This is a genomic window from Chishuiella changwenlii (assembly GCF_900142565.1).
Lineage (GTDB): Bacteria > Bacteroidota > Bacteroidia > Flavobacteriales > Weeksellaceae > Empedobacter > Empedobacter changwenlii.
This window is the reverse complement of sequence record NZ_FRBH01000003.1, coordinates 57,672-115,342: the sequence shown is the minus strand read 5'-3', so window position 1 is coordinate 115,342 and position 57,671 is coordinate 57,672. Positions and strand designations below refer to the sequence as shown.

Annotated in this window: 47 protein-coding genes and 2 tRNA genes (1 of these 49 only partly in view); 14 read left to right on the top strand and 35 right to left on the bottom strand. The window is 28.0% G+C overall.

Features of this window, described 5'->3' with window-relative positions; all coding sequences use genetic code 11:
• The 4 genes from BUA86_RS15935 to BUA86_RS03795 form a co-directional block, all read right to left on the bottom strand.
• A protein-coding gene (locus BUA86_RS15935) for a nuclear transport factor 2 family protein (RefSeq protein ID WP_083580294.1) crosses the window boundary here: on the bottom strand, positions 1 to 817 show its 5' portion. The gene continues 308 nt to the left of window position 1, outside the view; 817 of the gene's 1,125 nt are visible here — the first part of the coding sequence; the start codon lies at positions 815 to 817; the stop codon falls past the left edge of the window.
• Between the two features lie 8 nt (positions 818 to 825).
• Positions 826 to 1,284, bottom strand: a complete 459-nt coding sequence (locus tag BUA86_RS03805; protein ID WP_072930028.1) for a nuclear transport factor 2 family protein — start codon at positions 1,282 to 1,284, stop codon at positions 826 to 828.
• A gap of 99 nt (positions 1,285 to 1,383) precedes the next feature.
• Positions 1,384 to 2,415, bottom strand: a complete 1,032-nt coding sequence (locus BUA86_RS03800) for a helix-turn-helix domain-containing protein (protein ID WP_072930026.1) — start codon at positions 2,413 to 2,415, stop codon at positions 1,384 to 1,386.
• 215 nt (positions 2,416 to 2,630) lie between these two features.
• Positions 2,631 to 3,611, bottom strand: a complete 981-nt coding sequence (locus tag BUA86_RS03795) for an aldo/keto reductase (RefSeq protein WP_072930024.1) — start codon at positions 3,609 to 3,611, stop codon at positions 2,631 to 2,633.
• Positions 3,612 to 3,903: 292 nt separating this feature from the next.
• Between BUA86_RS03795 and BUA86_RS03790 the strand changes: the two genes are divergently transcribed.
• Positions 3,904 to 4,815: a helix-turn-helix domain-containing protein gene (locus BUA86_RS03790; protein WP_072930022.1), complete on the top strand. Its 912-nt coding sequence runs from the start codon at positions 3,904 to 3,906 to the stop codon at positions 4,813 to 4,815.
• Positions 4,816 to 4,911: 96 nt separating this feature from the next.
• Complete coding sequence (locus tag BUA86_RS03785) at positions 4,912 to 5,943, top strand: LacI family DNA-binding transcriptional regulator (RefSeq protein ID WP_072930020.1); 1,032 nt, start codon at positions 4,912 to 4,914, stop codon at positions 5,941 to 5,943.
• On the opposite strand, the gene BUA86_RS03780 is transcribed toward BUA86_RS03785, so the two are convergent.
• The 4 genes from BUA86_RS03780 to BUA86_RS03765 are packed head-to-tail and all read right to left on the bottom strand — an operon-like array spanning position 5,933 to position 10,730.
• Positions 5,933 to 7,309, bottom strand: a complete 1,377-nt coding sequence (locus BUA86_RS03780; protein ID WP_072930018.1) for an MFS transporter — start codon at positions 7,307 to 7,309, stop codon at positions 5,933 to 5,935. The genes BUA86_RS03785 and BUA86_RS03780 overlap by 11 nt on opposite strands.
• A gap of 3 nt (positions 7,310 to 7,312) precedes the next feature.
• Positions 7,313 to 8,722, bottom strand: a complete 1,410-nt coding sequence (gene uxaC, locus BUA86_RS03775; protein WP_072930016.1) for a glucuronate isomerase — start codon at positions 8,720 to 8,722, stop codon at positions 7,313 to 7,315.
• 9 nt (positions 8,723 to 8,731) lie between these two features.
• Positions 8,732 to 9,892, bottom strand: a complete 1,161-nt coding sequence (gene uxuA, locus BUA86_RS03770) for a mannonate dehydratase (RefSeq protein WP_072930346.1) — start codon at positions 9,890 to 9,892, stop codon at positions 8,732 to 8,734.
• A gap of 13 nt (positions 9,893 to 9,905) precedes the next feature.
• On the bottom strand, positions 9,906 to 10,730 hold the full coding sequence (locus BUA86_RS03765) for an SDR family oxidoreductase (protein ID WP_072930014.1): 825 nt from the start codon (positions 10,728 to 10,730) through the stop codon (positions 9,906 to 9,908).
• Between the two features lie 166 nt (positions 10,731 to 10,896).
• Between BUA86_RS03765 and BUA86_RS03760 the strand changes: the two genes are divergently transcribed.
• From BUA86_RS03760 to uidA, 4 genes are all read left to right on the top strand, one after another.
• Positions 10,897 to 11,895, top strand: coding sequence for a sugar kinase (locus tag BUA86_RS03760; RefSeq protein ID WP_072930344.1), 999 nt, complete (start codon positions 10,897 to 10,899; stop codon positions 11,893 to 11,895).
• A gap of 4 nt (positions 11,896 to 11,899) precedes the next feature.
• On the top strand, positions 11,900 to 12,532 hold the full coding sequence (locus BUA86_RS03755) for a bifunctional 4-hydroxy-2-oxoglutarate aldolase/2-dehydro-3-deoxy-phosphogluconate aldolase (RefSeq protein WP_072930012.1): 633 nt from the start codon (positions 11,900 to 11,902) through the stop codon (positions 12,530 to 12,532).
• A gap of 330 nt (positions 12,533 to 12,862) precedes the next feature.
• On the top strand, positions 12,863 to 15,121 hold the full coding sequence (locus BUA86_RS03750; RefSeq protein ID WP_072930010.1) for a TonB-dependent receptor: 2,259 nt from the start codon (positions 12,863 to 12,865) through the stop codon (positions 15,119 to 15,121).
• A gap of 44 nt (positions 15,122 to 15,165) precedes the next feature.
• Positions 15,166 to 17,040: a beta-glucuronidase gene (gene uidA / locus BUA86_RS03745; protein WP_083580292.1), complete on the top strand. Its 1,875-nt coding sequence runs from the start codon at positions 15,166 to 15,168 to the stop codon at positions 17,038 to 17,040.
• A gap of 321 nt (positions 17,041 to 17,361) precedes the next feature.
• Here the strand turns inward: uidA and BUA86_RS03740 are convergent, their stop codons facing one another.
• Together BUA86_RS03740 and BUA86_RS03735 are read right to left on the bottom strand one after the other, a co-directional pair.
• A complete protein-coding gene (locus tag BUA86_RS03740) occupies positions 17,362 to 18,903 on the bottom strand; it encodes an LA2681 family HEPN domain-containing protein (RefSeq protein ID WP_072930008.1) in 1,542 nt (513 codons plus the stop codon).
• 50 nt (positions 18,904 to 18,953) lie between these two features.
• Positions 18,954 to 21,068: a hypothetical protein gene (locus BUA86_RS03735; RefSeq protein WP_072930006.1), complete on the bottom strand. Its 2,115-nt coding sequence runs from the start codon at positions 21,066 to 21,068 to the stop codon at positions 18,954 to 18,956.
• A gap of 726 nt (positions 21,069 to 21,794) precedes the next feature.
• On the opposite strand from BUA86_RS03735, the gene BUA86_RS03730 reads away from it, so the two are divergent.
• Positions 21,795 to 23,021 carry a site-specific integrase gene (locus BUA86_RS03730; RefSeq protein WP_072930341.1) on the top strand — a complete coding sequence of 409 codons (1,227 nt, stop codon included), beginning with the start codon at positions 21,795 to 21,797 and terminating at the stop codon, positions 23,019 to 23,021.
• Positions 23,022 to 23,367: 346 nt separating this feature from the next.
• Here the strand turns inward: BUA86_RS03730 and BUA86_RS03725 are convergent, their stop codons facing one another.
• From BUA86_RS03725 to BUA86_RS03700, 6 genes are all read right to left on the bottom strand, one after another.
• Positions 23,368 to 27,039, bottom strand: coding sequence for a YobI family P-loop NTPase (locus BUA86_RS03725; protein ID WP_072930004.1), 3,672 nt, complete (start codon positions 27,037 to 27,039; stop codon positions 23,368 to 23,370).
• A gap of 99 nt (positions 27,040 to 27,138) precedes the next feature.
• Positions 27,139 to 30,240: a type I restriction endonuclease subunit R gene (locus BUA86_RS03720; protein WP_072930002.1), complete on the bottom strand. Its 3,102-nt coding sequence runs from the start codon at positions 30,238 to 30,240 to the stop codon at positions 27,139 to 27,141.
• Between the two features lie 38 nt (positions 30,241 to 30,278).
• The gene (locus BUA86_RS03715) at positions 30,279 to 31,466 is read right to left on the bottom strand and encodes a restriction endonuclease subunit S (RefSeq protein WP_072930001.1); all 1,188 of its coding nucleotides are present in this window, start codon (positions 31,464 to 31,466) and stop codon (positions 30,279 to 30,281) included.
• Complete coding sequence (locus BUA86_RS03710) at positions 31,463 to 33,010, bottom strand: type I restriction-modification system subunit M (protein WP_072929999.1); 1,548 nt, start codon at positions 33,008 to 33,010, stop codon at positions 31,463 to 31,465. Before BUA86_RS03710 ends, BUA86_RS03715 begins: the two co-directional genes overlap by 4 nt.
• A gap of 123 nt (positions 33,011 to 33,133) precedes the next feature.
• Positions 33,134 to 34,237, bottom strand: a complete 1,104-nt coding sequence (locus BUA86_RS03705; RefSeq protein ID WP_072929997.1) for a Fic family protein — start codon at positions 34,235 to 34,237, stop codon at positions 33,134 to 33,136.
• A 92-nt stretch (positions 34,238 to 34,329) separates the two neighbouring features.
• On the bottom strand, positions 34,330 to 34,563 hold the full coding sequence (locus BUA86_RS03700) for a hypothetical protein (RefSeq protein WP_072929995.1): 234 nt from the start codon (positions 34,561 to 34,563) through the stop codon (positions 34,330 to 34,332).
• A gap of 16 nt (positions 34,564 to 34,579) precedes the next feature.
• Here BUA86_RS03700 and BUA86_RS03695 point away from each other — a divergent pair, with 16 nt between their 5' ends.
• On the top strand, positions 34,580 to 34,828 hold the full coding sequence (locus BUA86_RS03695) for a tyrosine-type recombinase/integrase (RefSeq protein ID WP_072929993.1): 249 nt from the start codon (positions 34,580 to 34,582) through the stop codon (positions 34,826 to 34,828).
• Between the two features lie 54 nt (positions 34,829 to 34,882).
• Here BUA86_RS03695 and BUA86_RS03690 read toward each other — a convergent pair whose 3' ends face one another.
• The 17 genes from BUA86_RS03690 to mce all read right to left on the bottom strand — a co-directional run bounded on the left by BUA86_RS03690 (position 34,883) and on the right by mce (position 49,641).
• Positions 34,883 to 37,573, bottom strand: a complete 2,691-nt coding sequence (locus BUA86_RS03690; protein ID WP_072929991.1) for a P-loop NTPase fold protein — start codon at positions 37,571 to 37,573, stop codon at positions 34,883 to 34,885.
• Positions 37,574 to 37,684: 111 nt separating this feature from the next.
• Positions 37,685 to 38,218 carry a hypothetical protein gene (locus BUA86_RS03685; RefSeq protein WP_072929989.1) on the bottom strand — a complete coding sequence of 178 codons (534 nt, stop codon included), beginning with the start codon at positions 38,216 to 38,218 and terminating at the stop codon, positions 37,685 to 37,687.
• 78 nt (positions 38,219 to 38,296) lie between these two features.
• Positions 38,297 to 39,130 (bottom strand): DUF6602 domain-containing protein, encoded by an 834-nt coding sequence (locus tag BUA86_RS16205; RefSeq protein WP_221405187.1) that lies wholly within the window; start codon positions 39,128 to 39,130, stop codon positions 38,297 to 38,299.
• Positions 39,123 to 39,587, bottom strand: a complete 465-nt coding sequence (locus BUA86_RS16200; protein ID WP_221405186.1) for a M67 family metallopeptidase — start codon at positions 39,585 to 39,587, stop codon at positions 39,123 to 39,125. Before BUA86_RS16200 ends, BUA86_RS16205 begins: the two co-directional genes overlap by 8 nt.
• Positions 39,584 to 41,239 carry a ThiF family adenylyltransferase gene (locus BUA86_RS03675; RefSeq protein WP_072929988.1) on the bottom strand — a complete coding sequence of 552 codons (1,656 nt, stop codon included), beginning with the start codon at positions 41,237 to 41,239 and terminating at the stop codon, positions 39,584 to 39,586. Before BUA86_RS03675 ends, BUA86_RS16200 begins: the two co-directional genes overlap by 4 nt.
• Positions 41,239 to 42,207, bottom strand: a complete 969-nt coding sequence (locus BUA86_RS03670) for an SMODS domain-containing nucleotidyltransferase (RefSeq protein ID WP_072929986.1) — start codon at positions 42,205 to 42,207, stop codon at positions 41,239 to 41,241. Before BUA86_RS03670 ends, BUA86_RS03675 begins: the two co-directional genes overlap by 1 nt.
• Before the next feature lie 301 nt (positions 42,208 to 42,508).
• Positions 42,509 to 42,727: a hypothetical protein gene (locus tag BUA86_RS03665; RefSeq protein ID WP_072929984.1), complete on the bottom strand. Its 219-nt coding sequence runs from the start codon at positions 42,725 to 42,727 to the stop codon at positions 42,509 to 42,511.
• 118 nt (positions 42,728 to 42,845) lie between these two features.
• Positions 42,846 to 43,400 (bottom strand): hypothetical protein, encoded by a 555-nt coding sequence (locus tag BUA86_RS03660; RefSeq protein ID WP_143147233.1) that lies wholly within the window; start codon positions 43,398 to 43,400, stop codon positions 42,846 to 42,848.
• A 12-nt stretch (positions 43,401 to 43,412) separates the two neighbouring features.
• Complete coding sequence (locus tag BUA86_RS03655) at positions 43,413 to 43,922, bottom strand: hypothetical protein (protein ID WP_072929980.1); 510 nt, start codon at positions 43,920 to 43,922, stop codon at positions 43,413 to 43,415.
• A gap of 251 nt (positions 43,923 to 44,173) precedes the next feature.
• A complete protein-coding gene (locus BUA86_RS03650; RefSeq protein WP_072929978.1) occupies positions 44,174 to 45,325 on the bottom strand; it encodes a hypothetical protein in 1,152 nt (383 codons plus the stop codon).
• A 182-nt stretch (positions 45,326 to 45,507) separates the two neighbouring features.
• The gene (locus tag BUA86_RS03645; RefSeq protein WP_072929976.1) at positions 45,508 to 46,425 is read right to left on the bottom strand and encodes a DUF6371 domain-containing protein; all 918 of its coding nucleotides are present in this window, start codon (positions 46,423 to 46,425) and stop codon (positions 45,508 to 45,510) included.
• Between the two features lie 211 nt (positions 46,426 to 46,636).
• The gene (locus BUA86_RS03640) at positions 46,637 to 47,665 is read right to left on the bottom strand and encodes an AAA family ATPase (RefSeq protein ID WP_072929974.1); all 1,029 of its coding nucleotides are present in this window, start codon (positions 47,663 to 47,665) and stop codon (positions 46,637 to 46,639) included.
• A gap of 94 nt (positions 47,666 to 47,759) precedes the next feature.
• Complete coding sequence (locus BUA86_RS03635; protein WP_072929972.1) at positions 47,760 to 48,059, bottom strand: helix-turn-helix transcriptional regulator; 300 nt, start codon at positions 48,057 to 48,059, stop codon at positions 47,760 to 47,762.
• Between the two features lie 74 nt (positions 48,060 to 48,133).
• The gene (locus BUA86_RS03630) at positions 48,134 to 48,823 is read right to left on the bottom strand and encodes a hypothetical protein (RefSeq protein ID WP_072929970.1); all 690 of its coding nucleotides are present in this window, start codon (positions 48,821 to 48,823) and stop codon (positions 48,134 to 48,136) included.
• A gap of 164 nt (positions 48,824 to 48,987) precedes the next feature.
• Positions 48,988 to 49,061: transfer RNA gene (locus BUA86_RS03625), tRNA-Ile, on the bottom strand.
• A 30-nt stretch (positions 49,062 to 49,091) separates the two neighbouring features.
• Positions 49,092 to 49,165, bottom strand: a tRNA-Ile gene (locus BUA86_RS03620).
• A 77-nt stretch (positions 49,166 to 49,242) separates the two neighbouring features.
• Positions 49,243 to 49,641: a methylmalonyl-CoA epimerase gene (gene mce / locus BUA86_RS03615; protein ID WP_072929968.1), complete on the bottom strand. Its 399-nt coding sequence runs from the start codon at positions 49,639 to 49,641 to the stop codon at positions 49,243 to 49,245.
• Positions 49,642 to 49,719: 78 nt separating this feature from the next.
• Between mce and BUA86_RS03610 the strand changes: the two genes are divergently transcribed.
• On the top strand, positions 49,720 to 50,466 hold the full coding sequence (locus BUA86_RS03610) for a tetratricopeptide repeat protein (protein WP_072929966.1): 747 nt from the start codon (positions 49,720 to 49,722) through the stop codon (positions 50,464 to 50,466).
• Positions 50,467 to 51,017: 551 nt separating this feature from the next.
• Here BUA86_RS03610 and aroC read toward each other — a convergent pair.
• Positions 51,018 to 52,076: a chorismate synthase gene (gene aroC, locus BUA86_RS03605; protein ID WP_072929964.1), complete on the bottom strand. Its 1,059-nt coding sequence runs from the start codon at positions 52,074 to 52,076 to the stop codon at positions 51,018 to 51,020.
• A 6-nt stretch (positions 52,077 to 52,082) separates the two neighbouring features.
• A complete protein-coding gene (locus BUA86_RS03600; RefSeq protein WP_072929962.1) occupies positions 52,083 to 53,159 on the bottom strand; it encodes a 3-oxoacyl-ACP synthase III family protein in 1,077 nt (358 codons plus the stop codon).
• A 122-nt stretch (positions 53,160 to 53,281) separates the two neighbouring features.
• Between BUA86_RS03600 and BUA86_RS03595 the strand changes: the two genes are divergently transcribed.
• The 5 genes from BUA86_RS03595 to BUA86_RS03575 all read left to right on the top strand — a co-directional run bounded on the left by BUA86_RS03595 (position 53,282) and on the right by BUA86_RS03575 (position 57,596).
• Positions 53,282 to 53,845 (top strand): hypothetical protein, encoded by a 564-nt coding sequence (locus BUA86_RS03595; protein ID WP_072929960.1) that lies wholly within the window; start codon positions 53,282 to 53,284, stop codon positions 53,843 to 53,845.
• Positions 53,846 to 53,870: 25 nt separating this feature from the next.
• Complete coding sequence (gene ubiE / locus BUA86_RS03590) at positions 53,871 to 54,611, top strand: bifunctional demethylmenaquinone methyltransferase/2-methoxy-6-polyprenyl-1,4-benzoquinol methylase UbiE (protein ID WP_072929959.1); 741 nt, start codon at positions 53,871 to 53,873, stop codon at positions 54,609 to 54,611.
• Between the two features lie 26 nt (positions 54,612 to 54,637).
• Complete coding sequence (porT, locus tag BUA86_RS03585) at positions 54,638 to 55,441, top strand: type IX secretion/gliding motility protein PorT/SprT (protein WP_072929957.1); 804 nt, start codon at positions 54,638 to 54,640, stop codon at positions 55,439 to 55,441.
• A gap of 41 nt (positions 55,442 to 55,482) precedes the next feature.
• Positions 55,483 to 56,622, top strand: coding sequence for an acyl-CoA dehydrogenase family protein (locus tag BUA86_RS03580; RefSeq protein WP_072929955.1), 1,140 nt, complete (start codon positions 55,483 to 55,485; stop codon positions 56,620 to 56,622).
• Positions 56,623 to 56,735: 113 nt separating this feature from the next.
• Complete coding sequence (locus BUA86_RS03575) at positions 56,736 to 57,596, top strand: fumarylacetoacetate hydrolase family protein (RefSeq protein ID WP_072929953.1); 861 nt, start codon at positions 56,736 to 56,738, stop codon at positions 57,594 to 57,596.
• Positions 57,597 to 57,671: the final 75 nt, after the last annotated feature.

Below are 57,671 nucleotides of genomic sequence, written 5' to 3'. Positions count from 1 at the left end.
CATTTGCTGTACCTTCTATATAATGAAGCAATGTTTCTGTAATTTGATCCGCTTCTGATACTCTAATAACATTTTTAAAATTATTTTTTAATAGTTTTAGAACTCCATAGGCAACATTAGTAGCAGAACTTGGGTCTTGTCCTGTTACAAATCTTCCATCTACAACATAAAAACTATTACCTGCTTCTTCAGAATAAACAAAATCGCCTTTATTCTTTTGGATAATGTTATTTATAGAGTATGGAAATGTTTTGTAATATTCCGCATCTGTATTCTCAAATTTATCGGGATAACCCGTAATTTTTTTCCCAGCATACAGAGATTCTCCTTTACTATCTTTTAAATATGCAATTCCAGCGGTTCCGTGACAAATAGCAGAAACGACTCCATTTCTATTGTAAATTTTTAAAGCAATTTTTTGAATCGTCGCATCTTCTGCTACACCAAACATTGCGGCTCCACCTCCACTATAAAAAATGACGGAATAATCTTCTGGATTAATTTCTGTTGGTTTCGAAGTATTTTTCAATTTGTCCATAAACCAAGGATCGTATAAATATTTTTTCTGCAAACTATCAGATGTATTTATATATCCAATTGGTATTGCACCTCCTTTTGGACTAATAAAATCGACCTGATAACCTGCTTTTACAAATACATCATACGGAACAATAATTTCTTCGAAATGATTGGCTGCGCTAATTTTAGTATTTCCATAAAAATCTTGATTAGAAGTCACAAATAAGATTTTATTTTGAGCCAAAAGACTTGTTTTAAAACCTATAAAAACAAGTAATAATATGAATATTTTTTTCATTTAAAATATTACTTACTTGTAGTTACTTCAACTGTTCTATGAGGAGCTCTACTAGAAATTTTATCTACAATAAACCAACCTTCATTCGTTTTCATTAAATTAAAATAATCTGTAAACAATAATTTAGTTGTACTAATTTCTACTTTTCCTACCGCGGCTGTTCCCGTAATATCAATAAAAACAATACGACCAGACCATTTATCTGATTTTGCATGTGGAGGAATATCAAAACGCTCCATGTATTTTGCTTTTTTCATCGTATTGAGCTTATTATCCTCAAAAAATTTCATTTGCCATGAATGATGAAAGGCTTTTGAAACTTTTACAGAATCTGTTGTACCTACTCCATCTATGTAAAGATTAAGCGTTTTCTGAACCAAATTCCAATCGTTTGTAGCGTCACTTGTTTGCGCATTAACATTCAGAAATAAAAAGTTAAACCCGATAATAAGAAGTACTTTTTTCATTTTTAAATTATTTAAAATTAATTAGTACAAATATTCGGTAAGCGTCCTATTAAAAGGCTTTGATTTATAATTTTGGAGTTTTATTTTATAAAATAGAACTTATTTAGAATGTAATTTTTGATACTCAGCTGGCGTAAAACCAGTGATATTTTTAAAAGCAGTAAAGAAAGTAGATTTTGAACTAAAACCACTATCATATCCTAAACCTTCTATCGTATAATTACTTTCTGTTTGTAGTAATTGTTTTGCTTTCTCTATTCTATATTCTTTGATTAAGCTAGAAAAAGATTTTCCTAAGTTGTCATTGATATATTGTGATAAAAGATGCTTGGTTACTTTAAGTTCTTTTGCAGCGACTTCTAATGTAAAATTATGATCTAGAAATAATTCTTTTTCAACAATTATGGCAAGTTTTTGATGCATTAAAGCAAGCATCTCTTTATCAATTTCTTTGTTCTTGTATTTTTCTTTTTCCTGAAAAAAAGTTGTTTCTCGGTTATTTCTAAAAATAACAAGTAATAGTATTAAATAGAAAACAAAAGAAAATGATAATGCTCCAACAATGTAAGAACCATAAGAACCTATTTTGTAAGCTATCCAAATAACAAATACACCAAGATAAATGCTAAGCAACCAAACTTCTAAATTTTTCAGTTTTTCCTTTTGCTTTATTTTTTTGAAAATAGGTTTAAGGTATTTAATTGCTACAAGACTATATACTAACCATTGAAAGTAAATTCCTGTTACAATCCAATTACTCCAAACTTTACGATGTTCCATGTAAGGATAAAAAATTCCAATAATTGTAATTCCAACAATAAATGGAATTGTATGTATTACCCAATTTGATTTTTCTTCTTTGGAAAAAGATTTAAGGTATAAAAACAAAAATGGTCCAATTAAAATACAAGCTGAGAGCCCTATTTGAATAAAAATATTGGATAATTGAGGATTAAAATAAAAGAAAACAGACTTTATAATTCTGATACTTATAACTAATAATAGTAAGGCTAAAAAATAATTGGCAAATTCTTTCTTCTTCGTATTAATAGCAAAATAAATAGAAAGTAGAAAACCATTAAACGCACCTAATGCACTAAAAAAGAAAAGTAACTGATTTGGCTCGTTCATTAGATTAATTAATAGCTGTTATACATTTGCTAAAATAATAAAAATAAACAGTAAACGTAAATTTTATAGTAAATTGATTGATGTTGTGAACTATTAAAAATAATAATGTGTTTCTGAAACAAATCCAGAAACACATTATTATTTAAATCAATCCATCATGTTTTGCACTTTTCTATCTATAAAATGAAAAAGTTTAAGGTATAATCTTAAGTAAATTATTTTCCTACTCTTGCTTGAAAATTTGCTGGATACCTATCACCAACAAGTTTTATTTCTTCTAATGCTGTATTTATTTTGTTTAGTTCTTCTGTTGAAAGAGAAACATTAACAGCACCAACATTTTCTTCTAATCGGTGAATTTTTGTTGTTCCTGGAATTGGAGATAAATATGGCTTTTGAGCCAATAACCAACTTAAAGCAATTTGTGCTGGTGATACATTATTTTCCGATGCAATTGTTTGTACTAATTCTACTAATTGTTGATTAGCTCTTCTATTTTCTTCAGAAAAACGAGGTACTATATTTCTAAAGTCATTTTCGGCAAATTTTGTTTCTGCATTAATAGCTCCAGTTAAAAAACCTTTTCCTAATGGACTAAATGGAACAAAACCAATTTCTAATTCTTCTAATAATGGTAATATTTCATTTTCTGGTTCTCTCCAAAACATAGAATACTCACTTTGTAAAGCTGTTACTGGTAAAACTGCATGTGCTTTTCTAATACTTTCTACTCCTGCCTCACTCATTCCGAAATGTTTCACTTTACCTTCTGCAATTAGATCTTTAACTGTTCCAGCTACATCTTCCATTGGTACATTAGGATCTACACGATGTTGGTACAATAAATCGATAACATCTGTTTGTAAATATCGAAGAGAATTCTCCACTACTGTTCTTATTCTTTCTGGTCTACTATCTACTCCTTTTGATGCATCTCCATCTAAAAAACCAAATTTTGTTGCAATAACAACATCGTTTCTAAAAGACTTTACAGCTTTCCCTAAAAATTCTTCATTTAAACCTTGACTATATGCTTCTGCTGTATCAAAAAAAGTAATTCCTAAATCGTATGCTCTGTGAATTAATGCAATTGCATCTTGCTCACTTACAGCTGGTCCATAACCAAAAGTTAATCCCATACAACCTAATCCTAATTCGGATACTTTTAAATCTTTTCCTAAAACTCTTGTTTTCATATTTTTTGTTTTTATAAAGTTTGTAAGCGCTTTACTTACAATGATTGTTTAATTTCTATGACAAATATCTGATGAATTTACACCTTTATATTATATGAATTACTGATTTACTTACCATAATTACAGATTAGGTTAAGTTTTTAATTTACAGTAAATAAGATTACTTAATTTTGTAATGTATTCGTACTATAATTGCAGCCAGACTTGAACGGAGCTCTTTTTGTGAAGAGGCACGATAAACAAAAAAGCGGGAGTGGAAGGCTGAATAGCTGCCCAACTAAAATTTAAAGATATGAGTGAGGTTATTTATTTTAATACTGTTAGTGATTACAATACTTCTTGTGGACAAGAAACATTACATCCTTTGGTAAGTGTTTTAGATTTATCTAAATGTTCTCCAAGAAAATGGGAAGCTGGCACAAAAGTGAAAATGAATTTTGGTGTTTATGGTATTTTCTTAAAAGATGTTGTTTGTGGTGATATTCGATATGGTAAAAATTATTACGATTACCAAGAAGGGACTTTAGTTTTTATTGGTCCGGGACAAGCTTGGGATGTGGAATATGAAACTTCATATTATCAACCACAGGGTCATGTTATTATTTTTCATCCAGATTTAATACACGGTACTTCTTTGGGAAAATTTATACAAGATTATAAGTTTTTCTCTTATCAAATGAATGAAGCGCTACACTTATCGGAAAGAGAGAGACAAATTGCATTAGACTGTTTTAAGAATATTTTGTTTGAATTACAGCAAACAATAGACATACATAGTAAAAAATTAATCGCTTCTAACATTGAATTGTTTTTGAATTATTGCAATAGATTTTATGATAGACAATTTATTACGCGTGATAATGCAAACAAAGGTGTTTTAGAGAATTTCGAAAATTTATTAAATGATTATTTTAATTCTGATAAACCGCTAAATATAGGCTTTCCTTCGGTTGCTTATTGTGCCGAAGAATTGAATCTTTCTTCTAATTATTTTGGTGATCTTATAAAGAAAGAAACAGGAAAATCTGCCCAAGAATATATACAGAATAAAATAATTGATATTGCGAAAGAAAAGGTATTTGATGCTGATAAATCTATTGCTGAGATTTCTTATGAATTAGGCTTTAAATATCCGCAACATTTTTCTAGATTATTTAAGAAAAAAACGGGGACTTCTCCATTTGCTTATAGAAATTTAAATTAACAGTTTTAAGCTAATTTAATAACGAAAGAAGTGCATTTTTACTGTACTGATTCGTGTATTTTTTCTATATTTATGCTTTTCAATATCACAATATTAATGTCTAATATTACAATTAAAGAAATTGCAAAAGCTTTAGGTCTTTCCGTTTCATCTATTTCAAAAGCCTTAAATGATAGCTACGAGATTAGCGACGAAACAAAAAAGAGAGTTGTTGAATACGCCAAGTTAAATAATTACAGACCAAATAGATTAGCTAAAAGTTTAAAAGGTGGGCAATCCAATACAATAGGTATTGTTGTTTGCTCTATTAATAATATTTTTGTTTCTCAGATTTTAGACGGTATACAGAAAGCTTCTTATGAAACTGATTATGACATTGTTATTATGCAAAGTAATGAAGATGTTAACCGTGAAAAAGAATCTATTGAGGCTTTATTGAAAAAAGGTGTTGATGGTATATTACTCGCGCCTGTTAGTGAAAATTCTAACACAGAATATTTAGCTGATGTAAATGAAAATATATGCCCTATTGTATTGTTTGATCGATTTAATCTTTCTTTGAAAACGACAAAAATTGGTGTAAACGAATCCAAAGGGATTATGCAAGCGTTGCAACATTTAATAAGAATTGATAGAAAAAAAATCCTTTTTATTACGGGAGATCAATTTGGAGAAGAAAATTCTAGAATAAATAGTTATAAAAAAGCTTTAAAAACATTAGATATTCCTTTTAATCCTAAATTTATGCTAAGCTGTAATTTAGGAAATAATGATTTAATTGATCAACAAATTTCAGAATCAATTAAAAATTTAATGAAGTCTAGCATTAAACCAAATGCAATTTTTGGTGCTACTGATGTAATTACAATACGTACATTGGGAATTTTAGCGCAGATGAAAATAAAAGTTCCAGATGAAATTGCTGTGATTGGTTTTTCTAATTTTGATATGCCCAATTCTTTAAATCCTTCCTTGTCTACCATTCGACAACCTACACAAGAAATTGGTTTTTTAGCATTAAAAAAATTAATTAATTTATTGGCTACACAACAACACAAAAGACGTGCCTTACATGAGACTATATTACTAGACACGTCCATTGAGTTGAGAAAATCTACTAATCTCTAATTTCTTCTATTTTTATAATTTTTATTTTAGGCACCAATAGTTTCATAATTGCCCATGCTATTAAATAAGCAACGGCACAAACTGAAAATACAAGCGTATATCCAAAATTTAGATTATCTGTTGCCATGTAATAATCGAATGTTTTACCGACAATAAATGAGAATAAAGCACCACCGATTCCTCCTGCCATACCTCCTATTCCAGTAACACTTGCGGTTGCTGCCTTAGGAAACATATCAGATACTGTTGTGTATACATTTGCAGACCAAGCCTGATGCGCTGAAGCTGCTAAACCTATTAATAGTACTGGAATCCAATAAGAAATATCTGAAAGTGGTTGTACTAAAAATACTGAAAGTGGTATAAATGCAATGATTAACATGGCACGCATTCGTCCATCGTAAGGAGATGTGTTTTTATTCATGAAATACATTGGCAACCAACCTCCACCAATACTACCAACCATTGTCATGGTATACAAAACACTTAATGGAAGTGTTATTTCTGAACCAGAAAGGTTGAATTGATTTTTTAAATAAGATGGTAACCAGAATAAGAAAAACCACCATACACCGTCCGTTAAAAATTTAGCAATCGTATACGACCATGTTTGTTTAAACTTAAGTAATTTTAACCAAGATATTTTTTCTTTTTTCTCGTCTACAGGATGTATATCGTAAACCGTATCACTTTGTATATAAGTGTATTCTTCTTTAGATAATCTTTTTTGTTCTTCTGGTTTATCATAAAAAATTAACCAAATAACTAACCATAAAAATCCTAAAGAACCTATAATTACAAATGTACTTTGCCAACCATAATAATGCGCCAACCAAGGAACAGTAAGCGGAGCTAATATTGCACCAACATTAGAACCTGAATTAAAAATTCCTGTTGCAAGTGCTCTTTCTTTTTTCGGAAAATATTCTGCTGTTGCTTTTATTGCTGCGGGGAAATTTGCAGACTCACCCATTCCTAAAACTAAACGCGCTACAATAAATCCTGTTACAGAAATAGATAATCCTCCAAAACCAAGAATTCCTAAGAATTGAACTGATGCCTCACCAATTGGAATTGCATAAGCGTGTATAATTGCACCTAATGACCAAACAACCAATGCAATTGCATATCCTTTTTTTGTTCCCAGTTTATCTACAAATCTTCCTGCTAATAGCATAAAAAATGCATACGAAAGTTGAAAAATAGATGTAATCATTCCATAATCTGAATTCGTCCAACCAAATTCTTCTTCTAATATGGGATGAAGTAAACTTAAAACTTGACGATCAAGGTAATTAATGGTTGTTCCAAAAAAAAGTAATCCACAAATTACCCATCTATAATTTCCTATTTTATTATTTTCCATTCTTTATAAATTAAAGTAATTATGAGCATTTTTATACGCAATTCCTTCTATTAACGACCCTATAAATTCTACATCATTTGGGATGTAACCTTTGTTCATATCTTCCGCAAATAGATTACAAATTAATCTTCTGAAATATTCGTGTCGCGAATAAGAAACAAACGACCTAGAATCTGTTAGCATTCCGATAAATGTGCTGATTAAGCCTAAATTAGACAGTTCATTTATTTGTTTTGTCATTCCATCTAATTGATCTAAAAACCACCATGCAGAACCAAATTGTATTTTTCCTTTTATTCCTGCAGCATTAAAGTTACCAACCATTGCAGCAAATACAGTATTATAAGCAGGATTCAAATTATAAATAACAGTCTTTGCAAGTTGATCTTTACTTTCTAAATGATTTAAGAAAGTAGATAATTGTTTGGCTTGATTTTCATCTCCAATAGAATCAAAACCAGTGTCTGCTCCTAATTTTTGTACGCTATGATTATTCGCATTTCGCAAAGCACCAAGATGGAATTGTTGTACCCAATCTTTTTCATTGTAAAAACAACATAGTTCTGTTAATAAATAAAATGCAAAACTATTCGAAATCGCTTCTGCTCGTTCATCATTTCCATTTAAAACCTCAACAAGAATATTTTCTACTTGTTGCTTAGAATATTGCTCTGGTATTGGCATTGATGAAAAACTGTGATCTGAAGAAACACAACCTAAAGAATGAAAAAAATCTATTCTATTTTTTAGAGCTGCGACTAAAGACTCAAAAGAATTAATCGTTACATCACTAACCAAAGCCAAGCGATTAATATAATTTCTAAATTGCTCTCCTGTATGAATCGCAAAAACTTTATCTGGACGAAAAGATGGTAAAACCTTTACTTTAAAATTTTGTTTTCTTAATGCTTGATGGTATTCTAAACTATCTGTCGGATCGTCTGTTGTTCCTTGCATTTCTACATTAAAATGTTGCAAAAGTGCTTGTGGCTTAAACGATTCTAATGCTAATAATTCCGATGATTGTTCGTAAATCTTATCCGCAGTTTTAGGCGATAACAATTCTGTAATTCCAAAAGGATTTTGCAATTCCATGTGTGTCCAATGAAATAGCGGATTTCTTACCGTATACGGAACAACCTCTGCCCATTTTCGGAATTTTTCTTTATCATCTGCGCTTCCTGTTATATATTCTTCTTCAATACCAAAAGCTCGCATTGCACGCCATTTGTAATGATCTCCTTGTAACCAAAGAGCCGTTATGTTTTCAAAATTTTCATTTTCTGCTAAAACTTTTGGAGACAAATGAGAATGATAATCTATAATAGGCTGTTTGGCTGCGTAATCAAAATATAGTTTTTCGGCAATAGGCGATTCAAGAATAAAATTTTCTTTTAAAAAAGTTGAATTCATATCTGCTGATTATTGTCCTAAAATTCCTAATTCAAGTCCTCTTAATTCAGCAAGTCCTCTAAGTCTTCCTATCGCCGAATAACCTGGGTTTGTTACTTTATTTAAATCATCTAACATTTGATGTCCATGATCTGGTCTGAATGGAATAGAAATTCTTCGTGTTTGATTTTCTTCTACCACTTTTTTCATCACTTGATACATATTTACATCTCCGTTAAGATGATCTGCTTCGTAAAAACTTCCTATTTCGTCGCGTTTTACATTACGTAAATGAATAAAATGCACACGATTCTTAACATATTCAAAAATTTCTGGAAGATTATTTTCTGCATTTGCACCTAAAGATCCACTACAAAAACAAACACCATTATAATCCTTATCTACAGCAGAAAGTAACCATTCATAATCTTCTAGATTACTAATAATTCGAGGTAAACCTAATATTGGAAAAGGTGGATCATCGGGATGAATTGTCATTTTTATTTCATTCTCTACACACGTTTTTTCTATTGATTGTAAGAAATAACTTAGGTTGTTTCTCAATCCATCTTTGCCAATAGCTTTATATGTATTGATACTCTCTTTTAAACTTTCTAATGTGATATTATTTTCTCCAGGAATTCCCATTAAAATGTTTTCTGCCAACGTATCTATTTCTTGTGTTAAAATCGTTTTTTTCTTTTCTTCTACTGCTTTCTTTATTTCGGTAGAATAATCATTTTCAGCATTTTCTCTTTGAAGAACATATATATCAAAATAAGCAAGATCTATCCAATCAAAATACAATGCTTTAGAACCATCTTCCATTTCTAAATCCAATTGTGTTCGTGTCCAATCTAATACAGGCATAAAATTGTAACAGATTGTTTTTATACCACATTCGCTAAGATTAGCCAATGTAGTATTATAATTTTCTATGTACTTATCTGCATCAGAAGATTTTGTTTTTATCGCTTCATGTACTGGAACACTTTCTACAACAGACCAACGTAAGCCAGCAGCTTCTATAATTTCTTTTCTTTTAAGAATTTCTTCTTTTGACCATACTTCTCCATGAGCAATATGATGTAATGCTGTCACAATTCCTGTTGCACCAGCTTGTTTTATATCTTGTAATGAGACTGTATCTTCTGGTCCATACCATCTCCATGTTTGTTCTAATTTTTTCATTCTTTTTCTACTATTAAACTCCACTCCATGCACTAAATCCACCATCTACAAAAACTGTTTCTCCATTTACAAATGATGAAGCATCACTTAATAAATAGATTAATGTACCTTGCAGTTCTTCGGGACTTCCCAATCTAGAGAATGGTGTATTATTAATAAATTTCTGAGCTCTTGAAGAGTACTCTCCATTCTGGTCTATAAGAAGATCTTTATTTTGGCTTGTAAGAAATACACCAGGAGCAATTGCATTTACGCGAACTTTATCTCCATATCTAAGCGAAAGTTCTGTTGCCATCCATTTTGTATAACCTGCAATTCCATTTTTAGCAACTGTATAACCCAAAACTCTTGTTAAAGGTCTGTCAGCAGCTAAAGAGGAGATATTTACAATAGATCCACTTCCCTTTTCTGCAATTACTTGCCCTAATATCTGAGTAGGAATCATTGTTCCATATAAGTTAAGTTCTATTGCTTTTTTAATGTCAGACATATCAAGAGAAAAAAGGTCATCGTCAGGAGATAATGTTGCACCAGGAACGTTTCCACCAGCAGCATTTACCAAACCATCTATCGTTCCAAAATTTTCTATAATTTCTTTTTTTGCTCTTCTTATATCTTCTTCGTTTAGGACATCTGCTAAAACAACAATAGCTTCTTCTGCGCCATTTTCTTGCGCCATAGCTTTTCTTTCTTCAGCTCTTTCTTTATTAAGTCCCATTATTACAACCTTAGCTTTTGCTTGTGCTACAGCCTTAACAAAAGATTCTCCTAAAACCCCAGTTGCACCTGTAATTACAATTACTTTTCCTTGTAATGAAAAACTGTTCAATATATTCATATCAAAAACTTGTTACTTTTTATAATTGTAATATTAAACACTAATTTTTGTTTGGTGTACTTTTTACACTTTTTTCTACTTAATCGTTTTCGTAGATTTTTATTTATAGATGAATGAATACGGTATTGATATCTCTAATTTTACTTTTTTAATTGTTATAAAGATTATGATGCATAAAATTCTTTCTATAGGAGAGCTTCTTTTAAGATTTGAGTCTGTTGAAAACTCTAACACCTCATCAAACAATATTTTTGCAAGTTATCCTGGAGGATCAGAAGCTAATGTAGCAGTTGCTCTTTCCGCATTAGATATTCCTGTTTCTTATTTTACTGTAATTCCTGATAATAGCTTAGCCGAAAATGCAATAGATAAAATACAAGATGCTGGTGTAGATACTTCTTCTATTCTAAAAAAAGAGGGACGATTAGGTTTATATTTTTTACAAGATCCAAATGGATTAACCAAAGGAGAAGTTATTTATGATAGAAAATATTCGTCTTTTTATTCTGTTGAAGAAAAAGAAATAGACTGGAATTCTATTTTCGGAGATTGCACATGGTTGCATTGGACAGCAATTACTCCTGCCCTATCCGATAAATGGGCGCATCTTATGAAACAATGTTTAGATGAAGCTAAAAAGCGAAATCTATTTATATCTGTAGATCTTAATTATAGAAACAAACTTTGGAATTATGGAAAATTTCCTCTTGAAATTATGCCAGATTTAGTACAATCATGCGATTTAATAATGGGGAATATTTGGGCTTCGAATAAAATGCTTGGTACTTCTATTACTGATGAATTGAATCGAAATACAACCAAAAAAGAATATTTTATTTATGCACAAAAAGTAAGTAAAGAGTTATTTTCTATCTATCCTAAATGTAAGCATATTGCAAATACATTTAGATTTATGGATAACTCCAATCATAATCTTTTATATGGAACTTATCACACACCTAAAGGTAATTGGCAATCTGAATCTTTGGAAACAAATGTACTTATTGATAGAATTGGAAGTGGTGATGCTTTTATGTCGGGATTAATTTTTGCTATATGTAAAGAATATTCTCCACAAGAAACTATAGATTTTGCAACAGGTATAGGTTTCAAAAAGCTATTTATTAAAGGAGATTTTTATCAAAAAAATAATATAACATTATAAAAAAATGAGTCAATCAATTATCGATACAATTAAGCAATATCCTATTATTCCTATTTATTATAATGATGATATAGATACTTGTCTTACTATTTTTAATAAATCTTACGAAGCAGGCATTCGCGTTTTTGAATTTGTAAATAGAGGAAAAAATTCCTTAGAGAATTTTGAGAAGTTAATGAACCATCGAAATACTCATGCAAAAGATATGTTATTGGGAATAGGAACTATCAAAACAGCAGAAGAAGCTGAAAGTTTTATAAAATTAGATGCTGATTTTTTAGTAAGCCCAATCGTTAATTCAAAAATTGCAAAAGTTGTTAATCATCACAATAAAGTGTGGATTCCTGGAGCTATGACGCCTACAGAAATAGCACTTTGTGAAGAATTAGAAGCTAAGATTGTTAAGATTTTTCCAGCAGCTACACTTGGAATTAATTATGTATCGAGCATAAAACCTTTATTTCCTCAATTAGAATTTATTGTTACTGGGGGAATTTCTACAGATAAAAACGAAATACAAAAATGGTTTAACGCCAATGTTCTAGCCATTGGTTTAGGAAATAGTCTATTTAAAGATTTAAATAATGACGAATCTTTTAAACAATCTATACAAGATTTAATTCATCAAAGAAAATAAACTAATCTTCAGTTTATTTATATTTTCCCAGAGTGATGTTATATTCATATAGCATCACTTTTTTTATAAAAATAGTTTACTATTACGTGTTAATTTATAATTAACTAACTGATATAACACTACTAAAGTGTAAAAAATACACTACAACGTTTTCGTAAAAACTTTCTTAATACAAAGTTAAACAAATAATTGATTAACAATTATTTAATCATTTTTTAATGCTTCAAAAAACTATAAAATTTACTTGATTAAGACTTCATAATGTATTTCAATCACCATCGCTTTTCAAAATTTATAGTTTTGTAAAGAGACACACAAAAAAATGGAAATATGAATATTAAATCAGTCAATAAACTTCATTACCTGATTGCACTTATCGCTGTATTTACAAGTATAGAAGCAAATGCACAAGAGGAAATAATTACAGTAAAAAAAGATTCTATCATTCCAAAGAAAGAGGAAAGTAAAAAATCTGAAGAAGATCGTAATGTGATGCTAAATGCAGCTAACAATACAGGTCCAAGAGAAGTTAACATTGGTCTACCAGCTAGTGTTGGTGGTATTATGATACAAGAAAACGGAATGCCAGTTGTACATGCTTTTTGGCCAGAATTACCAACAAGAACATGGAGACAAAGTGTAAGTTTAGCTAAACCAGGTCTTACAAAATTATCTGAAGTTGCTATTACACAAGGAGAACTTGGTTTTGCTGTAAGTTCAGAAACCAAATTGGGTTCTGACACTCCTTCGTATGTAGGAAATATTTCATCTAGTTCTTTTGGATGGATAAAAGGAGATGTAAATGCTTCTGGAAAAATTGCCAAAAACTTATATTATACAGCTGGTATATATGCCAATTATGATCCTCAATCTATCAATTTTAAATTTACAAATTGGGCAGATAGAACACAAATATACCGCGCAGGTTTAACTAAAAAGTTTGAAAATGGTAAAGGAAAAATAAGCATTCTTTACAAGTATTCTAAATCCGCATCAATAACATCTCATGCCTTATTTAGATATAAATTAGATGGTAAAGTAGAAGAAATCGACGGTTTTAAAATTGGTCGAGATAATTATATGCTTCCTAACGGTCGATTTAAATATTTAGATATAAAATCTGGCGAATACAAATGGATGGATGCAGGCGGACGAGATAACGAATCTTTTGCACATACAGTTGACATCATTGGAGATTATAAATTAAAAAACGATTGGAATTTAAATTACTTAGTAAGAGGTCGTTATTCTGAGAGTGTTTCATTTAATATTTTCCCAACTGGTATGACGCAAGCAACACCAGAAAGTGGATTCACAGTAAAAGAAACAGGAGAAGTTTATACTGGTTCTGCAAATAGTATGATTTTATCTTACACGCCAAGAACTCCTTTAAAAACGTTTATGGCAAGAGCTGAGATTAAGAAAAAAACAGACAAACACCAATGGCGTTTTGGATTAACAGAATCTCTTTATAGTGTAGATAATTTCACGAATAACCGATCTTTTTATTACCAAGCCGCAGAAGCAGATCCAAGACAATTGGTAAGACAAGGTGCTGCTACTGGAAATACAGATGCAGATGGTTTTTATAACTACAATGTTGGTGGTGAACACCACAATGGTTTTGATAATAAATTAGCTGTATTTGGTTCTGATACATGGGAAATTTCTGACAAGTTCAGTTTAAGCTATGGATTAAATTTAAGATGGGAAAAATTAAAAGGAGATCATTATTTAACACCTAGAACTCCTGGTTTCACATTAGCAGATGGAGAAAGAACTAAATTTGACCACGATTGGTTCCACATTGGTGGTAGCATAAGCGGGGTTTATAAAATTACACCAAGCTTTGGAGCTTTAGCTGATTTTCAATACACAGAAAACAATGGACTATTAACAAGTTATTCTGGAAATGTAACGCCTAATTTACCAAAAACAAGAAGTCCTTTAATGGGATTAGGATTATATTACAATCACCCAAATGTATCTGTTGTTACACAGTTTAGTTACTTAACAAGAAACAATTACTTAACAAGATTAAACCTTGTTAACCCAACGAATTCAAGTCAAAACCAAGTAGAGACGGTTTATTACGATATCGAAACAACAGGAATTACAGCTGATATTATTGCAAAGCCGTTTAAAGGTTTTCAATTACATTACTTAATTACTTACCAAACGCCTGTTTACAAAAATTACAACTTTAATGCATTTGGTAATTCTTACACTTATAACAATAATAGTGTAGAAGGAATATCTAAAGTCTTAATGGAAATTGATCCAAGTTATACATACAAAGATTTCAAGTTTTGGGCAAGTTTCAGATACTTTAGTAAACAATATGCTAACCTTACAAATGTTTTATTCTTTGCGCCAAGATGGGAAACTTTTGGTGGTGTAAATTATAAAATTAACGATCATTTTGATATAGGTGCAACAGTTGTAAACTTCTTAAATCAAAGAGGTGTTAGAGGAAGTATAAGCGGTGCCGAGTTAATTACAGATCCTGCTCCATACAATGACCGATTAATGGTAGGAACTTTTATTCGTCCATTTACAGTTGAAGCCTCAATCAACTTTAGATTTTAATTCAACCATCAAAAGCATTAACACAAATCAAAAACATCAATAAAATGAAAATGAAATTATTACTAGTCAACTGTTTCATGTTGATTGCTGTTTTAACGAATGCTCAGCAGTTAAAAAAAGCAAATGCCGAAGATATAGGATTATTTCCGCAACGAAATAATCATCGAAATACCTTAGACTTATCTGGTATTTGGAAATTTAAAGTAGATTCTTTGCATGTTGGTGAAAAAGAATCATGGTTTAATGGTTTAAGTAAAGCGCAGTCTATTGCAGTTCCAGGAAGTTATAATGAACAACTTAACGGAATTAGAGATTATTTAGATTTAGTTTGGTACGAAACAGAAACTTACATTCCAAAAGAATGGAAAGATCAAAATATATTTATTAGAGTTGGTTCTGCCGTGTACCATGCAAAAGTTTGGGTAAATGGAAAACCAGTTGGTTACCATGAAGGAGGTCACTTACCATTTGTATTTTCTGTAAACGATCATGTAAAATGGAACGAAAAAAACAGAATTACAATTCAAATTGAAAATGAAATGCGAGTTGATAGAGTTCCAACAGGAAATTCGAATGGTGCTTTTAGTAGCTTTCCTAGTGCTAATTACGATTTCTTTCCTTACTCTGGACTTAATAGACCAGTTTGGTTATACACTACGCCTAAAAAAGCATACATAAAAGACATTACTGTTATTCCAAATTATCAAGGAACAACAGGATCACTTGATGTAAAAGTAGAGCAAGTAGGAAATGCGAAGAAAGGAACTGTAATTGTTTCTGGTGATGGAAAAGAATATACACAAGAAATTACGTTTAAAGATCAATTAGCAAATGCTAAAATCTCTATTCCAAATGTAAAATTATGGGATTTAGAAAATCCATTCTTGTACAATGTAAAAGTTGTTTTAAAAGACAGTGATATTATCGATTCTTATGAATTAGAAACAGGAATTCGTACAGTTTCTGTAAACAATAAAAGTGTTTTACTTAATGGAAAACCTGTTTATTTAAAAGGTTTCGGAAAACACGAAGATTTCCCAGTTATTGGTAGAGGACAAACAAATCCTGTGATGATTAAAGATTTTGAATTGATGAAATGGACGGGTGCAAATTCTGTTCGTACATCTCATTATCCATACGATGAAGAATTTTACAGAACAGCAGATAAAATTGGTTTTTTAATTATTGATGAAATTCCAAATGTTGGAATGTTTTTCGACGATTCAGATCAGAATATAGAAACTAGACAACGTATTAGCAGTAACATGTTAAAAGAAATGTATACGAGAGATAAAAATCATCCATCTGTTATTTCTTGGAGTGTTGCCAATGAACCTTCTCCTTTCGCAAAATTTGGAGCTGGAAAAGAAACTGATAAACCTGTAGTGGTAGGAAAACAAAAATTATCAGAATTAATAAGCATCATCAAAAAGTTAGATTCAACTCGACCTGCATTATATGTTAGTGTTATGGGAGGACCAGAATCTTGGTTAGGTATCTCTGACTATATTGCAATGAACAGATATTATGGTTGGTACACAAATGTTGGTAACATTAAAGAAGGTGTACGAATTATGAAAGAGGAGTTAGAAAAAACGTATGCAAAATACAACAAACCAATTATTATTACAGAATTTGGTGCGGATGCGCAAGCAGGGATGCATTCAGACCAACCAGAAATGTTTACAGAAGAATACCAAAAAGAGTTTATTAAACAATATTTAGACTTAACAGATTCTAAAGATTATGTAACAGGAATGCATGTTTGGAACTTTGCTGATTTTAAAACTGGTCAAGGAATTATCCGTTTTGGAGGTTTCAATTACAAAGGAGTTTTCACTCGCGATAGAAGACCAAAAGCTTCTGCTCATTTCTTAAGAGAGAGATGGAATGATAAAACAAATAAAAAGAATTATTAAATACTTTGCGATTTTTAATGTGAAACGAATTTAAAATTATATCCGTAAACATAATTTTACTATTCATTATTTTGAAATTGAAAAACCCGTCTTAAAAAGACGGGTTTTGTTGTTTGGGAAGTATAACAATATAAATTCTTTAAAGGATTATTAATGATACTGAGTGATATTTAAAGATCATGAAATTGATGAGGCTTTTGAGAATTTGATATAGTAACTAATTTATGTAGTTGATTTCTATATAAAAATCACATTGTCTATAAATCTTAAGTTAATAATAAGATGTGTTTAATATTATTTATAGTTGATTTTTTACATATATTAAATTTTAAAGTTATCATCTAAAATTGACAATTGTACCTTTCCAAGTTTATCAGCGTCATAATCTTTTATAGTTTCTTCAATATTTATAAAAAGAGAAGTATATATTATTCCAGCTCTTATAGTTTTCATCAATTTTAAAGTTTTCTCAATAAAATGCTCTCTCCCTATTATATAAGTAAAACCATCCTCTGATATTCCAGAGCTACCTAATTCTATAACTTTAAATGATTTGTGTTCAATGAAATTTCTAATAGTTGAAAGCTCTTTAGCTTCAGGTTCTAAATATGAATGTAACTCTTCTTTTTCAAAAAAATCTTTATAAAGCCAAAATAATCCTCTTAAAGCCCAATTTTGACTTTGTTCTATTAAAGGATTGAGTTTTCCTTTTTTTGAATACCATATTTTTCTATAAGTAACTTCATATGAATTATATCCCAGATTTAGATAAATATTAATTAAATATGCTATTTTATCTAAAATAGAATATAATGTCCTAAATGCTAATTTTGTTTTCTCAACGTTATAAGAGTGTAATGAATAATCAAACAAATCAATAATAACTGTATCTCTATCACTAAAGTGTAAGGTTTGATTAACTACAGAATCGTAAAAAAGATATCTAGCAGAACAAAATTCTTGCTTAATCTGATTAAAAATAGTGTGATATTTATAAATGTTCGAATCTACATTATTTACAATTATTGTTGGAAGACATAAAATATCATGAGCAACTATGTTATTTTGAAAAATATCGTTTAAAGGATTTAAAAATAATTTATTTTCTACACACCATTTACGATATTTTTTTTCTTCGAAACTATTTCCTATGGAAGTATTTTTAAAATCATTTTTAGCAGTTAAAAATGTAATATCCACTTTGCTCTCTATTACGGATGATAAACGTAAAAAATCTTTTTTAGCTTCAGGATAAATACCATCTAATTTAATTGCTTTTTTTAAATAAATATTAGATTCTTTTAAAAATAATGCTTTATGATGACTATCATAAAGAACTTGAGCATAATGGAATAGCCCGAAACCTAAATTACCTATTGCCATTGGAAAATCATCTATAATATTTACAGCTAAGCTCCAGCATTCTACAGCTTCAGAAAATCGACCTAAATGCGATAAATTATTTCCGAGATTTGTTAAAATTTCACATTTCCTATTTAAATTCTTTGAATTCTTTGAATAATATAAAGCTTTTCTACAGTTTAATATTTCCTGAACTAATTCTTCACTTTCAAAATTCCAATATAAAGAGTTATTTAATTCCTGAAGCATCATTTTTTTATAAGACCAAGCATTAGACAAATTGTAATAAAATGTCATTTTATCTTCATCTGAGTATTTACCTAAATCAACTAAGGAAGATATATAAATACCTTTATTTAAAGCATCAATTAAATTTAATTCTCTTGAATATTCATAAATACTACCTAAAATTAAATTAGCTTCATCCGGCTTCTCATTATTAATTTCTCCTATATCTAAAAAAAAATTTAGTTTATTTAAAATCTGATCTTCTCTTGACATTGATTAAATATTTATTTAAGTTAATTTTCATTATTATGAATTACAAAAAATTATATTTTTATGATAGACATTATCTGATTATTAATTTCTCCTATTCCAATCCATACTTTTGAATTAGATTGTGATTTTTTATACTTTATATAGTTTTCTAAAACTTTTAATAAATTGTCTTCATCTACATCAATCATATAAGTAAATCCAATACCTCCCTCGTCTTGAGTATAAATTGAACAATCATGTAATTTTTTGTCTATTTTAAATTGATCTATTGTTTTTTTAATTTTTTGGGTGAAATCAAATATCGATTTAGGATTAAAACTTAATAAATATAAAGAAGTTTCAATTGAATGTTTAAGATTTGATTTATCTATTTTAATAATTAATTCTTTAAAAATTTTATTTTTAAAATATGAAGGCTTTGCTACATTTAAAAATCCTTTTTGGAGTTGAAAATAATAATTATTTATAAAATCTGTTTCTGGTGTAAACTGAAAATAACTAACATCAGCATATTCTCTATTTTTTAAAACATTTAATATATTGTTTCCTAAACCTTTTATAAAATACCCTATTAAATCTAATTCTTCAAAAATATAAGTATTAGAATATTTTAAGTAAGAATTTCTAAAATCTAAGTATTTAAAAAACAATGAAGGAGTTTCAAATAAATCATTTATAATAGCTAAATCATACAAACTTATTACCAATGGAAAATTTGATTTATCAAAAAAATTATCATTATCATTATTTTTAATAATAGGAACTATATTTCCAAATTGCTCTAATGTTAATGAAACTAAATAAACCTCTTTATAATCAGAAATTTTTACATTTAATTTTTGATTTAACTTATTGCTAAATTCTACTTCTTTTTCTTCTTTCAAATAATTCAAGACACGTAACGCCTGATTATGTGAATTTATTAAAATATCTTCTAATTGATCTTTTACCTTCAGATTATGACCTGATTTTGCTTTAGAAGATAATTTATTCGCCTTAGCTTCAACTATAAATAAATATTCATTAAATATTATTATACAATCAGTTTCCATTCTACTTTCAGTTGAACCATAAAACATATTCGAATAATGTTTAGCTTCAGGTAAAATAGTTTGAAAATATTTTTCAGATGTAATTTGTAAAAAATTATGTTTTTGCTTTGTAAATTTTCCAAATAACTTACTATTTTTTTTAAAAAAATCTTCAAATAGCTCACTTGCACACCATGTCAAAAGAGGTACTGAAGTTAATAAGTAAGAATCTTTATTTTTTATTAATGGTTTCTTTATTAGTATATTTTCAGAATTAAAAATATCAGAAGAATTAGGTAAAGAATTAAATCCTATAGAAAAAGAATCTAATAAGGAAGTAACATTTTTTATATCTATATTTAAGAATTCCGACAACTCTTCCGATTTAAATACCCAAGACTTATCAATATTATATAAGAATTGTATTCTAAAAAAATTCACATAATATTCTCTAATTTCATGTTCATTTTTCTTGACCAAGTCACTAAAATCTATATTATTATATTTAATAAATTTTTGTTTTGATTTTCCTTTTTTTAATTTTATTGTTTCTCTTGTAAAAGAATTAGAAAGATTATTATATTGTTTTCTCTGTTTTTCAAGTCTTTTAGTCAAGAATTCTAATAAACCATCACTAATTAGTAATATATCAGATAAAGTAAACCCAAAAGACTTATAAATTTGATCATTAAAGGGTTTATATAATTCTTTTGAAAACTGTAAATGATGAATTGGATGACCAGGATTTTTAACCGTTTTTGTTTCTAATTCTATTTTTGAACTAATTTCGTTAAGCAAATCTCCTTTAACATACTTATCTGATAAGTCTTTAGTAGTTCTTAGACTACAATAATTTAGAGTAGCTTCTTGAATTTCAAAAAAATATCTAAGTTTCTCTTCATCATTTACATTAGAATTATCAATAGCTTCATTTTTTAAACATTGATTTGCTACAACTTCAGAAACAAAATAATTCCTTCCTTCTCTATAATCTTCATATTCGTCTTTAGAATGTAGAGAATTAAAATAAGCCAAGAATGATAATAATTCTAAAGAATTAATCTTTCTAGATATACTTTCTATAATTTTAAAATTCTCATCTATTTTTTCTTGATAATTAACATTCAATTCCATTTTTAAATTATATAAATTTATTATTAAATCACAAGTTAACAACTAACTATAATAGTTAGACATTAAATTTATATTTTTATCTATCTATAAAAACTTATAAAATATAAATACATACTAAATTTAAAAATATGATTTTATCTGCTTTCTATATTTTAAAAGAATCTATTGAACACATATTTGTAAAAATCATCAAAGATTTATTATACCATGGAGGAAAAAATTTCATATCATCTTACTCTACAATAAAATCATATTATAGGATTAATCATAAAAGAATATAAATAAATTATTCAAAAATGGTAAATTATATTCATGAGTTACTCCAATTAATATTGAATAATTTACAAAATGATTAGTATTAAAAACTGCAATATTTCTCTTTCTTGTAGATCTATCATAGTTATTTAACTAAAAAATCTTCAAATAACATTTTTATGAAAATTAATGATTTACATGAAGTATTTAAATATTTGATAAAGAAATAATATAAAACCAAAAATCCCGATAAACAATGTTTATCGGGATTTTTATGTGGTCCCACTTGGGCTCGAACCAAGGACTTGCTGATTATGAGTGGGCGTAATGAAACTTTCAAATTGTTTCATTTATATTCATAACTATTGAAAATCAATGTTTTAAAATTAATAAAAATTATTTTTGATTTCATTCAAATAGATAATACAGTACAATATGTTGTCTGAATGTTATACCGATAAAAATTTATGTATGAAATCAAGTATTAAAATCGTTTGTAAAAAAAATGCTCTAGCTGATGGTAAATTCCCAATCTATTTAAGAATTACGATTGATAGAAAATCTAAATTCTATAAAATCCCCTATTCTTGTGATTTAAGAGAATGGAATGAAGCAAAAGGTAGATTCAATTCTAAAAATTCAAATTATCTGCAATCAAATAGAGTATTAAGTAGGTTTGAGGATGACGCTTCTAAAATTCTCGATGAACTGCTTGAGTATAAAAATACATTTACATTAATAGAATTTGATAATTTATATCGTCAAAATTCTATTGATAACAATAATTTTGTTGAATTTTTAGAATTAAGAACAAAACAATTATACGAATCTAAACAAATAAGTTATAGTGATTCTCATAATGACACTTTAATTTCTTTAAGAAAATTTAAAAGCAACATTGATAAATACTCATTTGATGATATTGATTATAACTTCTTATTAAATTATGAAACATTTTTAAGAAAAACAGGATGTAAAGATGGTGGAATTGGAGTTTATATGAGAAATATACGTGCAACTTTCAATATTGCGATAAAATCAAAAATTGCAAAACAGGAATTATATCCTTTTAAAGATTACAAAATATCTGCTCTTAAATCTCAAAAAATAAAAAAAGCACTAACCAAAGAGCAATTACAAAATTTAATAGATTTTGATATTAAAAATATTCCTTCAGCAACTAATGCACGATATTTATATTTATTTAGTTTTTATGCAAGAGGTATGAATTTCACTGATTTAGCTGAATTAAGATGGGATGATATTGAACATAGTAAATTTTCTTACAAAAGAAATAAAACAGGGATTAACATACGAGTAAAAATACCTGAAAACGAAATCACAAATGAAATATTAAATTTCTACAAAGAATATCGCCCCTATCCAACAAATTATATTTTTCCAATTTTAAAGAAAAATATTCTTGAATATGATGAAGAGGAATTAGCAGGTAGAAAACATAATGTTAGAAGTTATTATAACAAACAACTAAAACTAATTTTTGTAAAGTTGAATATTGATACTAATATCAATTTCTATACAGCTCGGCATACTTTTGCTACAATTTCATTAAAAAATGGTGTTCATGTTTCTAAAATTAAACAAGCTCTCGGTCACCAATCAATTAAAACAACAGAATCCTACTTAGAAGATTTTAAAGACCATGAAATTGATGAAGCTTTTGAGAATTTGATATAAAGTAATTTTTTTTTGTAAGATATATTTTTTACTAAAGTAAGTATAAAGTAGTAAATTATTAATGTAATTATATTCTAGTTTTAAAATTAAAAAATATACAATAGTAAAATACGAATATTGAAATGCTCTCTGCTTTAAACAGTTAAAAGATATGGTTTTATACATAGTATGATTATAATGCCTTGTCGCCTCTGCCCGTAGGTGACTATAGCAGCATGTAATGTAAAATAGCTTTGGTGGGGCGGCTGTTTGATCTCTGTTTTAGAATGTGAATGATGGATTTTTTTGCTTTTGTTGGCAGCAAAAAAAAAAACCAACTAAATTTGAAATTGAGTTGGGGAGAGAATTAAAATGTAATGGTATATTTATTTTCTGTATTATTTGAATAATGATGTTTTATTATTTTTTTAGATTTTAAATAATTCAAAATTTCATTATTAATATCGTTTAATTCAACTTTATAATTTTCTCTTTCTTCAATTGCTTCAAATGTACTAGTGTGTTTTAATAATTCAATTACATCATCTTCAGCTAAGTGAGGACATAATTTAAATTTAATTGAAATCAGCTTTAATTTTATACTTTCTTTGTCAATTTGTGATAAAAGTTCATTTAAAATATTTATATCAACATTTGTATTAATTTCTATTGTATATTCTACCAACTTCGAAATAATAGCTTCTTCTTCAAATTCAATTTTATCAAAATCATTTAAAATATAACCGATTAAAAACTTGGAAATTTGATCTTCACTTTCGATAATTAGTTTAGCATAGTCTTTTGCTTCGATTTTTAATTCATCTAAATCTAAATCCTGTCTTATGTATTGGTTGATAAAATGTAGTTTATTCTCGTTATTTATTACGTTGAAAACATCTGTATTTAATACAACTCTTTTTTTATCAATAATATACTCTATAAATTTCGTAAAATCAACATAATCATTAATTTCTTCAAACTCAATATTAGTTCCATTTAAAATTTTAAAATCTTCAATTTTATTTGACTTTATAATTTCACTTATTAGTTCATCATCATTATCAATTGATAAATTTTGATCGTATTCTAATATATTTTTATTTAAATTAATAAATGCTATTAGCTCATTCACTAAGCCTATATTACTGTATATAATTTTTATATTATTCCAACTTGGTTTAATTCTAAGATGTTCTAAAAGTGGTTTAAATAAATTATCATCAATTTCTGAAATAGAAATTGAATGTAAGTCTAATGTAAATTCTATTTCTTTAATATATCTATTAACATCGTCTATATAACTATTATAAAGAATCCAGTTAACTACAGCTTGACCATTTTCTTCTTTTTTTATTTTTGGATAGTATAAATTATCTAAAAACTGATTTATATTTTCATAAATGTAATCTTCAAAATTTTCATCATTGAATTGATTTAAATAGGAAATTTTCCATTCTGGAATATTTATTTGATTGATTTTGTTATTAATTACTTCTAGATTTTGTTCATTGATGTGGTATAAATTGTTTTTATAAATGAATTCTTGAACTTCAAACTTCGTAATATTGTTTAAATCTGAAATTTTGAATGAAATATTTTTATATAATAACGCAAGTTGTTCTGGTGATATATCTTTTAAAATATTCTCGTTTTCTTTTAGATATTCTAATAACTTATCTTCTGAGTTTAATTGAAAAAGTAATTTATCTGGATTACTTTCTTTCAAAATATTTAATATAATTTGATTGATTATTTCGTTGTTATCTTCAATATTTTTCCAAAAAGCTTTTTTATATATTACTTTATGATAAAAATTAAAGACGTTTTTATTATCTAGATTCGCAAATGCACCAATAATAAATTCTTTTTGATAATTTTCATTTGAAAATAGATTATCATAGAATAAATTTATTTCATCCTTATGTTTATCAAAATTTTTTAATAAAAAATTTAAGATGGTATAATTAAAAATTGTTTTTGAATTAAAATGACTTTGAGATATATCATCCATGAAGTCCTCAATATTTTTGATTTTATAAGTAAAGTCAGATTCAATATCATCAATAATTTTATTTCTAAATCTTATATCTTCAAAATCTAGTAACCCTTCGTGTTTATGTGATATATAATTTAAATATTGTTCATTTAAATACCCATTTTTTACTAAAATAAAAAGTAATTTTAATTCATATAATAAAGCTTCTCTATCTTCCTTCTCACCATCTTTTTGTTCAATCTTAAATTTAGATTTTTCAAATATTTCACTATCTGAAATTCTTTTAATCAGATCGCTTATAGACTTAGATTTGATAATACTTATTTCTTTATTTAAAGCTATTTTCTCTTTTTGTAGCCTTCCTATAATTCCATCAGAAATACTTTTAATTTTATCATACTCTTTATTATAATCTATACCTGAGCTTTTTACTAATTGTTGGAATGAAATATTTGTTTCTTTAAATGGAAACCTATCATTATTTCTGTATTTAATATTTTCTTTTAATGTTTTAAAATTTTCATCAATATGAAGATTTATTAATGTAATATTTTCATTGTTGATTTCAATAGAATTCAGAGGAATATCATTTTCAATAAATAATTTTATTAATGAATTAATCATTATTTTATTTAAACTTTCAATATCAGGGATATGACTTGTTTGTAAATCTTTAATTTCATCATCTATCTCTTTAATTCTTGTTTCCTTCTCTGAAATACTATTTTTAAGAAATTCTTCTTTGTGATAAAAAATGGAATAAACTAGACTATCAAAACTATTGCATAATAGATTAACATAATCTTTTGCAAATAAATTCTTATAGATTACAATAGCTAAGATTTTATCGTAAGGAGGGTTACTTATTGATTTATCTTTTTCGTTAGGATTATTTTTTTCCCAGTTCGAAATGTATTGATCTTTAAATATTATAAATTCGTTTTTTATATTTAAAGCTGTACGTGTATCGTTTATATAAGGTGATATTTCTTTGATTAAATTTTTAATATTTGGATTTTTATCTAAAATATCATTATCTAATTCTTTAAGTTTTGTTATAATAAATTCGCGTGAAGTATTAGAATTTATAAAAGGGAGAATAGGGATAATTAAATCAAAGAATTTTGTTTTAGTATGTTCATCCTTAAGAAGATCATCCTTAACAGCATATACAAATGTTATCTTTTTTTTATTTAAATCTTTAGAATTATTTAATTGCTCATTAATTTGTCTAAGATGTGTAAATATACTGACAGAACCTTCATAACGATCTAAATCTTCAATGAATACAATTCTTACATTAGAATTTATAAAAAAGTTTAGAATCTCATCATAATATTTACTTAATATGGATTCATTTGATTCTTTATTCTCATTTGTTACTTGTATATCTGTTGGAGAAATTTTAGTAATTCTAAAATTAATTATGTCATCATAAATATGATAAAGAATATAAAATGTTTGAATTATAAAAATTGAAATGAAAATATCTTTTTGTAATTCCCAATATGGAAAAATTGAAATCTTATTATTAATTGAAGGAAAGAATAAATTAATCACTGTATATAAGAACACTAAAATAAATAATATAGAAATAGATTTCTCTATCCAAGATTTATTTGATATTCTTTTGAATCTAGAATTTCGAAGTTTACTTTTCTTTTCAGAATATAGAATTTGATTTACAATATTAAATTCAATCTCATCTTTAATTATTAAATCATCATTATTTTCAAAATTAGCGAAAGATATTGATAGTGATTTCTTATCTAAATTTTCATTTTTTATAAATGACTTTATAATACTGCTTTTCCCAGAACCATATGAACCTGTGATTGCGATATTTTTAACTGCTTTATTTTTTATACCCCAATCTAATTTTTCAGAATAATTTTTTATTTCATCTTCTTTTAAATGAATTGAATTAAGATGTGAAAATTGTACATTATCTTCTTCTTTTTTATCTTCAAATCGAATTTTGAAGTTTTCAATAACAACAATAATTATATTGCAGAATTTTATAATAGATTCTTTATAATACATTTGAAATAATATATATCCGTAAATTTAATTATATTCTTTTAATAAAAAATCCCCAACATTCCTATTGAGGATCAATACTATTTTTAAAGATAGACTTCTTTATAATCTTCCACCAACTCCCTTAAACTTATCTATAAAAGCGCTGATTCGTTGAAATACGGTTTGTTTCTTTGTTAGGTATTGTGGATTTAACGGACTCATTTTTGGTAAAATGGCGTTTAATTCTGTACCGTTAGAACTTGCATATTCACGTTTTAAAGAAGTTTCGATGTAGCGTTTCGTTGCTTCTTCGTTTAAGTTCTCTTCTTCGATTAATTCAGTAGCTTCTTCTTTTTGTTTGACTTGCGCATACTTAAAGAACGAATCAATAACCGTTGCTTTATCTGGAATGGTATCTAAATCTGTTTCGTTGATAAAATCTACAACTAAAGATTCTTTTCCTCTATTCCCAATACTTGCACGTATTACACGACTTACTTCCTCTACTAACTCAGCTTTGTCTTTCGTTTTCTTATTGTGTTCAAAGATCAATTCTAAGATGTAATCTAAATTGATTTCTTGTGATTTTAATAAATCTACTTCAAAAACCACATCATCCCAATCAATCCCAGAATCTTCAGGTTGTTTACCTTCTTTTTCTTTTCTTAACCAATCACGAATATCATTATACGTAGAACGATAATCCTGCTCTGTTCGCTGTGGTAACAACTGAATCTTTTGCATCACTGCTAAATCATCATCCGAAACATGGTACATTTCTTTGAATTCTTCTACAGCAGTTGCATCATTTTGATCAATGTTTTGTAAGGCTTTTAAACTTGTGAACTCATCATAGTTTTGTAAAACATTTTCAACGCGTAAGTATTCCCCGAATAATTTTGTAAACGCTTTTTTATCCTTTTCTTTTTCAATTACTTCAGGATTAGGAAATTTTTCATTTAATTCGTTCACAACTTCTATGAATCCTCTTCGTGCATCACCAGTTGAAATATCTGTAAAACCTTCTAAATATTCTTTGTAGCTTTTCTCTAAAACAACATTCTTTGTGTTTTTGTTACCGAATAAGGTAATAGCATCAATCGTTGCTTGTTCCAAGTCGCGGAACGTGACAATATTTCCAAAAGATTTAGTTGCATCTAAAATACGATTGGTACGCGAAAATGCTTGAATTAATCCATGATAACGTAAGTTTTTATCAACGAATAAGGTATTTAATTTTGGTGCGTCAAATCCAGTCAAAAACATTCCGACAACGATTAATAAATCAATTTCTTTGTTCTTTACACGTTCCGAAAGATCGCGGTAATAATTTTGAAACTCATCACTATCTACACCATAACTTGTTTTGAACATCTTGTTGTAATCGTTGATGGCTTTAGTCAAAAATTCCTTCGCTGTACTATTTAAAGCAGATGGTTCGAATGATTCGTCTATTATTTCTCCAATCGCAGTTTGTTCTTCATTGGCTGCAAAAGAAAAGATGGTTGCAATCTTCAGTGGTTTTTCACTGTCTATTTGTTGACGGTTTAATTCTTCGTAATAATATTTCGCAGCTTCTACGCTACTTACGGCAAACATGGCATTGAAACCATTATTTGTCCCTTTTGTACGATGGGTTTTATTGCGGTAATTCTGTAAGATGTATTTCGAAATTTCGCTTGTACGTGCAGGATGTAAAAAAGCTTTTTTAGTATCTTCTGCATTCAATTTCATTTCATCAATCTCTGTTTCTACACCTTTGAATTGTGGTTTTACATTGTGATAATCGACCTTGAATTTCAATACCTTTTCATCTCTAATAGCATCTGTAATCACATAAGCATGCAATTCAGTTCCAAAAACACTTGCTGTTGTTTCTGCTCCCAATGCATTTTCAGGAAAAATAGGCGTTCCTGTAAACCCAAATTGGTAGTATTTTTTAAATTTCTTTTGCAGATTTTTTTGTGCTTCACCAAATTGAGAACGATGAGCTTCATCAAAAATAAAAACCACTTGTTTGTTATAAATATCCAAGTCATTATCACCTTTCATTAAGTTGTTTAACTTCTGAATGGTTGTTACGATAATTTTGTTGTCGTCTTTATCGATGTTACGTTTTAAACCCGCTGTGCTGTTTGATCCATTGACACTATCAGGCGAAAATTTTTGGTATTCTTTCATGGTCTGAAAATCTAAATCTTTTCGGTCTACCACGAAAAATACTTTATCAATAAAATCTAATTTCGTTGCTAAACGTGCAGCTTTAAAACTTGTTAAGGTTTTACCAGAACCCGTAGTATGCCAAATGAATCCACCACTTTCTAATGAAGACCATTTTTTGGTTTGAAATGCACTCTGAATTTTCCATAAAATACGTTCAGTTGCAGCAATCTGATAAGGTCGCATTACCAATAATGTGTCTTTAATATCTAAAACGGTATAGGTTAATAAGACATTTAATAGCGTATTCTTTTGGAAAAATGTTGCAGTAAAATCTTTTAAATCTTTGATTAAGGTATTATCAGCTTTAGCCCAATTCATCGTAAAATCGTAACTATTTTTGTTACGGGTAACGGTATTGGCAAAATAACGTGTATCTGTCCCATTCGAAATGACAAACAATTGCAAATATTTGAATAATGAATTGTCTGAATTAAAACTTTCTTTGGAATAACGATGAACTTGGTTAAAGGCTTCACGAATGGCTACGCCACGTTTTTTCAACTCTACTTGAATCATTGGTAATCCATTCACTAAAATTGTTACATCGTAACGATTGGCGTGAGATCCTGTTTGTTCGACTTGAGAAATAACCTGTACTTTGTTGCGTGTAACATTCTCTTTATCGACTAAGTAGATGTTTTGAATGTGACCATCATCAAAAATAAAATCATAGATGTGGTTATCGTGTAATTTGCGCGATTTATCAACTAAACTATCACTTGGTTTATCTAAATATTCTACAAGAAAACGCGCCCATTCGTTATCGGTAAATACCATATTATTCAATGTTTGTAACTGTGTACGCACATTGGCTAACATGGCATCTGTTGATTTTAGATGAGTTGGATTCTCGTACCCCAGATTAATTAAATCTTGGATAAACTCTTTCTCTAAAGCGGCTTCTGATTGATAGGCAATCGGAGCGTCATTTAATTCGTAGAATTTGGTGTATTTGTCTAATACAATATAATTGTTGGATTCTGCAATCGTTTTGTACATCTTATGTTATTCTAGTAGCGGTTAATTAGTTGAATTATTTAGTTTTGAGAAAAACTTAATAGCTTTTCTCTGTAATAGTCGTATTGTTGGGTTCTTAGCTTAATTTCTTTTGTAATCTCTTCTTTGATGGTTGAATGCGTTGCATCAAATTGATCTAAGAGTTTTACAATTCGTTCTTGTTCTTCTAATGATGGATTAGGAATTAATATTTTTGCTAAATCATTTGCATTTACCCTTCTCACTTTCGTTCCTGTAATATATTTTCTTTTCTGTTTTTGAAATTGTTCAGTTTGAAAATAATATGCAACATACTTAGGATTAAATTTATGTCTATAAAAACATGCATCACTACTGACAGCAATATCTTCATTACCTAACCAAGCTACTGCTTTACATACATCATCATCATTTTCACTTGTTGTAGCAATTATTAAATCACCTGTTGAAGCTTTCCTTGCTTTTTTTGCAAATTCTTCTGATACAAGTGTTTTAGTTTCAAAAGCAAAAGTTTTGTAATGTGTATATAGTTGACCGTAATGAATACATCCAACTCCCGTTTCAGTAAAATCCTTTTTTTGTAAACCACTACCTCTTATAAATTCTCCAACACTATTATCTCCTAATTTTATAAGATTAATCTCTTTAAACAACTGCTCACGGAAGTATTCGAATTGTTTTTTACGGTTTTGGCGTTCGGTTTCTAATTCGGTTGTTAATTGGTTGGTTAAAGAAGTTAATTCGTCTAATACACGAACAATTTCTTGTTGGATTTCTAATGGTGGGATTGGAATTAATGATTTACCAAGTTCTCTTGAAGAAAGATGCTTTACTGTACTACCTTCTATTTTACCATGTATTCTATCTAATTCTCCTTGAACTATATAATAAATATATTGTGACAATATATTTGATTTAAAATCTTGTAATCGACAAACACGTTGATTCAGAAGAGCTTTATTATGTATCCATTTAATTGCCATAAAATCACCATCCATACCAATAAGAATATCATCATTATTCACTATAAATTTATCACTATATTCTCCTGAATAAAAAGTATTTGATAATCCTGTATTTACATCTCTTATCCTTATTAGTGGAAGTCCAATACCTTCATTATTAAATTTTTTTGAATCAAATGCAAATCCATTAAATATATTGCACACTTGCTCCAAAGGCAACCACTCCACTTCAACCCCTTGTAATAAGTATTCTAATTTGCTCATCCTTCGATTTCTTTTACCAAGTTATCAATCGCTGCACGCAAAGTCGTAATGTTGTTTACAGTAGCTGTAAGTTCTTTATTTAAAACTTCAATATTTATCACTTCGCGTGTATCTACAGCTTCTACATACGAACTTACCGAAAGGTTGTAATCATTTTCTGCGATTTTAGCGTTATCAATTGTTAAAGCGACGTGTTGTACATTTTCTTTCGTATCAAACAACTCCATAATCTTCTCGATATGAGTATCCTCTAACATATTGTTGTTGGTTATTTTTTTGTAGAAGTCTTCGCCCGTAGCATCTATAAATTGTGTGCTATTCTCTGACTTATGTTTTGATAAAACTAAGATGTTTACACCAATAGAAGTTCCGTAGAATAAATTAGCTGGTAAGCTAATTACCGTTTCTACAAAGTTGTTGTCTACTAAGTATTTTCTGATTTTTTGTTCTGCACCACCACGGTAAAAAATACCAGGGAAACAGACAATGGCTGCACGCCCTTTGCTTGATAAATAATTTAAGGCATGTAAGACAAAGGCAAAATCTGCTTTTGATTTTGGTGCTAATACCCCAGCAGGTGCAAAACGGTCGTCGTTGATTAACGTGGGATCGTCCGAACCTACCCAATTCACCGAATAAGGTGGATTAGATACAATGGCATCGAAAGGTTTATCGTCGATAAAATGCGGATCGATTAAGGTATCGCCCAATTGGATGTTGAATTTATCGTAATTGACATTGTGCAAAAACATATTCATACGCGCTAAGTTGTAGGTTGTATGGTTAATTTCTTGTCCATAGAAACCATCTTCGATGATGTGGTTATCGAAGTGTTTTTTCGCTTGCAACAACAAAGAACCCGAACCAGCCGCAGGATCGTAGATTTTGTTGACCGAAGTTTGCTTGTGCATAGCTAATTGCGCAATCAGTTTCGATACGTTTTGAGGTGTAAAGAATTCACCACCCGATTTTCCTGCATTGGCTGCATAGTTGGAAATTAAGAACTCATACGCATCCCCAAATAAATCAATTTGGCTGTCCTCGAAATTTCCAAAGTTGAGCTCAGCAACACCTTTTAAGATCGCAGCTAAACGTTTGTTTTTATCTTCTACTGTATTTCCTAAACGTGTACTTGTTGTATCAAAATCTGCAAATAAACCTTTGATTTCTTGTTCAGATTCATACCCATTCGCTGAGTTTTCAATATCTGTGAATATCGCTTTTAGGTCTGTATTTAAGTTTGAATTTGTATTGGCATTATCGACTACATTTGCAAACAGCTGACTTGGATAAATGAAATATCCTTTTGTTTTGATTGCGTCATCTTTGATTTCTGCTGTGATGATGTCGTCTGCTAATTTTGCATAGTTTACGCTTTCGTCTCCACCTTCGATGTAATTCGTAAAATTTTCACTGATGAAACGGTAGAATAATGTTCCTAACACAAAGTGTTTAAAATCCCATCCATCTACCGAGCCACGTACTTCGTTGGCAATTTTCCATATTTTCGCTTGTAATTCTGCTCTTTGCGCTGTATTTGTCATTGTCTTTATTTCTTTTTAAAGATAAAATTTATCTTTTGTATATTCATTATTGAAAACATTACAATACTAACATATCTAAACGTCAAAACACGACGTTAATATTTGTTTTGTAATGATTCCTATTTAGTTCACTAATTCATAACTTGTACTTCTTCCTCCCGAATTAGTCTTTTGAAGAATATTTTTATGGATTAAATCTGTAATATCTCTTAACGCTGTATCAGGCGAAACTTTATTGATTAAAGCCCATTTTTTGGTATTTAAATTTCCTTCAAAATGATCCAATAATAGATTAAGAATTTTAATTTGGCGTTCATTCAACAAAACATCTTTATTCGATTGCCAAAAATTATGTTTCACTAAAACTTTTTGTAAAACTGCTTCAGCGTCTTGTATAGCAATCAATAGATTTTCACAATACCATTTCATCCATTTAGTAATATCTTGATCCCCTTTCTGTGTTTCTTCTAAAATCTCGTAATAAGAATTTCGATTTTTTCGGATTTGAGAAGACATACTATAAAAACGTTGATTACTACCGTCCGAACGTGTTAGTTGCAAATCGGCTATTGTACGTGCAATACGTCCATTTCCGTCATCAAATGGATGTATCGTTACAAACCATAAATGAGCAACAGCAGATTTTAAAACACTGTCCATTTCATTTTCTTGATTAAACCAATCGAGAAATTGTTTCATTTCCAAAGGAACACGATCTGAATTTGGTGCTTCGTAATGTATTTTTTCTCTTCCTAATGCACCTGAAATAACTTGCATTGAACCTTCTGTATCCTTACGCCAATCTCCTACCTGAATTTTATACATTCCGCTTCTACCCGTTGGAAACAATAAATTATGCCAACCAAACAGACGATCTTCAGTTAAAGGTTGATTTGCATTTTTAGTCGCATCAATCATCATTTCGACCACGCCATCTACGTTACGATCCGAAGGAATTAAACCTTGTATATCTATCCCTAACCTTCTTGCAATTGATGAACGCACTTGATCTTTATCTAAAATCTCTCCTTCTATTTCAGAAGTCTTGATGACATCTTCTGTTAAGGTAATTAAATTTGCTTCTTCTTTTAAATCAAATCCCAGTATTTCTAATTTCCCAACAAGTTTCCCTTGTTGATTACGAACTTCTCCAAGAACTTGAATCAATTCGTCATTATCCCATTCAAAGGCTGTCCAATCTTTGTATTGATGTATGTAATAAGCCATAATTATGATGTTATGCGGTAAATATACAAATAATCTCCGCAAAAAAAGCGGTGATTAATAAAATAATCACCGCATAATTGGCTCATGGAAATTTAATTTGGAGATACTTTGTTGATTAGATCGTTCAAATCATCTTTATATCCTTCATCAAAAGAATATCTATCTAGTAAGTCTTTAAGTTCATGAACAAATTCTCCATGAAGTTCTATTAATTTTTCATCATCAGGATTCATATCAATCTTGATAATAAATTCATTAGATAATTTACCTACCCAATTAGCGAATAATCCTGAAAAATAATTTCGTGCAAATGTTTCTCTGTCCATATAATTTATTTAGATATTGACAAACTTATATCTTGACACGTCAAAAAGTGTCGTTAAAAACAGATTTTTTAAAGAACTAAAAGCAGACACAAAAATAAATTTCTATACTGCAGGACATAGTTTTGCAACATTATCTTTGAGAAATGGTGTACAAGTTTCTAAAATTAAACAAGCTCTCGGTCATCAATCTATTAAAACTACTGAGTCTTACTTAGAAGATTTTAAAGACCATGAAATTGATGAAGCTTTTGAGAAATTGTTTTAAATAAAAAATCCCCAACCTATACCTATTGGCAAATTGGTTGAGAAATTAAATATACTAATCTTGAATTCCTAAATACCTTTTGAACCTTTCAAAATTAATATTTTTAATATTCTCTACATAAGATACATATGATAGATCCTCATTTTTAATTTTATTAAATAATGATTTTAACCTGTCTAAATCATAAAAAATAAAGGATTTATTGTTGATTAATCTCAATTTATCAGTCATCTCATCTTCATTATTTACATCTGTATTTTTAATTTTATCGAAACCGTAGATTACACCTAAGTTAGATATTTCTTCAAAATCTTTTTGCTCTTGATTATCCATCATTAACATAGAATAAATTTCGAAAATTCGTTTTGAATCATCATTAAAATTGTAACATAAAATAATATACGCTCTAAATTCTACATCTTTTAGTAATGATTTTAAAAACTTTTTTGTTTCTAGATAAAAAGTGTTTGCTTTAATAATATCTGTATGAAAATTATATGAATAAAATAATTCACTTTCTAAAGGATTGAAATGCTCGTTTGAATAATTCAGATTCAAAACTTTATTAGCTAAATTTTTAAATAAAATTTCTTGTATTTTTTCTTTTGAAAAAACTTTTTTAACCTCTTCTTTTAATTTGTAATACTGTAAATAAATATTAAATTCATTATCCTTCTTTTGTTTTTCAGGATCTATTAATAAATAGTAATAATTCTTTATTACATCTTCGAAATGAATATTATTATTTAAAAATTCTTCTGATAAAATAATAGTTGCTAATTCTGATAATTTATTTTCTTCAGTTTTATTTAATATTTCAAGAAAATCCATTCCGTCTAAAATTCGAAATTTTTCATCTGATAAAAATTTAATTAACACTGATATTTCTACAACATCATAATTATCTAATTGATCGATTAAAACTTTTTTAATAAAATGTAAATCTGTAGAATCTAAATGATTAATAATAAATTCTTTTAATTCGTTATTTTTAAACTTTTCGACTATTTCACTTCTTTTTAAAGAATTAGTATAAGAGTCTAAATAGATTGGATAATAATATTCATTGCTTATATCATTAAGTAAACTAAACTGATTTTGAAAAATATAATCTAATGAAGCAACCAAAATGGATTTATCATATACATTAAAATCAACATGATGTTTCTCTAAAAAGTCTAAAAAAATCTTTTTATCAAAAGATAATTTACCTTGATTATTATTAGTTGTATAATATCTAATATTTTCAATTGACATTAGATGTTTCATTATTGGATACTTGAATACTACGAGATTCACTAATAAATACTTATCTAGTAATAAATCATACTTATTAATTTTAGTAAGATGTGCAAATTTTAAATTATTAACAAATCGTTTAACTTGTCTTCTATTATATAAAAAAATTATTAATTGTAATTGAACATTTACTAAATTCCCTTCAGAAGTTGAATCAGCTTTAGGAGTATCTTGCCTATTATTGAATGTATTCCAAACTTTAAAAAAAGTAGATTCATTGAAAAGTGTGTTTGTGCTTTCAATAATCAAATTTGCTGTTTGCTCTTCTAAAAGAGTTAATAAACATTTATTATAGTATTCATTTAATGTATAATTGTTGATTAAAGGTAAATCGATTTGAAGATTAAAAATCTTTTCCAAATAACTACCATCTAATTTACCTTCATTTATTAAGTAATTATTATCAATAGTTGTTATGATATAAAAATTAGGGTAATCAGATAAATTTCTAATTAATTTTAAAACTTCAAATAACTCTTTTTTCTTTAAACGATCGATATCATCAATTATAATAACTATTTTTTTATCTAAATCTTTTACAATTTTCTTAGTCTTATTTAGAGAATTATCTCTATTACCTAGTAAATAATCTGAAATTCCTTCTGCAAACGATTTTATATTAACACCACCATAATTAAAAATTGATATAAAATAATTATGAAAAGCTTTAGATGCATTTGCATTATATTTACTTAATTCTTTTCCAATCGTATTAAAATATTCTTTTAGTAAAGAAGAAGAATCTTCATATTTCCAAGCATTAAAAGGAATTATAATAATTTCATTTGATTCTTTTAATTTCTTTTCGAGTTTCTCTAAAAAAAATGTTTTACCAGTACCCCATTTAGAATTTAAACTTATCGTAAAAGTTCTTTTTGGAGTTTGCTTTAAAATCAAATCATTTATATTGTCAATGTAGTTCTGAAGCTCAAAATCATTATCATCATTATTTAATATTTCATCGTCATCGTTACTATCCGTAAAGTAGATTATCTCATTTTTTGGAAATATTTCTTCACAACTTCTAATAATTAAGTGAAATATATTGAATAGTAAAATAAATAATAGAATGTCTAAATAGTAAAATGGTAAATTAAGGTACCTATCATATTCAGAAAATTTTATATTAGTTCTTAATGAATCATCGAATCTTATAAAAATATATGAAATTGAAAGGACAGTAGTCGTAAATAAATAGAATTTAGAATACACATATTTTCTTATAAATAAGCAGTATACATTGTATGATAAAATTGTACTGAATATTATCCAATATATAAATCTAAAACTGTTATATTCTGATAATTTTTTCGTAATAAGAAATGAATTTCTTAACTGATTATCTAAAAAAGGGAAAATTATGTAAACAATAATTAAAATTGTACATATTCCTTTAATCCAAATGTTGTTTTCTTTTAGATAATTAAGAGCATCATTTTTGGGCATAGTATAGATTTTTTGCTAATTTACAATACCTGTTTTGAAAAACTCCTAAAAATAAAAATCCCTAATAAAAATTTATTTAAATAGGGATAAGTATAGTAAACTATTATATTATTACTTAAATTCTAGTGTTGATAATTTTTCTACATCAGATTTCTGAATTTTCGCCTCAAAACACAAATTAGAAAACTCATTTTTATCTAGAGTACTAAAAATATTTAAACAATATCGATTACATTTTAAATTCATATTTTCATCCCAACAAATATTCATATTGCTACATATAGCTATTTTTGATTGTATCGATAATCTTATTTCCTCTAATTCTAATTCGTGTATAATAAGATTATTTTCAACACTTGATTCAGGGAAAATTTCTCTAACAGCATTTAATATACTACTATCTAAACTATCATTTGGATAACAATCATATCTTGGATATTCATCATCCATTAAACTTCTTATACGTTCAATATCATCAACCTCATTTTCTTCATTTTTTTCTAATTTCAGCTTATACTCATTAGTAAATGATCTAGTATAAATAATATTGCCTATAACATTAGGATTTAGTTTCGATTTAAAAGAAATTCTTTTTAAAATTCTAATCTTATCAGGACTCAACCAATTTGTATCTAATTTTTTCATTTTAATAATAAATTCAATAAACTATAAATATACAAATGATTTACTACAGTTTAATTCTGAGCCGAACAAAACAAATTTTTAAATTTCCTCATCTAGCTTTTCACCAATACTATCAAGATATTTTTGTAGATCAATTGCTGCAACCGTCCCTATCGCTTGTTGAAGGTATCTAGTTAATTGCATAAAAAATGTAACTAATGAATTTTCTTTATCACTAAACTCAATCTTATTAAATGTTCTATCATTATAATAATTCAGAAATCTCTCTTGAAATTCATCAACATCTTTTTTATTAACATCTTCTGATCCAATATAATCAATATAAAAACTCCCATAGTCTACTGCGCAACCAAAATCTATAGATTTTAATCCTGTCAACGACTTTAAATGCTTTTCAATTGTCGAAGTCTTTTTAATTGTATTTGTACTAGCTAAAATACCTCCCACAATTTTTGTTAATGGTCGTGCTTTCCATTTATCACCGGCATTAATAATGTCTGTAGAAGTTCTTTTTAATTTACGCACACTCTCTATTTTATCACCAGCATATTCTATATATGTTTTCTCTTCAACATTACCTTTTAAATCTGGTTTAACTTCAAAAACTGCATATACACCTTCTGCAGGAATATAGTGAAAACCATTTTGTGTAAATATGAAAGGTGTAAACCAATTATCATAAATTATAATATCTATTTGGTGACTTGTATTTCCTTCATGGTCTATTACAATCCCTTTATCAACACTATATCTATTCGGTAAATATTTTCTTAACCATTCAATCCAAGCTTCTTCTAAAGCATCTCCTTTAGAGCCAGGGTGATTGATAAATTCACGATTTGTATTTAATTGAGCACTCATTTGACTCTGTAAACCATTGAACAGTTGATTTAATGGTATTTTGTTACTCATATTTGTGTAATTTATTTTCTGACAAACAATAAAATGTGTAATTATTAATCTTCGAATTGTTTGTACTTATTATTAAAAGTATTGGATTTGTAATCATTACTGTTGGACTATTAACTGTTTCAATCATTGCTTTTAAGTCCATACTGCTGTACATTGTAGATGCATTAGGATGAGAATGCCATTCTCCAATATAAAATCTTTGGTTTTTATTAAACTCTTTTTTAAATTCTTCAGATAAATCATTTGCAGATCTTTGAAACATAGTTGGTGAGTTTTTATATTTATTAGGAAGAATTATATCTTCAATCTCTACGAGTGAGTGATTATTAGAATATTTTCCAATCAAAAAACCTCCAATCTCATTTGGAAAATGTTGTATCGCAATTTCACCAATCTTATTTATTAACGCTTCTTCTATCTTTATTTTAAGATTATTATATGTATTAATTAATATCAATATTCTATGATTTTTAGTTGATCTTCAATTTCTTGAATCACAAAATTATTTTTACTCAATTCTCCACTGAATATTTTGTTCAAACGTTTCAATGCTATTTGAACCATCGTATTTATATCATTATATGAAGCTTTAAATGTTGGACTCCAACATCCTGTTGGTTCATATAAATCTTCAACATCATTATTTAATACATTAGAAAATTGATTATTTACAAACGAATAAGTATTAGGATAGAAAGCACAAACTAACTCTTTTGAGTGATTTGTCAATGAAATATTTATTAAGTCAATATTTAATTTTAATGAATTTAAAACGTACATTAAATCATTATCAGTTGAACAATCAATTATTAAATCATAATATTCTAAATCATTTTCAATATTCATTTTAAATTCATCTTCGGTATAAAATGATTTAATTACATTTTCAAAATAATTACTCTGTAAACCTTTACAATTTGCATGAGGTGATATTTCATATAGAATCTTCTCTAGTTCATAGGTTTTATTGGCAATTCCATTTTTAAAAAAATATTCTGATCGACATACATTCTCAGGTTCTTTAATGTCGTGGTCAATAAAATCAATAAACTTACATCCGCACCTAATAAGAGTTTTAGCTATTATACTACCAACAGCGCCAATACCGATAATCATAATTTTTTTATCTGTTAATTCATTAGAGAATTTACCTCTTCCAAAAAAATATTGATAAGATGCATTTCTTGATAAAGCCCAATTTATTTTTTCATCCACTAAATCTGTTTTCCATTTACCTGTTTTCTTTCCATCAATTTTTGTTGGTATCCCCTTTAGAGGGAAATTACCTATTTCTAAAATAGAAACTTGCCAATGAATTTCAGTTTCATTAATCTTATATCCTATAAATAAAGGGAATGACTTATATTCAGAATATTGAATTTCAGTTTCTAGTTTAAATAAAAAATCTAAAAAATCTTGACTAAACTGAAGTTCATTCCAAGTATTGAAAACAAATTTATTATAAACTGCAGGTGGATTATCATAGAAATAATACACTCCTTCAAAATTTGTTTCTAAATTACTATATTGATTACTCCAATTACATTGTTTACTTTCTTGTGTTTTACAATCTTTAAATTCTTTCACAAGAAAATTAAAAATACTACCTTCTCTGTATCTACCTTGGTTTAAATAAGCCATCTCAACTGAGCCAAATTCAGATTGGTTAAAACTATTATTAGTTTCTGAAAAAATAAACGAATATGTATTTCCTTCAATACTAGAATCATTTACAACAACATGTTCATAATTAGAATCAATATCTTTATTAATGTAATATTTTACAATCCAATTTTTAAGAGAATTAAAATCAATCTGTAATTTACTTTCTAAAGATCTACTATGAGACGTATGAATACAAATTAAGCCATTCTGCATCACATGATTATATTCTATAAAATCAGGATTAGAAAACTTAATAGATTCTGAATCAAAACTCTTTAAAGGGTATTCTTTCGTTATAGTAAATTCAAAATTTAAAGGTTTATCTAAACCATCAAATAAAATATCTACATTCCCAACAATAAAAAATTCCTCTTGCCTTATATCATTTAAATTCTTGACAAAAGGAATTTTATTTATAATTGTCTTGATTTTGTCAAATCTCATTATCCAAAACGTTGATTATCTGAAGGTATTGAAAATACAGTACTTGATTCTTTTACTCCGTAAGAACTCGAATTATTTTCTTCTGGAATATCAAATTCTTCATTGATAGGAAAATATGATTTTATATTTTCAGCATTAGCTTCAATGTTGTCAATAATTATCCTCATTCTATCAGAAAGATGTTGTCTTTGTGAAGTAGATAAAGTTTGAATCACATCATTATTAGAATTCCCCGGGTCTTTTAAAGTAAAACTATCATTGGTAACATTGTCTCTTATATAAGTCATAACTCCTTTTAGTTTACCCCATAAATCACCTTCAATAGTGGACTTATCAAATGCTTTAATTGATATCAACTCTAACATAAATGACTTGAACTCTTCACTATTTGAATTTTTCCAAATCTTAAATAATCTAATTATTTTTCTTTCAGAATCTTTACCTTTAATATGATCAATCTGTGCTTGGATATTAGTTTTCATATAAGATCCTTTAGAAAATCCCCATTTATCTTCATTAAAATAGATATTAAGATCTTTTTCTTTAAGATATGTATCTTGAGTCAATTCTCTACCAGGAACCACATCAATACTAATTTGATCACCGTCTTGATCAATATTAAATATTACACCAATAGAAACTTTTTGTTTTCTCACCTCTGCTTTACCTGTATAATGATACTTATTATACAAAAACTCATATACTTCATTAAACATATCCTCTATTGTAGAGAAAGAATCTTTTTTAAATGGAGCAACAATATCTAAATCAAATTTAGTATTGATAGCAGTATGTTTACCAAAAGAACCAGAATTAAAAGGGCTGTATATTTTAGAATTGAATTCTGTTTCTAAAGCTTCTTTAATTTCATCTCTTTTTTCTTTATGTTTTGTCACTAAAGCATTGATATGAAACATACGATGCGTTTCCAAAACTTTATTTAAATGCTCATTTTTATTTACTGCCATAATCTTCTGTATTTCATATGAATATTAATTAAATCAACTATATACAAATAAAACACCAATACGATTTATTGCATTAAATCAATAAAATTTAATTAATTATTATGACAAATATGCTTAAAAATAAAACAAGACATGACTAAATGACTTGTTTTATTAAAACAATAAAGTGTTCAATAACTCAATCAAGTCATAATTAGTAAATAATAATATTTATATAATCGCGAAATAGAAATGTATAATAAAATTGCAAAACTTTTCCTAATATAAAAGCCGTTTAAATATACTTTAAACGACTTTTAAACTAAATATTATCTTCTATTTTCTTTTTATATCCAGCAATTGCTTCAATTAAACCATCCAGATCTCTATAATCAATAGTCATCCATGCAGATTTAACATCTTCATCATCTCCATTTTCATCTACTTTAATTTTTATAAAAAGTGAATTAAAAGACTCATTAATTGACAATTCAAATTTATTAGACGAGTTAATATCATCAAATACAGTTTTCTTACTCATAGTTGTAATTTTTATCTAAAATAATACCTTAAATAACATCATCAACAATTTATCTATTAACAAAATTTTATTTAGAACAAATGAACCGATTATAAATACTAATCGGCTCATACATTTCCTATTTCCATACAACATCTAGATTTTCAAAAATTGCTTCAATTTGTTTTGCCATTACTTCTTTTGGATAAACGATTATTTTTAATTGTCGCATGATTGGGAAGTTAGTTTCGGTTGTTTTAAATGTGATGGTTGCTTTGGTTGGGATATTAGGTTTGATATTTTCGGCTCGAATTCCATTATTAAATGACACAAATACTTCATACATCTGAGCTTGATTTCCTTGTGGATCTATAAAATAAGCCTGCTCACATTGGAAAAAGCTTCGAGTTTCTACTTCTATATTTTTATACATAAAAGTTACTGTAACGGTGTTATCAGCTTTAGAACCTACAACACTTGTAATATCAAGTTGTAAACCATCAATTTTAACCGAGTGAATTGGTTTCAATAAATCTAACGTTTCTTTGTAATAACGATTTTCCTTTAATAATTCCTCATTTTTAGCCTTTTGAAATTTAAGTTCGTTTTCTAAATCAGGGCATTTTTGTTGAGCAAAAGAGAAAGAATTTAAAATCATATAGAATAAGATGAATATTGTAAATCTTGCTTTCATTTTGTCAAATATTTAATTAATAAAACATAATTCATTATAGTCATTCAACTGATTTTCTATAGCAGAATCGTACCATTCTTTCGTAGCATAATGCTTTTTATGAGCTATAATCCCTCCTTTTATAGTTAGAATTCGAGAAAAAAATAAATTAACAAATAAGTTATTTTGATTTTTTTCAATTGCTTCAAGAATACTAATATGTATTTCTTCGATGCTAGCATCATTTTCATTGAATAAAAAAGCATCTGCAGTAAAATTTCCAGTAGATATCATCATCAAATACAGTTTCTTTCTTTCAGTTTCATTCAAATTTGAAATATATGCTGAAATTGAACTTATGATAAATGGTTTAAAATCTTCTGTTCTATTCAGAATTCCTGATTTAAAAGAATCAGAAAACTCTTTTACTTCAACTTCATTTAATCGTTTAAATTCTGGTGGATTAATATTTCCAAAAAAGGAAATATTTAAAAATTGAGAAATAATACTTTTTTTCTCTTGTAGTGTTAATTGATTCTCCATGTCTAGATTGTTTTTAGAAAAAAGTAGCGTGGAACTAAATACATTTCGTGACAGAGGTACCGCGAAGAACCCAACAACCAGAAAGACTTAGCCCACGCCATATATAGACATGGGCGTAAGCCCATCGAAAATTTGGTTGTTTTGAAAATTCGCGGTTTTCTGTCACCAATTGACGATAGCTTACGCGTACGTAATTACTATTTTAATGATGTAAAAATAACTAAATTTTAGTTAATATGTTTATTAATAATTTACCTTTTAAAACGAGGTCTTCTCTTTTGTTGATTTTCATTACTTTCATTATTAACACTATTTGGTTTAAGTATTTGTGAAATAATAGAAACGACTTTCTCATTAGAAAACAATGTGTCAATTGTAGATTCAGGAATTTGATTCTTCTCCATAATTTTAGATGCAATCTGTTGGACTTCTTTTAATAAAATACCATTAGAAGATCTGTCCTTATATGGATCCCTTAACTTATTATATTTTGTTTCGTTTATAAATAATTGCAAAACTGAATTCAAATACTCATTTTTCTCCTGTGCATGAAAATCTTTATCTGTTAAAATCTTAGCATTCTTAATTTTTAAGTTTGAATTTTCATTATTTATAAAAGAAATATTGTCCTTTAATTTAATTACTTCTTCATTTTTCTTCTTAAAATTTTGATTTAATGAATCTAATTTTACGTTTAAAGACTTGATAACTTTTTCATAATTTTCTAGAGTTTTTACTTTATCGTTATGTTTAAATCCTAATAAATCATTCTTCATTATTTTTAAATCATTTAAAGATTTACCTTGTAATTCTTTAGTAATTAAGTCAATTTTTTCTTGAAGTTGATTTAATTCTTCTTCTTTTTTTGAAATTTTAAACTCAAGTGCTTCTAATCTATTTTTACCACCAAAAGCCCCTCGTTCCATTCCTAAAACTTCAGCAGTAATATCTTGCATTTTTACATAATCAAGAGATTTGTGTTTTAAAGTTTTTCCTGTTTCTATATCTTGCCAATCTGCTACTAGATGGGCATGATAGTTTGGTTTCCATTCTTTAGTATCTTTATCAAAATGTCCTTCATCTTTATGAATTGCAATTTGAAAAACTCTAATTTTTAATTCAATTTCTAATCGTTTTGCTAAATTCTGCAAATCTAACATTGTTGTTTTTTCTTTAATTACAACAACTGCTTCACGAATAGGCATAGCATTTTTTTGTAATTTCCTACCTGATTTTTCTTTACAGTATTGCTCGATTTTATTTCTACGAATAGCAATTTTTTCACCTAACCAATATTCATTATTTTTGGTTAGATCTTTTCGAATATAATCGTAAGATTTTTTACGAAAATTATGAACTTCCGAATCATCTTTGACGCATTTGAAGTTGATTGAAGTTTTCATTTTTTAATTTATTAAATTATTCTTGTAATAGCCTCGCAGAGCGAAGTAGAAACTTTATGGAAGTGATAACGACATAAAGTTGCGAATGAGCTCTTAACTTCTTGAGAAGGAGTTAAGCGTAACCGTCTAAATAATATCTTTTATAAAACTTAAATACATATCGTTATATGTATTCTTTTAAACTAAATAGATTTTTTACTTAACTCTTCAATTATAAAATCTCCAAGATCAAGTTGTAAATTTCTTTGCTGAATTGAGGCTTTTTCTTCCAATAAATTTGAGATAGAAATTGAACAATTTAATTCATTTGAAAATTTCTCAGATTTAGTTTTCCAATAATCAAATGCTGAGTTTTTAGAATCAATTGGTGATAAATCAGGCATCAAAATAATTTCACGATTTTCTAAAGTTTTCAATTTATCTTTTGTCAAATTCATCAATCCTCCTGTTGCTAAAAACAGATACTTATTTTTAAAATATAACATTCCTAACAATGCAGTCTTTTCTGATTCAACGATTATAATTTTTGATTTTTTAAATTCAAAATGATTTAATAAATGCAAACCAAAAAGACATTGTTTAAGATTTGATTTATTAGGATTATACCATTGAAAAAAATTCTTACTTCGTTTACCTGTTTGAAAATTATATTTCATTTTCTTTATTGTTCTCAGATAAAATTCAAAATCTAATTGAGGAAAAATTGTCAAATAATCTCCATTTCTTTTTTCAGTTTTCACTTTATACAAATCCAAAACTTCTTCTACTTTACTTTCATCAAAATATGATTTCAAAAAAATAGAAAGTGGATTTTTGAAATTTGTACTTTCAAAAAATTGAAATACATTTTTATCTAAATACTCAATTTTAGGTTCTATAAATTCATTATTCTTTTGATAATTGAAATTATTTACCAGAGTTGGAGATTTAAAATATCCACACTTAATAATTCGATTACAACGACCAAATTCATAAGATAAATACTCTTTAGTTTCAGAGTTTATAAATCTCGTGTATTCTTTCTCTTTACAATTTGGACAGATAAAACGAGATTTAGATCCTGAGTATTTTTCTAAGCTATATTTAAAATTTTCTTTCATAATTCCGAGTAAATCCGATTTTACTATCTAATTAAAATTATTTAAAACACACAATTACAACACCTTATAGTTATATTTAAAATATTCGGATTCGGACTTGATTAATTTTACCTAAAAAAGGGAGGTGTCCGAATCCGAATGTTAACAACATACACTTAACTAACTTATTTATAAATAATTAATACATACATTTAAATAAGTCAATTCGGATTTACTCGGATTTTAGCATTAATTGTTGAGAATCTATTTCTAGAAGTTTTAATTTATTTCTCACAGTTTTTTCACTTATGCTTAAGATCTTTGCTATTGTTGTGTTAGCAATTCCTAATGTTTTGCATTTTTTAATGATATCAAGCTCTGATACCATTTTTTCATCAGATTTAATAAAATCAGTTCCAATATTATTTAAATGATTTGTTTCTGAATCAAATTTTATAAACTCAAAGACAGGAATTCCATTCTTATTTTGAAGTTCTAGGACTAATACGTTTTCACTATTAAAATGATTTTCATCCATCCTAGTTTTTAACAAACGTAAAATTACTTGTTTTGGATTTGATCTCGACCTTCTCATACCTATTACATAGTCTAGAAAATTACCTATATAGCTGCTCCCAAAAATATCATTTTGATCCATTTCCTGATTAAGATCAATCTCTTTTCTTGGATGTGCGATTATTAAAATAGAAATTGTTGTTTCTTCTCTAAGTTTTTTTAATCCTAACATAAATTCAAGCACCAAGTTTGGTTTATTTAGATCATAAATAATTGTCATGAGATTGTCTATTAATAAAAAATCTATATTGTATTCTAAAACTGACCTTTTAATACTTTGAATTAAATTTTTAAGAAAATCTTTTTCAAGAATGTTAATTGTAAGAGTTGCTCTATAAAAATTTTCACTAAATTGTTTATGATTTCCGTCTTTATCTGTGTATCTATTTTTAATTTGCCTATCATCCATCTCACAGTCGATATACAAACATGTTCTCTTATTAGTCCTTAAATTAGCTATTGAATTTCTTCCTAAAGCTATATCATCTAACATTTGAACACCTAAAGTCGTTTTACCTTGATTTGACTTTGCAAAATAAACCCCAATACCTTCTTCAATTAAACGGTCTATGATGTATTCTAAATCTGGTTGTTTTGCTCCATCCTGAATACATTGATTTAATGTCCTAATATTGAAGACTGATTTATTTATTGGAATAAGATTTTTTTCTATATCTAAATTCATATAACATTTATTTTTAATAGAAAAAAACATTAAATTTGTGCTTTAATCTATTGATTAATAATAATTTTAAATAATTGAGCAAGTAAGTGGGGATTTACTTGCTTTTTCTTTTTTTGTTATATGATTGATATAGCTTCTCTGCGTCATCTTCAGACTGAATAGAATGTTTATCTATCCATTCATGAATTTTTTCTTTAGAAAAGAAAAGAGCACCATTAGTCGGCTTACTAAATGGTATTAATTTACATGAAGTAAGTTTTGAAATGGTTGAATATGAAAATCCAAGATAATACTCCAATTCCTTAGAAGTTAGAATCGGTTTATCATTAATGTAGTTTTGTTTAATAAGAGTCTTCATCTCATGAAGCTCTTGTAATAATTTAATTTCTGACATAATAAATTTGTTTGAATTATGCCGAAAATTATTAAGATATGAATCTAAAACTTTTTAAAAATTAACTAGTTATATCATTGGTTAATTATTTTTTTAGTTAATTTTCTGAAATTTGAAAGTTCAACTTTCACTGTTCCATAATTTAAATCTAAATATTTACCTTTCTTATAAAACTGAAAAATTTTACATAAATCTACATAGTCAAACCTCGTTATTAATATAAGTTCATCAATAAAGGATACAAATTCTTTAACACTCACTTCTTCATTCAAATAGATTTTATTTTCAAAATCATCTTCTAAAATGTTATTTATTAAACTTTTAAAAGTTTCAAAACTATACTCAGCTGTATTAAAAAAATTATTAGCCTCTTTTCCAAATAAATTATCTAATTTCTCCACCTGATTTTCATCTAACTTCTCATACTTCTTTTTTCTAGGTTTTACCTTTTTTAATTCTTCAATAATTTTTTCAAAATCAAATAGATTTTCACCTTTTATAAAATAATAGCTCGGAATTGAAACTAAAATAATAAAAACAAAAGCAACAATTGAAGAAAGAGCTATTGCTGTATAAATGTTAATAAGACTTGATAAACTAGTATAGAATGAATAAAAAATTATCAAAGGATAAGAAAAACTTAAAACATAAATATAATTTTTTATTAAATGCTTAAATGTGATGATTATATTATTAAAGAATTGTAATCTGATTTCTGTTGATTGTATTGAGTTATGTAATAAATAGAAAGTATTTTTCATCATTTAGTATTTAATTATTTCTATAAATATACTAAAAATGCAATCAAATGAAAATTATAACTATCTTTGAATCAGATAATTTGTTGTACCAATGTTGTACTTATAGATTAAAATGAAGTCAAAAAAAAGACGCTTACATAACTGTAAACGTCTGATTTTCAATAAAGTGGTCCCACTTGGGCTCGAACCAAGGACTTGCTGATTATGAGTCAGCTACTCTAACCAACTGAGTTATAGGACCGGAGAGATAAATCTCTTATTTCAAAATTTGTGGTCCCACTTGGGCTCGAACCAAGGACTTGCTGATTATGAGTCAGCTACTCTAACCAACTGAGTTATAGGACCAAATTTCTAAGTAAAATTAAAGTTATTTTCCTCCGAAATCGAATGCAATATTAAAGCTATTTTTTTTAACTACAAAATTATTTTACATCTTCGCATAGCTCTATTAGCACTCCATTGGTAGTTTTTGGGTGTAAAAATACGATTCGCTTATTGTCTGCTCCCAACTTTGGAGTTTCGTTTATAAAAATAAATCCCTCATTTTTAAGTCGTTCAATTTCTACTTCTAAATTTTCTACACCAAAAGCTATATGATGAATTCCTTCCCTATTTTTTTCTAAAAATTTTTCAATTGCTGAATCTTTTTTTTCAGAACCGACTAATTCTATCTTAGATTCTCCTATTTCGAAGAAAGAAGTACGTACGCCTTCCGTGTCTACCACCTCTTCTTTATAAGGAGATTTACCCAATAATTTTTCAAATAAATCATTCGAAATCCCTAAATCTTTTACAGCTATCCCAATATGTTCTATCTTCATTTATTTTCTTTTGAGTAAAGATAAACTTTTCTCTTTTTTTATATTTAAAAATTAAAGAGTTTGTTGTAATATTGACCTATGAGTTTTTACGAGGATGGGAGTGTTTATCTCCGCAAAGGTCAATATAGAAAAGCGATTGATTGTTTCACATTATCAATTAAACGCCAAATAGAGGTGGCTAATTCATACTTTGGTCGTGGATTATGCCAGTATTACATGAAACAAAATACTGATGCTATAAAGGATTTTGATAAAGCTATAGATTTAGATTCTACGAATCCTAACTTTTATTTTTATAAAGGAATGGCAAATTTTAATCAATACAATCCTACAAAAGCTGCAGAAAACTTTGATAAAGTGATCGAAATTGATCCGAATAGTTTTGTGGCTTATCATCAAAAAGGGTATGTATTAATGAATTTAAATCAATACCATGAAGCGATAGAAAACTTTAATAAGGCATTAGAAATAAATCCAGATTACGAATCTTGTTACCATAATCGTGCTTTTTGTTACGATCAATTAAAAGAGTTTGATAAAGCTATTCAGGATTATTCTAAAGTGATCGAAATGAAACCTCATTTCTTGTCATATTACAACAGAGGAAACACTTACTTTGTTTTAAACGATTTAGAGAACGCTTTAGCAGATTTTAATCATTCTATCGAGTTAAACCCTAATCATTACTTAACGTACTTTAATAAGGGTTCTATCTTAGAGAAATTAGGTAATAAAGATGAAGCTATCGTAGAGTTTAAAAAAGCATTACAAATTAATCCAGAATTTTACTTAGCTGCTGAAAAACTTGCACAATACGAGAATTAATTTTTTAATATAAATTTTGATATATAAAATGCGTTTCACGATAAATTATTTAGTTTATTTGAAACGCATTTTTTCTTGATAAATGTTTCGACAGGCTCAACATGACAAGACTTGACATTCGGAATCTACAATAAACTGTCAATTCGAGTGGAATTCGATAGAATTTTGTATCGAGAATTAAGACTGTTTATTAAGTATTTTGTCTAAGATTTCGATACATTTTTTTTCAAAAAACACTCTATCTGACAAAATTTAAGATTGCTTAAAAACTAATCTCGAATTTCCAATTTCTAAATACTAAACAAAATGAATTCAGCTTGACAATCGTGATAATAATCAAAGATGTTTCGACAGGCTCAACATGACAAGACTCAAGAATCAGAACCTCTAAACTCTAATTTCTAGCTTCTAGCTTCTAGCTTCTAGCTTTCTAACTTCCAGCAACAAAAAAAGCCCATTTAAATAAATTTAAACAGGCTTTGAAATTTTTTATTTTTAAACTTTAACACATAAAAACATTATATCTGAAAGTCTTAAATCTTGTCTCTAAACTAAATTGTTCTAGTTCGTTGTAATAGCACCATATCAGCTAAAACCATTGCAGCTAAACTTTCTACAATAGGAACGGCTCTTGGTACAACACAAGGATCGTGACGACCTTTACCTACCATTTCTACCATTTCACCTTCAGCATTTAATGTTGTTTGTTCTTGCATTAATGTTGCAACTGGTTTAAAAGCTACTTTAAAATAAATATCCATTCCGTTCGATATTCCACCTTGTATTCCGCCAGAGAAATTAGTTTTTGTTGTTCCATCTGGATTAAACTGATCATTCATTTCAGATCCTTTCATAGATGTAGAAGCAAAACCTTCTCCGTATTCAAAACCTTTTACTGCATTTATAGATAACATTGCTTGTCCTAAACGTGCATGTAATTTATCAAAAATAGGTTCTCCTAAACCGATCGGAACATTTTGTATAACACAAGTTACTTCCCCACCAATAGTGTCACCTTCTTTTCTTATATCTTTTATTTTATTTATCATTTTTTCTGCCATATCCATATCTGGACAACGAACTGCAGTTTCTTCTATTTTAGAAAAATCTAATGATGAATAATCTGATGATAATTTTAACTCTCCTACTCCACTTACATAAGCTGTGATATTAATAGAAGGAATAATATGTTTTGCAACAGCTCCACCTACTACCCAATTCACAGTTTCGCGAGCAGAAGTTCTTCCTCCTCCTTTATAATCGCGAACACCATATTTAGTTTCGTAAGTAAAATCGGCATGTGAAGGACGAAAAACACCTTTGATATGATCGTAATCGTGTGACTTTTGATTATCGTTCGGAATAACAAATCCGATTGATGCTCCAGTTGTTTTTCCTTCGAATATTCCAGAAAGGAATTGTACTGTATCTGGTTCTTTTCTTTGTGTTACAATAGCAGATTGTCCTGGTTTACGACGATCTAATTGAGCTTGTATCCAATCAAAATCTAATTCTATTCCACTTGGCACTCCATCTATAACACCACCTAAAGATGGTCCATGACTTTCGCCAAATGTTGAAATTTTAAATAATCTTCCGAAAGTATTCATGTTTATTTATTGATTAGGAAATTGGTAAATTACAGCATTCACATTCATTGTTGCTCCAACAGAAGCCATGATAATTTTATCATTCTGATGAAATTGATGTGGTGCTAAGCTATTTTCTTGAATAAGATTAAACATTGTAGGTACTGTTGCAACAGATGTATTTCCTAAAAACTGCACCGTCATAGGATCTATGTTCTCTGGCGCCGTTGTACCATATAATTTATACAAGCGTTGTATCATTGCATGATCCATTTTTGCATTGGCTTGGTGCAATAATATCTTATTAATATCGGTAATATCTAAAGAAGAATCTTCTAATAATTCTTTAATTGCTGGTGGAACATTTTTTAATACGAATTCGTAAACTTTACGACCTTTCATATTAATATTCTTCACAGAACCAACATAATCTGGATTAATAGATCGTCCATTTACTAAATAAGCCAACTCATCTCCTGTATAAGATAATGTTGCATGATTAATAATTCCGTATTGTACATCATCTTCTTTTGCTTCTAAAACAACGGCACCTGCACCGTCAGCAAAAATCATAGCAGAACGATCGTGTGGATCTACTGCACGCGATAATGTATCGGAACCAACAACCAATATCTTTTTTGCTATTTTACTTTGAATAAATTGATGTGCTAAGATTAAAGATTCTATCCAACCAGGACAACCAAACGTCATATCGTATGGTTTACATTTTAAGTTGTTAATTCCTAAGTTATGTTTAATCTTCGCAGAAATAGAAGGCATAATATCTACCTGACGACCAACAGGGTCTATGTCTCCAAAATTATGAGCCGAGATAATATAATCTAACTCTTCTGGATTAATACCTGCTTTTTCAATTGCAATTTTTGCGGCTTCAGTAGCTATATCAGAATTTAATAAATCATCTTCTACATATCTTCTCTCTCTAATTTCTGTAATTTCTTCAAATTTCTGAATAATCTCTTCACCAGTTTTTTCGAGACGATTTCCATTATCATCAAAAAATTCGTGATTTATAAAATGTTCATTAGTAACAATTTTATTTGGTAGGTAATGACCAGAACCTGTAATTACAGAATTTATCATATTAATATTGTTCAGCTTTAATAAAAATAATAGTCGACAAAGTTACACATTTCATTAAAATAGTAAATAAAAAAATGTAATAACTCATACCGAAATTGATAAAGTATAATTAATTTAGCGCCATGAAAAAAAATCCTTCATTAATTGGTCTATTAATTATCTGTGCATTAGCAGGTTTAATATTTATGATTTATAATCTATTTTTGAACAAAGATGATGGTTTTGTAATTGATAATCCATCTAACAAAACACTTGTTGTAAAAATTAATGATAAAGATTATACAATTGCGCCTCAACAACATGCTCGTATAGATTTAGCAAAGGGTAAAACAAAAATCTCTTACAACTTTAATAATAAGAATGTTGATACAGTTGTAGACATTACGAGATCAAATGGAATGATAAACCCTACAGGACAAGAATATTATACGTTTACACGTCCTTATGGTATTAGAAAAAATAAAGATTCTATCTTTTTATCAAATAATTTAGCAATTGATAACAAGGTTTATCATGGAATTATAGAAAAATCTTCTCAATTATACATCGAAAACTTTTATTACAATTTAGATCAAGATTATCCTAAAATGTTTATTAAAAGCTCAAGTAGTGATAAGAATACAGATTTATCAAAGATTTTTAACAAAGAGGATTTTAAACAATTTTATTTCGAAAACTACGAATAGAATTTAGATTTTATAACTTTACAGAATGGCAAATCATCAACACGATACCGTAACACCTTACGATTCATCAGATTTAAATAAAAAGAAACAAGTTGAACAAATGTTCGACAATATTTCTCCAAAGTACGATTTATTAAACCGCGTTTTATCAATGGGGATTGATATACAATGGAGAAAAGACGTTATTAAAATGGTAAAAGCTTCTAAAGCTGAAACAATATTAGATATTGCAACAGGAACAGGAGATTTAGCTATTATGATGGGTAAAAATACTTCAGCAAAAATTACTGGATTAGACTTATCTAACGGAATGTTAGAAGTTGGTCGTAAGAAAGTAAAAGAAGCTAATTTAGAGAACCGCATAGATATGGTACAAGGAGATTCAGAAAATCTTCCTTTTGCAGATCAAACTTTTGATTGTGTTACTGTTTCTTTTGGTGTTCGTAATTTCGAGAATTTAGAAAAAGGATTAGCAGAAATTAATCGTGTATTAAAACCAGGAGGAACTTTTATTATTTTAGAATTTTCTTATCCGACTGCTTTCCCAATGAAACAATTGTATACATTTTATTCTAAAAATATTTTACCAGCAATTGGAAAATTAGTTTCAAAAGATCAGAGTGCATACACATATTTACCAGATTCTGTAAGAGCTTTCCCACATGGTGAAGAGATGAAAAACATCCTAAAAAAAGTAAATTTCACTCAACCAATTGATAAAAAACTTACTTTTGGAATAGCAAGCATTTATAAAAGTATAAAATAAAATCGCTTGTTATTCGTTGAGAAACTATGAGAAAAAATCTTATTATCGCATTCACATTAACTGTTGCAAGTTTTGCAAATGCTCAGTTCCGCCCAAATTACGATAGAAGCGAAAACAGAACAGAAACAGACGAGAAAAAGTTTAGTTTTGGATACTTCTTAGGAACAAATATGATGAGTTATAAAGTTGTACCTAAAGCACAAAACAATCCTTTACCGGGTGCTCCACAAACTCCAGATGATGATGGTGTTAATGAGCATGGTTTAGTCTACTTAGATCAAGAATCTAAGGGAGGATTTTCTGTTGGTTTAATGGCTAGAATGCGTGTAAATGATAATATTGATTTAAAAACTGAACCAGGAATACATTTTGCTCAACGTACATTATATTTTCGTAATGCGCCTTATTCTGGAAGCTCACCAGATCCAACTTTCGAAGAATATTTAGAAGATACAAATGTTAAACGTGAAGTAAAATCAACTTATGTTGAGATTCCATTGTTATTAAATTTCCATGGAAATAGATGGTTCAATACACGTCCATACATTCAAGGAGGTATTGGATATGTAATGAATTTACAGTCTAATGAAAAGAAAGAAGATGATAATGGTGCAAATGTTTTTAGAACAACTGCTAGTAATTTTAACTGGCAAGCAGAATTTGGAATAGAGATCTATTTTAAACGATTCAAATTAACTCCAGCAATCAAAGGAATGTTCTTCTTTAACAACGAGTTAGTCCCTGATAAACCAACAACAGATTTGTATTGGGCAGGAAGTTTAAATTCTATTTCTACAAGAGCTTTTGTTTTCTCATTAAAATTTGAGTAATTTGTCTGTCATAAAATAAAAAACCACAAAATTATTATTACATGAATTTTCAATTTTCAGATGAACAATTAATGATTCAGCAAGCAGCACGTGATTTTGCTAAATCAGAATTACTGTCAGGCGTTATAGAACGCGATGAAACTTCTACATTCCCAACCGATGCAGTTAAAAAAATGGGAGAGTTAGGATTTTTAGGAATGATGGTAGATCCAAAATATGGAGGTTCTGGTTTAGATAGTGTTTCTTACGTAATTGCTATGGAAGAAATCGCTAAAGTAGATGCTTCTGCAGCTGTTGTAATGTCCGTAAATAACTCTTTAGTTTGTGCTGGATTAGAAAAATATTGTTCAGAAGAGCAAAAACAAAAATATTTAGTTCCATTAGCTTCTGGAGAAGTGATTGGTGCTTTCTGTTTATCTGAACCAGATGCTGGATCTGATGCTACATCTCAGAAAACTACTGCAATTGATAAGGGAGATTATTACTTATTAAATGGTACAAAAAACTGGATTACAAATGGTGGAACTGCTTCTACATATATTGTAATTGCACAAACAGATGTAGAAAAAGGACACAAAGGAATTAATGCTTTTATCGTTGAAAAAGGATTAGCTGGTTTTGAAATTGGTCCTAAAGAGCAAAAAATGGGTATTAGAGGTTCTGATACACATTCTTTATTTTTTAATGATGTAAAAGTTCCGAAAGAAAATAGAATTGGAGAAGATGGATTTGGATTCACTTTCGCAATGAATGTTTTAAACGGTGGAAGAATTGGTATTGCTTCTCAAGCATTAGGTATAGCACAAGGAGCTTATGAATTAGCTTTAAACTATGCTAAAATTAGAAAAGCATTTAAGACAGAGATTATCAATCATCAAGCTGTTGCATTCAAATTAGCTGATATGGCAACTAATATAGAAGCTTCTCGTATGTTGTGCTTTAAAGCTGCTGTAGAAAAAGATGAAGGAAAAGATATTTCTATATCTGGAGCAATGGCAAAATTATTTGCTTCTAAAACAGCAAATGAAGTTGCAAATGAAGCAGTACAAATACATGGAGGAAACGGATATGTTAGAGAATACCATGTAGAAAGAATGATGAGAGATGCTAAAATCACTCAGATTTACGAAGGAACATCAGAAATACAAAAAATTGTAATTTCTAGAGGGATTTCAAAATAAAAATAATACTATTTTATCTATATAAGACATCTGTTACTGACAGATGTCTTTTTTTTATTTGAAAAACCTACGAATTAATCACCGTATATTTGCAACGGAAAAATATAAACAGAATGAAAATTTTTAGATTTGGACCAAAAGGTCAAGAAAAATCAGGCGTAATTATTAATGATAAGAAATATGATGTTTCAGCTTCAGGAATAGTTTACGATGAGAATTTTTTTGGAGACGAAGAAAAACACGAAACATTACAACAATACATCGATCAAAACATTCATAGTTTACCTATCGTAGAAGATGGTGTACGTACAGGAGCGCCTTTGGCTCAACCTGGAAAAATTGTTTGTGTTGGATTAAACTATGATGATCACGTAAAAGAAACAGGTTTACAACAACAATCTGAACCTATTATGTTCATCAAAGCTAATCAATCTTTTAATGGTCCAGAAGATGGAATTATGCAACCAAAAACGGCTACAAAAATGGATTGGGAAACTGAACTATGTATCGTTATTGGAAAAAAAGCAAACAACGTTTCTGAAGAAGAAGCACTGAACCATGTTTATGGATATGCATTAATGAATGATATTACAGAACGTGCATTCCAAACAGAACGTGGAGGAACTTGGGATAAAGGAAAAGGATGTGATACTTTTGCACCTGTAGGTCCATTTATTGCAACAAAAGAAGAAATTAAAGATGTAGATAACTTACGCATTTGGTTAAAATTAAATGGAGAGTTAATGCAAGATGGTAATACAAGTGATTTTATTAACCGTATTCCAAAATTAGTTTCTTACTTATCTCAATTTATGTCATTCTTACCAGGAGACATTATTTCTACTGGATCTCCTGCAGGGTCTGGAATGGGAAAAACACCACAAGTATGGTTAAAACCAGGTGATGTTATAGAATATGGTATTGAAGGTTTAGGTTCTACAACTCAAACTATTTTACCATTTGAAAAGAATTAATTGATTAAATCAATTAATTCTCTTATTTTTGCAGACATTTTACAATCCTTTTCAAGGATCAAATGAACAGAATAA

Coding starts and splice junctions, on each gene's coding strand:
- BUA86_RS03760 (WP_072930344.1), top strand. CDS start 10,897: ATGATGCATAAAATTCTTTCTATAGGAGAGCTTCTTTTAAGATTTGAG.
- BUA86_RS03645 (WP_072929976.1), bottom strand. CDS start 46,425: ATGAAAGAAAATTTTAAATATAGCTTAGAAAAATACTCAGGATCTAAA.
- BUA86_RS03630 (WP_072929970.1), bottom strand. CDS start 48,823: ATGATGAAAAATACTTTCTATTTATTACATAACTCAATACAATCAACA.
- BUA86_RS16205 (WP_221405187.1), bottom strand. CDS start 39,130: ATGAGTAACAAAATACCATTAAATCAACTGTTCAATGGTTTACAGAGT.
- BUA86_RS03785 (WP_072930020.1), top strand. CDS start 4,912: ATGTCTAATATTACAATTAAAGAAATTGCAAAAGCTTTAGGTCTTTCC.
- BUA86_RS03765 (WP_072930014.1), bottom strand. CDS start 10,730: ATGAATATATTGAACAGTTTTTCATTACAAGGAAAAGTAATTGTAATT.
- BUA86_RS03690 (WP_072929991.1), bottom strand. CDS start 37,573: ATGCCCAAAAATGATGCTCTTAATTATCTAAAAGAAAACAACATTTGG.
- BUA86_RS03735 (WP_072930006.1), bottom strand. CDS start 21,068: ATGGAATTGAATGTTAATTATCAAGAAAAAATAGATGAGAATTTTAAA.
- BUA86_RS03640 (WP_072929974.1), bottom strand. CDS start 47,665: ATGAATTTAGATATAGAAAAAAATCTTATTCCAATAAATAAATCAGTC.
- BUA86_RS03730 (WP_072930341.1), top strand. CDS start 21,795: ATGAAATCAAGTATTAAAATCGTTTGTAAAAAAAATGCTCTAGCTGAT.
- BUA86_RS03635 (WP_072929972.1), bottom strand. CDS start 48,059: ATGTCAGAAATTAAATTATTACAAGAGCTTCATGAGATGAAGACTCTT.
- BUA86_RS03670 (WP_072929986.1), bottom strand. CDS start 42,207: ATGGCAGTAAATAAAAATGAGCATTTAAATAAAGTTTTGGAAACGCAT.
- BUA86_RS03575 (WP_072929953.1), top strand. CDS start 56,736: ATGAAAATTTTTAGATTTGGACCAAAAGGTCAAGAAAAATCAGGCGTA.
- BUA86_RS03650 (WP_072929978.1), bottom strand. CDS start 45,325: ATGAAAACTTCAATCAACTTCAAATGCGTCAAAGATGATTCGGAAGTT.
- BUA86_RS03750 (WP_072930010.1), top strand. CDS start 12,863: ATGAATATTAAATCAGTCAATAAACTTCATTACCTGATTGCACTTATC.
- BUA86_RS03675 (WP_072929988.1), bottom strand. CDS start 41,239: ATGAGATTTGACAAAATCAAGACAATTATAAATAAAATTCCTTTTGTC.
- uxuA (WP_072930346.1), bottom strand. CDS start 9,892: ATGAAAAAATTAGAACAAACATGGAGATGGTATGGACCAGAAGATACA.
- BUA86_RS03790 (WP_072930022.1), top strand. CDS start 3,904: ATGAGTGAGGTTATTTATTTTAATACTGTTAGTGATTACAATACTTCT.
- BUA86_RS03700 (WP_072929995.1), bottom strand. CDS start 34,563: ATGGACAGAGAAACATTTGCACGAAATTATTTTTCAGGATTATTCGCT.
- BUA86_RS03685 (WP_072929989.1), bottom strand. CDS start 38,218: ATGAAAAAATTAGATACAAATTGGTTGAGTCCTGATAAGATTAGAATT.
- mce (WP_072929968.1), bottom strand. CDS start 49,641: ATGAAGATAGAACATATTGGGATAGCTGTAAAAGATTTAGGGATTTCG.
- BUA86_RS03780 (WP_072930018.1), bottom strand. CDS start 7,309: ATGGAAAATAATAAAATAGGAAATTATAGATGGGTAATTTGTGGATTA.
- uidA (WP_083580292.1), top strand. CDS start 15,166: ATGAAAATGAAATTATTACTAGTCAACTGTTTCATGTTGATTGCTGTT.
- BUA86_RS03595 (WP_072929960.1), top strand. CDS start 53,282: ATGAAAAAAAATCCTTCATTAATTGGTCTATTAATTATCTGTGCATTA.
- aroC (WP_072929964.1), bottom strand. CDS start 52,076: ATGAATACTTTCGGAAGATTATTTAAAATTTCAACATTTGGCGAAAGT.
- porT (WP_072929957.1), top strand. CDS start 54,638: ATGAGAAAAAATCTTATTATCGCATTCACATTAACTGTTGCAAGTTTT.
- BUA86_RS03655 (WP_072929980.1), bottom strand. CDS start 43,922: ATGGAGAATCAATTAACACTACAAGAGAAAAAAAGTATTATTTCTCAA.
- BUA86_RS03725 (WP_072930004.1), bottom strand. CDS start 27,039: ATGTATTATAAAGAATCTATTATAAAATTCTGCAATATAATTATTGTT.
- ubiE (WP_072929959.1), top strand. CDS start 53,871: ATGGCAAATCATCAACACGATACCGTAACACCTTACGATTCATCAGAT.
- BUA86_RS03705 (WP_072929997.1), bottom strand. CDS start 34,237: ATGGCTTATTACATACATCAATACAAAGATTGGACAGCCTTTGAATGG.
- BUA86_RS03800 (WP_072930026.1), bottom strand. CDS start 2,415: ATGAACGAGCCAAATCAGTTACTTTTCTTTTTTAGTGCATTAGGTGCG.
- BUA86_RS03580 (WP_072929955.1), top strand. CDS start 55,483: ATGAATTTTCAATTTTCAGATGAACAATTAATGATTCAGCAAGCAGCA.
- BUA86_RS03795 (WP_072930024.1), bottom strand. CDS start 3,611: ATGAAAACAAGAGTTTTAGGAAAAGATTTAAAAGTATCCGAATTAGGA.
- BUA86_RS03720 (WP_072930002.1), bottom strand. CDS start 30,240: ATGTACAAAACGATTGCAGAATCCAACAATTATATTGTATTAGACAAA.
- BUA86_RS03715 (WP_072930001.1), bottom strand. CDS start 31,466: ATGAGCAAATTAGAATACTTATTACAAGGGGTTGAAGTGGAGTGGTTG.
- BUA86_RS03660 (WP_143147233.1), bottom strand. CDS start 43,400: ATGAAAGCAAGATTTACAATATTCATCTTATTCTATATGATTTTAAAT.
- BUA86_RS03610 (WP_072929966.1), top strand. CDS start 49,720: ATGAGTTTTTACGAGGATGGGAGTGTTTATCTCCGCAAAGGTCAATAT.
- BUA86_RS03805 (WP_072930028.1), bottom strand. CDS start 1,284: ATGAAAAAAGTACTTCTTATTATCGGGTTTAACTTTTTATTTCTGAAT.
- BUA86_RS03740 (WP_072930008.1), bottom strand. CDS start 18,903: ATGTCAAGAGAAGATCAGATTTTAAATAAACTAAATTTTTTTTTAGAT.
- BUA86_RS03710 (WP_072929999.1), bottom strand. CDS start 33,010: ATGACAAATACAGCGCAAAGAGCAGAATTACAAGCGAAAATATGGAAA.
- BUA86_RS03755 (WP_072930012.1), top strand. CDS start 11,900: ATGAGTCAATCAATTATCGATACAATTAAGCAATATCCTATTATTCCT.
- uxaC (WP_072930016.1), bottom strand. CDS start 8,722: ATGAATTCAACTTTTTTAAAAGAAAATTTTATTCTTGAATCGCCTATT.
- BUA86_RS03600 (WP_072929962.1), bottom strand. CDS start 53,159: ATGATAAATTCTGTAATTACAGGTTCTGGTCATTACCTACCAAATAAA.
- BUA86_RS03665 (WP_072929984.1), bottom strand. CDS start 42,727: ATGAGTAAGAAAACTGTATTTGATGATATTAACTCGTCTAATAAATTT.